The sequence below is a fragment of the Actibacterium ureilyticum genome (assembly GCF_002285435.1).
Lineage (GTDB): Bacteria > Pseudomonadota > Alphaproteobacteria > Rhodobacterales > Rhodobacteraceae > Actibacterium_C > Actibacterium_C ureilyticum.
Map to the genome: position 1 here is coordinate 226,651 of NZ_NSBT01000018.1, position 55,361 is coordinate 282,011.

At 65.2% G+C, this 55,361-nt stretch carries 56 protein-coding genes, 1 tRNA gene and 1 pseudogene (2 of these 58 only partly in view); 32 read left to right on the forward strand and 26 right to left on the reverse strand.

The features are described 5' to 3' along the window. The 6 genes from CLM60_RS03975 to CLM60_RS03995 all read left to right on the forward strand — a co-directional run. Window positions 1–1,837, forward strand: the 3' portion of a protein-coding gene (locus tag CLM60_RS03975) for a formate dehydrogenase subunit alpha (protein WP_095587865.1). The gene continues 1,142 nt to the left of window position 1, outside the view; 1,837 of the gene's 2,979 nt are visible here — the last part of the coding sequence; the start codon falls outside the window, past its left edge; the stop codon is at window positions 1,835–1,837. Between the two features lie 12 nt (window positions 1,838–1,849). Then, complete coding sequence (gene fdh3B / locus CLM60_RS03980) at window positions 1,850–2,443, forward strand: formate dehydrogenase FDH3 subunit beta (protein WP_036556167.1); 594 nt, start codon at window positions 1,850–1,852, stop codon at window positions 2,441–2,443. A gap of 98 nt (window positions 2,444–2,541) precedes the next feature. Then, window positions 2,542–3,741, forward strand: a complete 1,200-nt coding sequence (locus CLM60_RS03985; RefSeq protein ID WP_095587866.1) for a formate dehydrogenase subunit gamma — start codon at window positions 2,542–2,544, stop codon at window positions 3,739–3,741. A 4-nt stretch (window positions 3,742–3,745) separates the two neighbouring features. Further along, complete coding sequence (locus CLM60_RS03990) at window positions 3,746–5,062, forward strand: c-type cytochrome (protein WP_095587867.1); 1,317 nt, start codon at window positions 3,746–3,748, stop codon at window positions 5,060–5,062. A 6-nt stretch (window positions 5,063–5,068) separates the two neighbouring features. Further along, the gene (locus tag CLM60_RS21305) at window positions 5,069–5,194 is read left to right on the forward strand and encodes a hypothetical protein (RefSeq protein ID WP_281256657.1); all 126 of its coding nucleotides are present in this window, start codon (window positions 5,069–5,071) and stop codon (window positions 5,192–5,194) included. A gap of 27 nt (window positions 5,195–5,221) precedes the next feature. Next, window positions 5,222–6,556, forward strand: a complete 1,335-nt coding sequence (locus CLM60_RS03995) for a sigma-54-dependent transcriptional regulator (protein ID WP_095587868.1) — start codon at window positions 5,222–5,224, stop codon at window positions 6,554–6,556. A gap of 8 nt (window positions 6,557–6,564) precedes the next feature. On the opposite strand, the gene CLM60_RS04000 is transcribed toward CLM60_RS03995, so the two are convergent. The 7 genes from CLM60_RS04000 to mutM all read right to left on the reverse strand — a co-directional run bounded on the left by CLM60_RS04000 (window position 6,565) and on the right by mutM (window position 13,193). Beyond that, window positions 6,565–6,640, reverse strand: a tRNA-Thr gene (locus CLM60_RS04000). A 55-nt stretch (window positions 6,641–6,695) separates the two neighbouring features. After that, window positions 6,696–7,808 carry a DNA replication/repair protein RecF gene (gene recF / locus CLM60_RS04005; protein WP_095587869.1) on the reverse strand — a complete coding sequence of 371 codons (1,113 nt, stop codon included), beginning with the start codon at window positions 7,806–7,808 and terminating at the stop codon, window positions 6,696–6,698. A 47-nt stretch (window positions 7,809–7,855) separates the two neighbouring features. Then, the gene (dnaN, locus tag CLM60_RS04010; RefSeq protein WP_095588019.1) at window positions 7,856–8,974 is read right to left on the reverse strand and encodes a DNA polymerase III subunit beta; all 1,119 of its coding nucleotides are present in this window, start codon (window positions 8,972–8,974) and stop codon (window positions 7,856–7,858) included. Window positions 8,975–9,094: 120 nt separating this feature from the next. Beyond that, entirely contained in the window at window positions 9,095–10,465 is a 1,371-nt protein-coding gene (gene dnaA / locus CLM60_RS04015) for a chromosomal replication initiator protein DnaA (RefSeq protein ID WP_095587870.1), read from the reverse strand. A 610-nt stretch (window positions 10,466–11,075) separates the two neighbouring features. After that, window positions 11,076–11,339 carry a 30S ribosomal protein S20 gene (gene rpsT, locus CLM60_RS04020; RefSeq protein ID WP_095587871.1) on the reverse strand — a complete coding sequence of 88 codons (264 nt, stop codon included), beginning with the start codon at window positions 11,337–11,339 and terminating at the stop codon, window positions 11,076–11,078. Between the two features lie 164 nt (window positions 11,340–11,503). Continuing rightward, window positions 11,504–12,280 carry an enoyl-CoA hydratase gene (locus CLM60_RS04025; RefSeq protein ID WP_095587872.1) on the reverse strand — a complete coding sequence of 259 codons (777 nt, stop codon included), beginning with the start codon at window positions 12,278–12,280 and terminating at the stop codon, window positions 11,504–11,506. Between the two features lie 61 nt (window positions 12,281–12,341). Further along, on the reverse strand, window positions 12,342–13,193 hold the full coding sequence (gene mutM, locus CLM60_RS04030) for a bifunctional DNA-formamidopyrimidine glycosylase/DNA-(apurinic or apyrimidinic site) lyase (RefSeq protein ID WP_095587873.1): 852 nt from the start codon (window positions 13,191–13,193) through the stop codon (window positions 12,342–12,344). 122 nt (window positions 13,194–13,315) lie between these two features. On the opposite strand from mutM, the gene ubiE reads away from it, so the two are divergent. Both ubiE and ubiB read left to right on the forward strand, forming a co-directional pair. Next, on the forward strand, window positions 13,316–14,068 hold the full coding sequence (gene ubiE, locus CLM60_RS04035) for a bifunctional demethylmenaquinone methyltransferase/2-methoxy-6-polyprenyl-1,4-benzoquinol methylase UbiE (protein WP_095587874.1): 753 nt from the start codon (window positions 13,316–13,318) through the stop codon (window positions 14,066–14,068). A gap of 1 nt (window position 14,069) precedes the next feature. Further along, window positions 14,070–15,599 carry a 2-polyprenylphenol 6-hydroxylase gene (gene ubiB / locus CLM60_RS04040; RefSeq protein ID WP_095587875.1) on the forward strand — a complete coding sequence of 510 codons (1,530 nt, stop codon included), beginning with the start codon at window positions 14,070–14,072 and terminating at the stop codon, window positions 15,597–15,599. Here the strand turns inward: ubiB and CLM60_RS04045 are convergent. Next, a complete protein-coding gene (locus CLM60_RS04045) occupies window positions 15,593–16,267 on the reverse strand; it encodes a flagellar hook capping FlgD N-terminal domain-containing protein (RefSeq protein WP_095587876.1) in 675 nt (224 codons plus the stop codon). The genes ubiB and CLM60_RS04045 overlap by 7 nt on opposite strands. A gap of 12 nt (window positions 16,268–16,279) precedes the next feature. Beyond that, window positions 16,280–17,323: a flagellar hook-length control protein FliK gene (locus CLM60_RS04050; RefSeq protein WP_095587877.1), complete on the reverse strand. Its 1,044-nt coding sequence runs from the start codon at window positions 17,321–17,323 to the stop codon at window positions 16,280–16,282. A 110-nt stretch (window positions 17,324–17,433) separates the two neighbouring features. Here CLM60_RS04050 and CLM60_RS04055 point away from each other — a divergent pair, with 110 nt between their 5' ends. From CLM60_RS04055 to CLM60_RS04080, 6 genes are all read left to right on the forward strand, one after another. After that, window positions 17,434–17,709: a rod-binding protein gene (locus CLM60_RS04055; protein ID WP_095588020.1), complete on the forward strand. Its 276-nt coding sequence runs from the start codon at window positions 17,434–17,436 to the stop codon at window positions 17,707–17,709. Next, complete coding sequence (locus CLM60_RS04060; RefSeq protein ID WP_141246455.1) at window positions 17,699–18,049, forward strand: hypothetical protein; 351 nt, start codon at window positions 17,699–17,701, stop codon at window positions 18,047–18,049. Before CLM60_RS04055 ends, CLM60_RS04060 begins: the two co-directional genes overlap by 11 nt. Window positions 18,050–18,244: 195 nt before the next feature. After that, complete coding sequence (locus CLM60_RS04065) at window positions 18,245–19,729, forward strand: flagellin (RefSeq protein ID WP_095587879.1); 1,485 nt, start codon at window positions 18,245–18,247, stop codon at window positions 19,727–19,729. Window positions 19,730–19,797: 68 nt separating this feature from the next. Beyond that, window positions 19,798–20,172 (forward strand): flagellar biosynthesis regulator FlaF, encoded by a 375-nt coding sequence (gene flaF, locus CLM60_RS04070; protein ID WP_095587880.1) that lies wholly within the window; start codon window positions 19,798–19,800, stop codon window positions 20,170–20,172. Beyond that, entirely contained in the window at window positions 20,169–20,570 is a 402-nt protein-coding gene (gene flbT / locus CLM60_RS04075) for a flagellar biosynthesis repressor FlbT (protein ID WP_095587881.1), read from the forward strand. The genes flaF and flbT overlap by 4 nt, the downstream gene beginning before the upstream one ends. Then, on the forward strand, window positions 20,567–21,367 hold the full coding sequence (locus CLM60_RS04080) for a DUF1217 domain-containing protein (RefSeq protein WP_095587882.1): 801 nt from the start codon (window positions 20,567–20,569) through the stop codon (window positions 21,365–21,367). The genes flbT and CLM60_RS04080 overlap by 4 nt, the downstream gene beginning before the upstream one ends. Window positions 21,368–21,556: 189 nt before the next feature. Here the strand turns inward: CLM60_RS04080 and CLM60_RS04085 are convergent, their stop codons facing one another. Beyond that, the gene (locus CLM60_RS04085) at window positions 21,557–22,888 is read right to left on the reverse strand and encodes a FliI/YscN family ATPase (protein ID WP_425427198.1); all 1,332 of its coding nucleotides are present in this window, start codon (window positions 22,886–22,888) and stop codon (window positions 21,557–21,559) included. 85 nt (window positions 22,889–22,973) lie between these two features. Between CLM60_RS04085 and CLM60_RS04090 the strand changes: the two genes are divergently transcribed. The 9 genes from CLM60_RS04090 to CLM60_RS04130 are packed head-to-tail and all read left to right on the forward strand — an operon-like array spanning window position 22,974 to window position 27,509. Further along, window positions 22,974–23,357 (forward strand): FlgB family protein, encoded by a 384-nt coding sequence (locus CLM60_RS04090; protein WP_095587883.1) that lies wholly within the window; start codon window positions 22,974–22,976, stop codon window positions 23,355–23,357. Between the two features lie 8 nt (window positions 23,358–23,365). Then, window positions 23,366–23,755: a flagellar basal body rod protein FlgC gene (gene flgC / locus CLM60_RS04095; RefSeq protein WP_095587884.1), complete on the forward strand. Its 390-nt coding sequence runs from the start codon at window positions 23,366–23,368 to the stop codon at window positions 23,753–23,755. A 10-nt stretch (window positions 23,756–23,765) separates the two neighbouring features. Continuing rightward, complete coding sequence (gene fliE, locus CLM60_RS04100; protein WP_095587885.1) at window positions 23,766–24,056, forward strand: flagellar hook-basal body complex protein FliE; 291 nt, start codon at window positions 23,766–23,768, stop codon at window positions 24,054–24,056. 4 nt (window positions 24,057–24,060) lie between these two features. Further along, window positions 24,061–24,330 carry a flagellar biosynthetic protein FliQ gene (locus CLM60_RS04105; protein WP_095587886.1) on the forward strand — a complete coding sequence of 90 codons (270 nt, stop codon included), beginning with the start codon at window positions 24,061–24,063 and terminating at the stop codon, window positions 24,328–24,330. Beyond that, a complete protein-coding gene (locus CLM60_RS04110; protein WP_095587887.1) occupies window positions 24,330–25,046 on the forward strand; it encodes a flagellar hook-basal body complex protein in 717 nt (238 codons plus the stop codon). Before CLM60_RS04105 ends, CLM60_RS04110 begins: the two co-directional genes overlap by 1 nt. Window positions 25,047–25,061: 15 nt before the next feature. After that, entirely contained in the window at window positions 25,062–25,847 is a 786-nt protein-coding gene (gene flgG, locus CLM60_RS04115) for a flagellar basal-body rod protein FlgG (RefSeq protein ID WP_095587888.1), read from the forward strand. After that, on the forward strand, window positions 25,847–26,275 hold the full coding sequence (gene flgA / locus CLM60_RS04120; RefSeq protein ID WP_095587889.1) for a flagellar basal body P-ring formation chaperone FlgA: 429 nt from the start codon (window positions 25,847–25,849) through the stop codon (window positions 26,273–26,275). The genes flgG and flgA overlap by 1 nt, the downstream gene beginning before the upstream one ends. A gap of 7 nt (window positions 26,276–26,282) precedes the next feature. Then, entirely contained in the window at window positions 26,283–27,008 is a 726-nt protein-coding gene (flgH, locus tag CLM60_RS04125; RefSeq protein ID WP_095587890.1) for a flagellar basal body L-ring protein FlgH, read from the forward strand. 12 nt (window positions 27,009–27,020) lie between these two features. After that, window positions 27,021–27,509, forward strand: coding sequence for a flagellar basal body-associated FliL family protein (locus CLM60_RS04130; RefSeq protein ID WP_095587891.1), 489 nt, complete (start codon window positions 27,021–27,023; stop codon window positions 27,507–27,509). A gap of 3 nt (window positions 27,510–27,512) precedes the next feature. Here CLM60_RS04130 and CLM60_RS04135 read toward each other — a convergent pair whose 3' ends face one another. The 10 genes from CLM60_RS04135 to CLM60_RS04180 form a co-directional block, all read right to left on the reverse strand. Beyond that, window positions 27,513–27,866: a hypothetical protein gene (locus CLM60_RS04135; RefSeq protein ID WP_095587892.1), complete on the reverse strand. Its 354-nt coding sequence runs from the start codon at window positions 27,864–27,866 to the stop codon at window positions 27,513–27,515. Further along, complete coding sequence (locus CLM60_RS04140) at window positions 27,863–28,945, reverse strand: EscU/YscU/HrcU family type III secretion system export apparatus switch protein (RefSeq protein WP_095587893.1); 1,083 nt, start codon at window positions 28,943–28,945, stop codon at window positions 27,863–27,865. Before CLM60_RS04140 ends, CLM60_RS04135 begins: the two co-directional genes overlap by 4 nt. After that, window positions 28,942–29,721 carry a flagellar biosynthetic protein FliR gene (locus CLM60_RS04145; RefSeq protein WP_095587894.1) on the reverse strand — a complete coding sequence of 260 codons (780 nt, stop codon included), beginning with the start codon at window positions 29,719–29,721 and terminating at the stop codon, window positions 28,942–28,944. Before CLM60_RS04145 ends, CLM60_RS04140 begins: the two co-directional genes overlap by 4 nt. Further along, window positions 29,718–31,808 (reverse strand): flagellar biosynthesis protein FlhA, encoded by a 2,091-nt coding sequence (flhA, locus tag CLM60_RS04150; protein ID WP_095587895.1) that lies wholly within the window; start codon window positions 31,806–31,808, stop codon window positions 29,718–29,720. The genes CLM60_RS04145 and flhA overlap by 4 nt, the downstream gene beginning before the upstream one ends. Next, window positions 31,805–32,527, reverse strand: a complete 723-nt coding sequence (locus tag CLM60_RS04155) for a lysozyme family protein (protein WP_245848169.1) — start codon at window positions 32,525–32,527, stop codon at window positions 31,805–31,807. Before CLM60_RS04155 ends, flhA begins: the two co-directional genes overlap by 4 nt. Before the next feature lie 75 nt (window positions 32,528–32,602). Continuing rightward, entirely contained in the window at window positions 32,603–34,852 is a 2,250-nt protein-coding gene (locus CLM60_RS04160; RefSeq protein ID WP_095587896.1) for a hypothetical protein, read from the reverse strand. Continuing rightward, a complete protein-coding gene (motA, locus tag CLM60_RS04165; RefSeq protein ID WP_095587897.1) occupies window positions 34,849–35,718 on the reverse strand; it encodes a flagellar motor stator protein MotA in 870 nt (289 codons plus the stop codon). Before motA ends, CLM60_RS04160 begins: the two co-directional genes overlap by 4 nt. A 45-nt stretch (window positions 35,719–35,763) precedes the next feature. Beyond that, window positions 35,764–36,333 (reverse strand): MotE family protein, encoded by a 570-nt coding sequence (locus CLM60_RS04170; protein ID WP_095587898.1) that lies wholly within the window; start codon window positions 36,331–36,333, stop codon window positions 35,764–35,766. After that, window positions 36,330–36,698 (reverse strand): hypothetical protein, encoded by a 369-nt coding sequence (locus CLM60_RS04175; RefSeq protein WP_095587899.1) that lies wholly within the window; start codon window positions 36,696–36,698, stop codon window positions 36,330–36,332. Before CLM60_RS04175 ends, CLM60_RS04170 begins: the two co-directional genes overlap by 4 nt. Window positions 36,699–36,706: 8 nt before the next feature. Then, complete coding sequence (locus tag CLM60_RS04180) at window positions 36,707–37,195, reverse strand: flagellar basal body-associated FliL family protein (protein ID WP_095587900.1); 489 nt, start codon at window positions 37,193–37,195, stop codon at window positions 36,707–36,709. Between the two features lie 111 nt (window positions 37,196–37,306). Here CLM60_RS04180 and fliF point away from each other — a divergent pair, with 111 nt between their 5' ends. The 6 genes from fliF to CLM60_RS04210 all read left to right on the forward strand — a co-directional run bounded on the left by fliF (window position 37,307) and on the right by CLM60_RS04210 (window position 42,682). Beyond that, entirely contained in the window at window positions 37,307–38,914 is a 1,608-nt protein-coding gene (gene fliF / locus CLM60_RS04185) for a flagellar basal-body MS-ring/collar protein FliF (RefSeq protein WP_095587901.1), read from the forward strand. Then, on the forward strand, window positions 38,911–39,495 hold the full coding sequence (locus CLM60_RS04190; protein WP_095587902.1) for a FliH/SctL family protein: 585 nt from the start codon (window positions 38,911–38,913) through the stop codon (window positions 39,493–39,495). Before fliF ends, CLM60_RS04190 begins: the two co-directional genes overlap by 4 nt. Then, complete coding sequence (locus CLM60_RS04195) at window positions 39,488–39,772, forward strand: FliM/FliN family flagellar motor switch protein (protein ID WP_095587903.1); 285 nt, start codon at window positions 39,488–39,490, stop codon at window positions 39,770–39,772. The genes CLM60_RS04190 and CLM60_RS04195 overlap by 8 nt, the downstream gene beginning before the upstream one ends. Next, entirely contained in the window at window positions 39,772–40,497 is a 726-nt protein-coding gene (gene fliP, locus CLM60_RS04200; RefSeq protein WP_095587904.1) for a flagellar type III secretion system pore protein FliP, read from the forward strand. Before CLM60_RS04195 ends, fliP begins: the two co-directional genes overlap by 1 nt. 96 nt (window positions 40,498–40,593) lie before the next feature. Further along, complete coding sequence (locus tag CLM60_RS04205; RefSeq protein ID WP_095587905.1) at window positions 40,594–41,922, forward strand: UDP-glucose dehydrogenase family protein; 1,329 nt, start codon at window positions 40,594–40,596, stop codon at window positions 41,920–41,922. 106 nt (window positions 41,923–42,028) lie between these two features. Next, on the forward strand, window positions 42,029–42,682 hold the full coding sequence (locus tag CLM60_RS04210; RefSeq protein ID WP_176473779.1) for a CAP domain-containing protein: 654 nt from the start codon (window positions 42,029–42,031) through the stop codon (window positions 42,680–42,682). An 8-nt stretch (window positions 42,683–42,690) separates the two neighbouring features. Here CLM60_RS04210 and CLM60_RS04215 read toward each other — a convergent pair whose 3' ends face one another. Beyond that, window positions 42,691–43,728 carry an NAD-dependent epimerase/dehydratase family protein gene (locus tag CLM60_RS04215; RefSeq protein ID WP_095588023.1) on the reverse strand — a complete coding sequence of 346 codons (1,038 nt, stop codon included), beginning with the start codon at window positions 43,726–43,728 and terminating at the stop codon, window positions 42,691–42,693. A 195-nt stretch (window positions 43,729–43,923) separates the two neighbouring features. Between CLM60_RS04215 and CLM60_RS04220 the strand changes: the two genes are divergently transcribed. Both CLM60_RS04220 and CLM60_RS21155 read left to right on the forward strand, forming a co-directional pair. Beyond that, window positions 43,924–45,795, forward strand: a complete 1,872-nt coding sequence (locus tag CLM60_RS04220; RefSeq protein ID WP_095587907.1) for a polysaccharide biosynthesis protein — start codon at window positions 43,924–43,926, stop codon at window positions 45,793–45,795. A gap of 101 nt (window positions 45,796–45,896) precedes the next feature. Next, window positions 45,897–46,694: pseudogene (locus tag CLM60_RS21155) on the forward strand (DUF2793 domain-containing protein); the annotation flags it as partial. A gap of 55 nt (window positions 46,695–46,749) precedes the next feature. On the opposite strand, the gene CLM60_RS04230 reads toward CLM60_RS21155, so the two are convergent. Continuing rightward, window positions 46,750–47,490 carry a sugar transferase gene (locus tag CLM60_RS04230; protein ID WP_095588024.1) on the reverse strand — a complete coding sequence of 247 codons (741 nt, stop codon included), beginning with the start codon at window positions 47,488–47,490 and terminating at the stop codon, window positions 46,750–46,752. After that, window positions 47,487–48,356 (reverse strand): NAD-dependent epimerase/dehydratase family protein, encoded by an 870-nt coding sequence (locus CLM60_RS04235; RefSeq protein WP_095587908.1) that lies wholly within the window; start codon window positions 48,354–48,356, stop codon window positions 47,487–47,489. The genes CLM60_RS04230 and CLM60_RS04235 overlap by 4 nt, the downstream gene beginning before the upstream one ends. A 193-nt stretch (window positions 48,357–48,549) precedes the next feature. On the opposite strand from CLM60_RS04235, the gene CLM60_RS20620 reads away from it, so the two are divergent. After that, a complete protein-coding gene (locus CLM60_RS20620) occupies window positions 48,550–48,732 on the forward strand; it encodes a hypothetical protein (protein ID WP_141246456.1) in 183 nt (60 codons plus the stop codon). A 7-nt stretch (window positions 48,733–48,739) separates the two neighbouring features. Here CLM60_RS20620 and CLM60_RS04240 read toward each other — a convergent pair whose 3' ends face one another. The 3 genes from CLM60_RS04240 to CLM60_RS04250 form a co-directional block, all read right to left on the reverse strand. Further along, entirely contained in the window at window positions 48,740–52,456 is a 3,717-nt protein-coding gene (locus tag CLM60_RS04240) for a translocation/assembly module TamB domain-containing protein (protein ID WP_095587909.1), read from the reverse strand. Continuing rightward, complete coding sequence (locus tag CLM60_RS04245; RefSeq protein ID WP_245848175.1) at window positions 52,456–54,246, reverse strand: autotransporter assembly complex protein TamA; 1,791 nt, start codon at window positions 54,244–54,246, stop codon at window positions 52,456–52,458. Before CLM60_RS04245 ends, CLM60_RS04240 begins: the two co-directional genes overlap by 1 nt. A gap of 163 nt (window positions 54,247–54,409) precedes the next feature. Further along, window positions 54,410–55,361 carry the 3' portion of a flagellar basal body P-ring protein FlgI gene (locus CLM60_RS04250; RefSeq protein WP_095587911.1) on the reverse strand. Its footprint extends 155 nt past the window's final position, so the window shows 952 of its 1,107 coding nt (coding positions 156–1,107); its start codon lies beyond the right edge, outside the window — the gene reads right to left on this strand; the stop codon is at window positions 54,410–54,412.

Consider the following 55,361-nt stretch of genomic DNA (forward strand, 5'->3'; position numbering starts at 1 on the left):
GGGCACATCGGGGGGTGGCACCAACATCTTCCGTGGCCACGACAACGTGCAGGGCGCAACCGACCTGGGCGTTCTGAGCCACACGCTGCCGGGTTACTACGGTCTGACCGCCGGGGCCTGGGGCCACTGGGCACGCGTCTGGGGCGAGGATCCCGAATGGCTGGCCGGACGGTTCGCCAAGACCACCGGCGCCGATGGCAAGGAAAAGTCGCTTCAGAACCTGACCGGCATCCCGGTCAGCCGCTGGATCGACGGCGTGCTGGAAGACCCCGCAAACACGGACAACCCCGACAAGGTGCGGGCGATGGTCCTGTGGGGGCACGCGCCGAACTCGCAAACCCGCATGGTCGAGATGAAGAAGGCCATGGAAATGCTGGACATGATGGTCGTAATCGACCCCTATCCCACCGTTTCCGCGGTGCTGCATGACCGGACCGACGGGGTTTACCTGTTGCCGGCGGCGACGCAGTTCGAAACCCATGGCTCTGTCACCGCGTCGAACCGGTCGATCCAGTGGCGCGAGCAGGTGGTCGATCCGCTGTTCGAAAGCAAGCCCGATCACGAGATCATCGGCCTTTTCGCGCAGAAGTTCGGCTTTCACGACCGGCTGTTCCGCAACATTGCGATCGAAGACGATGGCGTGACCCCGAATATCGAGGACACGCTGCGCGAGATCAACACCGGCATGTGGACCGTCGGCTATACCGGGCAAAGCCCGGAGCGGCTGAAGCTGCACATGGCCAACCAGCACACGTTCGACCGCACGACGTTGCAGGCGGTGGGCGGCCCGGCCGATGGCGATTACTATGGTCTGCCATGGCCGTGCTGGGGCACGCCCGAGATGAACCATCCCGGCACGCCCAACCTCTATGACATGTCGAAACCGGTGGCCGAAGGCGGCCTGACCTTCCGCGCCCGTTTCGGGGTGGAACGCGATGGCGACAACCTGCTGGCCGAAGGGGTTTATTCGGCCGGGTCCGAGATCGAGGACGGGTATCCCGAGTTCACCTATCAGATGCTCAAGGATCTGGGGTGGCACACCGATCTGGAACCGTGGGAGCAGGCCTTTATCGCCAAGGCGGCGGGTGTGGATGGCTTTGCCGACTATACCAAAGAGGTCGGCGAGGCCGGCATGTCGCCCTTCCCGTCGGATTATGACGACAAGGTGGCCAAGGTGAACTGGAAAACCGACCTGTCGGGCGGTATCCAGCGGGTGGCGATCAAGCATGGCTGTGCGCCCTTTGGCAATGCCAAGGCGCGGGCGGTCGTGTGGACCTTCCCCGATCCGATACCGGTCCACCGCGAGCCGCTTTACACCAACCGGCGCGACCTGGTGGCGGATTACCCGACCTATGAGGACCGGAAATTCTATCGTCTGCCGACGATGTATGCCTCGATCCAGAAACAGGATTTCAGCAAGGATTATCCGATCATCCTGACCTCGGGGCGTCTGGTCGAATACGAGGGGGGCGGGGATGAAACCCGGTCCAACCCGTGGCTGGCCGAGCTGCAACAGGACATGTTCATCGAGATCAACCCGCGGGATGCCAACAACCTGGGTGTGCGCGACGGCGCGCAATGCTGGGTCGAAGGTCCCGAGGGCGGCAAGGTCAAGGTCATGGCGATGGTGACCGAACGGGTGGGCGAGGGCGTGGCCTTTATGCCCTTCCACTTCGGCGGCCATTTCCAGGGCGAAGACCTCAGGTCGAAATATCCCGACGGGTCCGATCCGTATGTCCTGGGCGAAAGCACCAACACCGCCCAGACCTATGGCTACGACTCGGTCACCCAGATGCAGGAGACCAAGTGTACCCTGTGCAAGATCATGCCAGCGTAAGGAGGAAAGAGAATGGCTAGAGCAAAATTTCTCTGCGACGCCGAGCGCTGCATCGAATGCAACGCCTGTGTCACGGCCTGCAAGAACGAGCACGAGGTCCCCTGGGGCATCAACCGCCGCCGTGTGGTGACGATCCAGGACGGCAAGCCGGGCGAGCGGTCGATCTCGGTCGCGTGCATGCATTGTTCGGACGCGCCCTGCATGGCGGTGTGCCCGGTCGACTGCTTCTATCAGAACGAAGAAGGCGTCGTCCTGCACTCCAAGGATCTGTGCATCGGCTGCGGCTATTGCTTCTATGCGTGCCCCTTCGGCGCGCCGCAATATCCGCAGGCGGGCAATTTCGGATCCCGCGGCAAGATGGACAAATGCACCTTCTGCGCCGGTGGCCCCGAGGAGAACAACTCGACCGAAGAGTTCGCCAAATACGGCCGCAACCGGATCGCCGAGGGCAAGCTGCCCATCTGCGCCGAGATGTGTTCGACCAAGGCGCTGCTGGCCGGTGACGGCGACGTTGTGTCCGCGATCTATCGCGAGCGTGTCGTCGCGCGCGGCTTCGGTTCGGGTGCCTGGGGCTGGGGCACGGCCTATGACCAGAAGGGCGGCTAGGCGCCGTCCGGGGCAGGGCGGTCCGATCCGCCCTGCCCGTTTCGCGCGGCCCCGCGTGGCGCGCACCTGATGTCACACCCTGCACGGAGATCCCCCGCATGATCCGCCATCTGCTGGTCCTTTTGACCGTCATCCTGTTGGCCGCGCCGGTGACCGCCCCCGCGCAAGAGACTGTTTCACCGCAAATCGACCGTTCCGCCACCGGCGGGGCGCAGACGCTGGAAGACATCCTGCGCCGCCAGCGTGGCGAAAAGGTCGATGAACGGTTCCGTTCCGACAATATCGGCGGCGATGCCACAAGCGCCCCGGGCCTGGGGCCGCTGGGCGGCGCGTCGGACCCCGAACTGTGGCGCGCGCTGCGCTTCAACAAGGCCGACGTGTCGGTCAGCACCGGCGACGACGTGGCCAAGGTGCTGGTCCAGGATGGCGGGATGCGCTGGTACCATTTCCGCAAGGGACCGCTGGCGACCTATGGCGGCTGGCTGCTGCTGGGGACCATCGGCGCGTTGCTGCTGTTCTATCTGCTGCGCGGCCGGATCCGGCTGGACGGTACACCGTCGGGCCGCACCGTGACCCGGTTCGAAGCGTTCGAGCGCTTCGCGCATTGGCTGCTGGCGGGGTCCTTTGTCCTGTTGGCGCTGACCGGGCTTCTGACGCTGTTCGGACGCATGTTCATCGCGCCGCATCTGGGCAAGGAGCTGAACGCGACCCTGCTCACCGCGTCGAAATTCATCCACAACAACGTCGCCTGGGCCTTTATCGTCGGGCTGGTTCTGGTGCTGGTGCTGTGGGTGCGCCACAACATCCCCAACCGCACCGACCTGACATGGTTTGCACAGGCGGGCGGCATCATCGGCAACAAGCACCCGCCCGCGAAGAAGTTCAACGGCGGGCAGAAGATCATCTTCTGGTCCGTGATCCTGTTGGGGGCATCGATTTCGGTCTCGGGGCTGTCGCTGCTGTTTCCGTTCCAGCTGCCGCTGTTCGCGGCCAGCTTCGGTCACCTGAACGATCTGGGGGTCCCGGCGCTTCTGGGGATGGACCCGCTGCCGGTGGCACTGGCCCCGCAAGAGGAAATGCAGCTGGCGCAGCTGTGGCATGCCATCGTGGGTTTCGTGCTGATGGCGATCATCATCGCCCATATCTATATCGGCACCATCGGGATGGAGGGTGCGTTCGACGCCATGGGCACGGGCGAGGTCGACGAGGTCTGGGCGCATCAGCACCATTCGCTGTGGCTGGACGAGGTGAAGGCGAAAGAGGCCGAGGCCCCCAAAGCGGCCACCCCGGCGGAGTAGCCCCATGCGCAGCGCGCTGGCGATCCTGATCTGGCTCTGCGCCGGCGCGGTTGCGGCGCAGGAGTTCACCACGCTCAAGGGCCACGGCGGGCCGATCATGGATATCGCCGTGTCGCCCACAGGCCAGGTCGCCACCGCCAGTTTCGACAATTCCGTGGGGCTGTGGGACGGGCGGACGCCACGATGGCTGGAAGGGCACGACGCGGCGGTTACGTGCCTGGCGATGCCCGAAAAGGATTTGGTTTTGTCTGGCGGCGATGATTTCCGTGTTGTTTTGCAGCATCCCGAATTGGAACAACCGATCTTGATCACACGGCATAAGGGCAAAATCAGCGATGTCGCTGTGAATTCCACCTCAGAACAGATCGCTTCGGCGAGTTGGGATGGCAGCATTCACCTGATGCGGGTCGTTCAGCTTCTTCAAACCATCGGCGCGCCGCCAGTAGATTTCATCACCGAAGAGTTGCTCGGCCACAAATCCGGTGTCAACGCCGTCGCGTTCGCACCGGCCGGTGAGCTTTTTTCTGCCTCGTCCGATGGGACCATTCGCGCATGGGAAGGGCAGAGCGGAGCGCTGAATAGCCGCCTTGTTGCCACACATGGTTTCGGAATCAATGAGTTGATCGTCACCGACGAGTGGATCGCCTATGGCGCGGTCGATGGCGGCACGCGGGTGATCGACCCTGAAACCGGCGCCCAGATCGCGGATTTCACGCTGGACCGCCGGCCTATCCTGTCGATGGCCTATCACGCCGAGACCGCACAACTGGCCGTGGGCGACGGGCAGGGTTACATCATGATGGTCGACACACATGACTGGCGCATCACTCGCGATTTCCATGCCACGCGCGCCGGTCCGGTCTGGGCGCTGGCGTTTTCGCCCGACGGGCAGGTGATCTATGCTGGCGGTTTGGACGACGTGGCCTATGCCTGGCCCGTCGCCATACTGGATAAGTTCGACCCGGCCATCGACGGCGAGCGGTCTTTCCTGCGCGCGGCGGATACGATGTCGAATGGCGAGCGGCAGTTCATGCGCAAATGCTCGATCTGTCACGCGCTCGACCCTGCGCCCTCGCGCAAGGCGGGACCGACGCTGCACGGGCTGTTCGGGCGGCGCGCGGGTACGGTGCCGGACTATCCCTATTCGCCGACGCTGCGGGATGCGGATATCGTCTGGAACGCCGACACGGTGAATGCGTTGTTCGACCAAGGCCCCGATCACTATATCCCCGGCTCGAAAATGCCAATGCAGGTCATTCGCGGGACCGATGACCGGGCCGATCTGATCGACTATCTGAAACAGGCTACAAAAAAGGAATAGGCGGGTATGAAAGCGATGTTGATGGGATTTGCCGCCATGGTCGTGATTGCCACCGGGGCGTGGTATGCACTGGGACAGGCCGGGTTTTCGTCATCCGAGGTGCATAGCGGTGCGAATGTCCGGCTGGACTGAACGCCGGTGCGGATTGACAGGGCAACGATGAACACAGCTGACGAGTATGGCGGCACGCTGTCCGGCGCGTCGATCCTGGTGGTCGATGACGAACCGGGGATGCGCAATTTCCTGACCAAGATCCTGCAACCGCGGGTCAAGCGTGTGGAACAGGCGGCCTCGCCCGCCGAGGCCTCGCAAAAACTCGACGAGGCGCATTTCGATCTGGTGATCCTGGACAATATCATGCCGGGACTGACCGGGCTGGATTGGGTCACGCAACAGCGGCGCAAGGGGTATTTCGCCGATACGATCCTGATCACCGCCTATGCCGATCTGGAAACCGCAATTGCCGCGTTGCGCGCAGGGGTCAGCGATTTCGTGCTGAAGCCGTTTCGCGCCAACCAGATCCTGGGCGCTGTCGCCCGCACGCTGGACCGCAAATACCTGCGCCGGGACAACACGCTGCTGCGGCGCGAGCTGTTGGCCGACCGCGCCAAGGGCCAGCTTCTGGGCACGTCTCAGGCGCTGGGCACCGTGCGCACCATGCTGGACAAGCTGGCGCCGCTGCCCACGCCGGTTTTGTTCACCGGCGAAAGCGGCACGGGCAAGGAACTGGCCGCGCGCCACCTGCATCAGCTGTCAGATCGCGCGCAACGGCCCTTTGTCGCGATGAACTGCGCCGCTGTGGCCTCGGACCGGATCGCGGCCGAACTGTTCGGCGTGGTCGAGGAAAACGACCGCCTGAAGCCGGGTCTGCTGCTGCTGGCCGATGGCGGCACGCTCCTGCTGGACGAGGTCACACAGATGCCCGACCAGCTTCAGGCCGCGCTGCTGCGCGTGCTCGAGGACAAGCGTGTCCGCCCCGTCGGCGCCGAGCGCGAGATCCCCCTGAACCTGCGGTTTCTCTTTGCCACAAACGCCGATCTGAATCAGGCCGTGGCCGAGGGACGCTTCCGCGCCGATCTGTACCACCGGATCAACGTGGTGACGGTCGAGATGCCGCCGCTGCGCGACCGGTCCGAAGATATCGTCGAATTGGCGGCACTTTTCATGGACCAGTTTGCCACCACGCTGGGCATGCCGTCACTGGATCTGGACGAGGAAACGCTGCTGAAACTGCGCCGCTATGACTGGCCGGGCAATGTGCGCGAGTTGAAGAACCTGATCGAACGCTCGGTCATCCTGGGCGCTTTCCCGGACGAATTCGCCGGCAGCGGGGCGGTGACGGGCACTCAGGCGATCGAGAACCTCGATCTGGTCACGCAGCGCCACATCCTGCATGTGCTGGACCTGTGCGACGGCAACCGCGCCGAAGCCGCCCGCCGCCTGGGCGTGTCGCGCAAGACCATCGACCGCAAGATGGCGGCTTGGGCGAATTGACCGGAAAGTGGTGCCGCTGAAGGGACTCGAACCCCCGACCCCATCATTACGAATGACGTGCTCTACCAGCTGAGCTACAGCGGCGTACCTCGGGGCTTGTAATTCCGGCGAAACCCTGGCGCAAGCGTAATTTCATGGGCTAGCCGCCGTCCCGCATGTGGATACGGCTTTCGCCCGCCTCCTCGCTGACCTCGACGAATTGCGCGCGCCCGGCAAGCGTCTGGAACAGCTCGGCGCCCGTTCCGGTCAGCCAGGCCTGCGCGCCCACGGCGATCAATTCGTCATACAGCGCCGCGCGGCGGTCGGCATCCAGATGGGCCGAAACCTCGTCCAGCAACAACAGCGGCGGCGCGCCGAAATCGTCCCGCAGCGCCCGCGCATTGGCCAGGATCAGCGACACCAGCAACGCCTTCTGCTCGCCCGTCGAACATTGCCGCGCCGCCACGCCCTTCTCGGCATAGACTGCGCCCAGATCGCTGCGATGCGGCCCGACCAGCGTGCGCCCGGCGGCCAGGTCCCGGCGGCGGCCATCGCCCAATGCCTGGCGCAGGCTGTCTGCATCCACCCAATCGGCCTCGTCTTGGGCGATCAACGACAGATCGGCGGCCGGAAAAGCGGTCTCGGCGTCCGCTTGGGCCGCCCCGATCCGGTCCAGCGCAGCGTGCCGGTTGGCTTGGATCTGGGCGCCGGCATCGGCCATCTGCGATTCCAGCGCATCGTACCAACCTGCATCGCTCACCTGGTCCTTCAACAACCGGTTACGCTGCCGCATCAGCTTTTCATAGGTCAGAACCGCCTCGGCATGACCGGGCTCGAAACTCAGCACGACCCGGTCCAGAAACCGCCGCCGCCCCTCGGCCGCCTCGATCCACAGCCGGTCCATCGCCGGGATCAGCCAGATCACCCGCGTGATCCGCCCAAGCGCCACCTGCGTCGCGGATTTACCATCGATGCGCACCACGCGCGCCGCCCCCGGTTCGGCGCCGGTTTCCAGCTCGTGCACCTGATGCAGGCTCTCAACCACCGCGCGCACCTTCCAGCCCAGATGCTCGGGCCGCCGCGCGATCTCGTCCGCGGCCGCCATCCGCAACCCGCGCCCGGGTGACAACAACGACACCGCCTCCAGGATATTGGTCTTGCCCGCGCCATTGGCCCCGTAAATCGCCACCGGCCGCCCGTCCAGCGACAGCCGCGCCATCCGGTGCGACCGGAAATGCGACAGGGTCAGTTCAGTGACGGCCAGCCGGGGCATCGCATGGCCTTCTTCTTGGGAAAAATACTCTCGCCGAAGGCAAGAAATCAGACGCGCATCGGCATCACGACATAGACCGCGCTTTCATCATTGCCTTCGCGCATCAGGGTCGGGTCGCCGGACGAGTTGAACAGGAACACCGCATTCTCGCGGTCGACCTGGCTGGCGATCTCCAGCAGGTATTTCGCGTTGAAGCCGATCTCCAGCTTTTCGTCGCCATAGGCGACGGCCAGCTCTTCCTCGGCCGCGCCCGCATCGGGGGCGTTGACCGACAGGACCATCCGGTCCTCGTCCAGCGCCAGCTTCACCGCGCGTGAGCGTTCCGACGAAACGGTTGCCACACGGTCCACGGCGCGGGCGAATTCGGCGGCGTCGACCTCCAGCTTGCGGGTGTTGCCCTGCGGGATGACGCGGGTGTAATCGGGGAAGGACCCGTCGATCACCTTGGATGTCAGGGTGATCTCGGGCGTGGCGAACCGTACCTTTGTTTCGCTGACCGACACGGCGATCTGCGTGTCGTCATCGTCCAGCAGCTTGCGCAGCTCGCCCACCGTCTTGCGCGGAACGATCACGCCCGGCATGGTTTCGGCCCCCTGCGGCAGCGGCGCGTCGATACGGGCCAGCCGGTGGCCATCGGTCGCGACACAGCGCAGCACCTGACCGCCCTCGCCCGTGGCCACATGCATATAGACGCCGTTCAGGTAATACCGCGTCTCCTCGGTCGAGATCGCGAATTTCGACTTGTCGAACAGCCGCCGCAGCACCGGCGCAGGGGCCGAGAAGTTCGAGGAATATTCCGAGCTCGCCATCACCGGGAAATCCTCGCGTGGCAGCGTGGCCAGCGAAAAGTTCGAGCGCCCGGCCTCGACCGTCAGCCGGCCCGTGGCCGCGCCATCGGTCAGCACGACCAGCGCCCCGTCGGGCAGCTTGCGCACGATCTCGTGCAGGGTGACCGCCGATACGGTGGTGGCGCCGGGCCGTTCGATCATGGCGTTGACCTTGTCGACGACCTCGATATCCAGGTCGGTCGCGCGGAAGCTGACGGTGTCGCCATCGGCCTCGATCAGCACATTGGCAAGGATCGGGATGGTGTTGCGCCGTTCGACGACCGATTGTGCCTGGCCGACGGCCTTGAGTAGCGTGGCGCGTTCAATGCTGATTTTCATCCCATCGTCCCCCATGATGCCGGGACGCAAAACCTAGCGGTTTTTTGTTCCGGCACAATACTTTTCTGGACTTTCGGACGGTTTCACAGGGGCGTCAAGGCCTGACGCCCCGCGATGGAATCAGGCTTCGAGCATGCGGCGCAAGAGTTCCAGATCTTCGGCGATCTGATTATCGACCGCGCGCAATTCGTCGATGCGTTTGACCGCGTGCATGACCGTGGTGTGATCGCGCCCGCCAAAGCGGCGTCCGATCTCGGGCAGGCTGCGCGAGGTCAGCTGCTTGGCCAGGTACATCGCCATCTGCCGCGGCCGCGCGATGGTGCGGTGACGGCGCGGGCCGATCATGTCGGACAGGCGCATGTTGTAATGTTCGCTGACCTTGCGCTGGATCTCTTCGACCGTGACCTTGCGGTCGCTGGCGCGCAGCACATCGGCCAGACAATCCTGGGTCAGGTCTAGCGTGATCTCGCGCCCGACAAGCGAGGCGAAGGCGAAAAGCCGGGTCAGCGCCCCTTCGAGCACCCGCACATTGGTCGAAATCCGGTGCGCCAGGAATTCCAGCACCCCCGGCGCCAGGTTCAGGTCGGGGTATTGCGCCCGATACTGTTCGACCTTCTGCTGAAGGATACCCAGCCGCAATTCGTAATCGGTCGGGTGCAGGTCGACGACCAACCCGCATTGCAGGCGGCTTTTGATCCGATCTTCCAGATCCTTGATCTCGCCGGGCGCGCGGTCGGCGGAAATGATGATCTGCTTGTTCTGGTCCACCAGCGCGTTGAAGGTGTGAAAGAACTCGTCCTGCGTGCTGTCCTTGCCGGCGATGAACTGCACATCATCGACCATCAGCACATCGACAGAGCGGAACAGCTCCTTGAAGCCGATCGTGTCGCGTTCGCGCAGCGCCTGGATGAAGCGGTACATGAACTGCTCGGCCGAGACATAGACCACGCGCAGCTCGGGCGAGCGGTTGCGCAGCTCCCAAGCGATGGCGTGCATCAGGTGGGTCTTGCCCAGGCCCACACCGCCATACAGGAACAGCGGGTTGAACGTGACAGGGCCGCCCTCGGCCACGCGGCGCGCGGCGGCATGGGCCAGCTCGTTGGGCTTGCCGACAACGAAGCTGTCGAATGTGAAACGCGCGTCGATGGGCGCGCCGGGCAGGTCTTCGTCATTCAGGCGGGTGCCGTTATCCGACGGACGGGCGGCAGCGGGCTTAGCGGCGCCATTGCTGGCAGCGCGGCTTTGGCTTTCGGCCACGACATTGAATTCCAGCCGGTCGACCGGCTCGCCGTCCTTGCCCATGTGATGGATGATGGTTTCGCCGAAATTCCGCGAGACCCAATCCCCGACAAAGGTGGTGGGAACCTGGAAATGCGCCACGCCGTTACGCAATGCCTTGAATTTCAAGGGCTTGATCCACGTGACGTAGTTGTTCTTCCCGATTGCCTTTTCCAGCGCTTCGCATACCTGTCCCCATCGCTCTTCCGTCATGCCCTGTTTGCCCGTTCCAGCTCGTTATCGACCCAGAGGATGCCGCGATCCCGGCCGCATCCCCGCGTTCGCATGCTTGGACAACAGACATCACGCTGCGCAAAACGCGCAGGTAACGGCACGACAGGCGTGCATCCACGTAAACAAACCCGACCCCTCAGCCGGCCGCCGCCGCTGATCGGTCGCATCCGCTATACGCGGTCCATATGGACATGATGGATCGACAGACACGGCATCCGAAGATGCCGACCAATCCGCGGTACCTAGGTCGTTGGCAAAGCCCCACTTTGCAAACTGCCTCGACACCCAGAGCCCACCCGCTTTGTCTTTCGTCGCCACCAGTCAGGAAATGACAACTTTGATTTGCAGATGCGAGGGTGCTCCGACCATGTCCCCCCAAGACGATGTGAATCGCAGGACCGAAGCTAGCAACCCGTCTGGCGGCGGCGCAACTGATCTTCGAGCTTGACTCTGATGAATCTGAAACCGAATCCGAAAAGGCGATTTCCTGCCGCCGAGAGGGGGGAGTTTGTGCAACACCGTGCCGGAAAAAGACAAAGGGCGCGTCCCTGCGAACGCGCCCCGAATCTGGTTATCAAAGGCTTAATTTTCAGCCCAGCGCTTTGACCCGCGCCGACAGGCGGGACATCTTACGCGACGCGGTGTTCTTGTGCATGACACCTTTGGTGACGCCGCGCATCAGCTCGGGCTGTGCCTGGCGCAGGGCGGTGGATGCCGCGTCCTTGTCACCGGATGCGATCGCTTCTTCGACTTTGCGCAGATAGGTGCGGATGCGCGAACGGCGTGCTTTGTTGATTGCGAAGCGCCGCTCGTTCTGGCGGGCGCGTTTCTTTGCCTGGGGCGAATTGGCCATGTCTGTTTCCCACTTTCGGGTCTGTTGAATCCTGTGAACGCGACAAGGCCCGACCGGGTTCTAGCAAACCGGCTGATTCCGGCCAAAGCGGGCCTCACGCGCATGTAGCGGCTGCATATAGGGCAAAGGCCGCGCGTTGAAAAGCAAAAATCGCGCAGATGGCCTTATTTGTCGCGGAACTGCGGCTGGCGCTTTTCCAGAAAGGCGGTCATGCCCTCTTTCTGATCCTCGGTCGCGAACAGCGAATGGAACACGCGGCGTTCGAACAGGATGCCTTCGCGCAGGGTGGTTTCATAGCTGCGGTTCACGGTTTCCTTGACCGCCATCACGGTCAGTGCGGATTTCTCGGCGATCTTGCCGGCGGCGGCCATCGCCTCCTCCAGCAGTTTCTTGGCGGGCACCACGCGGCTGACCAGACCGGACCGCTCGGCCTCTTCGGCGTCCATGAAGCGGCCCGTCAGGTGCATGTCCATCGATTTGGATTTGCCGACGAACCGCGTCAGCCGCTGCGTGCCGCCGATCCCGGCGACCACGCCCAGATTGATTTCGGGCTGACCGAACTTGGCGGTGTCGGCGGCAATGATGAAATCGCACATCAGCGCCAATTCGCACCCGCCGCCCAGCGCATAGCCCGCGACCGCCGCGATGATCGGCTTGCGGCAGCGCAGGATGGTGTCGTGATTGTCGGTGAAGATGTCACCGCCGAACGCATCGACGAAGCTGTATTCGCTCATCTCCTTGATGTCGGCCCCGGCGGCAAAGGCTTTCTCGGACCCGGTCAGGACGATGCAGCGCACCTTGTCGTTCTTGCCCGCGCTGGTGATCGCATCGGCCAGCTCGCCCAGCAATTCCGAATTCAGCGCGTTCAGCGCATCGGGACGGTTCAGCTTGATCAGAGCGATGTGGTCTTCGATCTCGACGATCAGCGTCTTATAGGCCATTCCCGGCGACTCCCGTTCTGTGTCGTTCCGATTCCTTACCAGTCTGACACCATCGTTCAAGCTATCTTTGGCAAGCCGGGCAATAGAAGGTCGACCGCCCCGATTGCACGATCCGCCGGATCGTGCCGCCGCAACCCGGCTGCGAACAGGGCGCGCCCTCGCGGTCATAAGCGCGGAAATTGTGCTGAAAATAGCCCAGTTCGCCATCGGCCTGGCGATGATCGCGCAGGCTGGAGCCGCCCGCCGCGATCGCCTCGGCGATGACATCGCGGATCACCGGCACCAGCGCGGCCACCCGTGGCGCGGCGATCCGGTCGGCCCGGCGGGTGGGGGCGATGCCCGCCCGGTGCAGCGCCTCGCAGACATAGATATTGCCCAGCCCCGCGATGACCTTCTGATCCAGCAGCACCGATTTCACCGGCGACCGGCGCTTGGCGAACGCGTCGATCAGATAGGCGTCGTTGAACGCATTTCCCTGCGGCTCGGGTCCCAGGCTGGCCAGCAGCGGATGCGCCGCCACCGCATCGGTCGGGCACAGATCCATCGCGCCAAACCGCCGCGCATCGTTGAAGGTGACGCGCGCGCCGTTTTCCATGTGAAAGACCACATGGTCGTGTTTCTGCGGCGCGGGGTGGTCGTGGTGGAACATGCCCAGCGGGTCGCCCGACACCTGCATCCGGCCCGACATGCCCAGATGGATCAACAGCGTCTCGCCGCTGTCCAGATCGGCTAGGATGTATTTCGACCGCCGCCCCAGCCGCAGCACGCGCGCGCCGCTCAGCCGTTCGGCCATCCGCTCGGGCAGGGGCCAGCGCAGGTCGGGGCGGTTGACCTCGGCCCTGGCGATCACGGCGCCCTCCATCGCGGGGGCCAGGCCCCGGCGCACGGTTTCGACCTCGGGCAGTTCGGGCATGGTGCGGTCCCCTGTTCCGGTTTGCAGCCTTCCCGTTCGCATGAATGCCCTGCGGCGGAAAGAGGATTTGTTCTTGGCGGGAACTCGGTATATCCCGATCCCGACCTATATGGGCGGATAAGATGACCGACGAAAAGACAAAGACCACCCATTTCGGCTTCCAGACCGTGGCAGAGGATGAAAAGGCCGGCCTTGTGCATGGCGTCTTCAGCAATGTGGCGTCGAAATACGATGTGATGAACGATGTCATGTCGATGGGCATTCACCGTGTCTGGAAGGACGCGATGATGGATTGGCTGGCCCCGCGCCCACATCAGCGGCTGCTGGATGTGGCGGGCGGCACCGGCGATATCTCGTTCCGGTTCCTGAAACGCGCGCCACAGGCGTCGGCCGTGGTGCTGGACATGACCGAATCCATGCTGGTCGAGGGGCGCCAGCGGGCCGAAGCGACGCAGATGGCCGGCAGCCTGGACTGGGTCGTAGGCGATGCGATGAAGCTGCCGTTTCCGGATAACAGCTTTGATGTCTACACGATTTCGTTCGGGATCCGGAACGTGACGCGCATCCCCGATGCCCTGTCCGAGGCGTTTCGCGTGCTGCGCCCCGGCGGGCGGCTGATGGTGCTGGAATTCAGCCAATTGCCCAATCCCGGGATGCAATGGCTCTATGATCGCTATTCGTTCAACGTGATCCCGGAAATGGGCAAGCTGATCGCGGGCGACCGTGACAGCTATCAGTACCTGGTGGAGTCGATCCGCAACTTCCCCGATCAGGACACGTTCGCCGCGATGATCCGCAGCGCGGGCTTCGCCAATGTGAAATACCGCAATCTCAGCATGGGGATCGCGGCGCTGCATTCGGGTTGGAAGATCTGAGATGCGCGGACCGCACAATATCTGGCGCCTGATCCGCACGGGCGCCACGCTGGAGCGCACGGGTGCCATGGGTGTCGTCCTGCACGCGATGGAGGCCCCGCGCGGGCTGCGCATCGTGTTTCGCGTGCTGGCCTGGCCGTTCAAATGGCTGGGGCTCAAGGGCGATCCAGGCCTGCCACCGGCAACGCGGGCGCTGACGGCACTGGGCCCGGCCTATATCAAGTTCGGGCAGATCCTGTCGACGCGGCCCGATATCGTCGGCGACGAGCTGGCCGTTCAGTTGCGGGTGTTGCAGGACAAGCTGCCGCCGTTTTCCACCACGGTCGCGAAGAAGACGATCAGCGAAGAGCTGGGCACCGATGTCGACACGCTGTTCAGCAGTTTCAGCGACCCGGTGGCCGCGGCCTCGATCGCGCAGGTGCACAAGGCCCGCGTGGCCGAAACCGGGGCCGAGGTGGCGGTCAAGGTGCTGCGCCCCGGGATCGAACGGGCGTTCCGCAAGGATATCGACGCGTTCTATTTCGCGGCCTGGGTGATCGAATTCCTGTCGCCCGCCTCGCGCCGGTTGCGGCCCGCCGATGTGGTGGCGCATTTCGAAAGCGTCGTGCTGGGCGAACTGGACCTGCGGCTGGAATCCTCGGCCGCCTCGGAATTTGGTTCTAATACGGCCGAAGACGCGGGGTTCCAGGTGCCGCAGCCGCATTGGTTCCTGTGCGGGCGCCGGGTGATGACGCTGGACTGGGCCGAGGGCATCCCGCTGGGCGACAACGCCGCCCTGGATGCGGCGGGGCACGACCGGCTGGCGCTGTCCGAGCGGGTGTTGCAGCTGTTCCTGAGCCATGCGCTGCGCGACGGGTATTTCCATGCCGACATGCATCAGGGCAACCTGAAGGTCGCCGCGAATGGCGACATCATCTGCTATGATTTCGGGATCATGGGCCATATCGACGCCTTTACGCGCCGGGTCTATGCCGAGATCCTGTTCGGCTTCATCCGCCGCGATTACCAGCGCGTGGCCGAGGTTCATTTCGAAGCGGGTTACGTGCCCGCCGACCGCGATGTCGATGAATTCGCCCGCGCCCTGCGCGCGGTGGGCGAGCCGATCTTCGGGATGGAGGCCAGCCAGATCTCGATGGCGAAGCTGCTGAGCTACCTGTTCGAGGTGACCGAGCGGTTCGGCATGGAGACCCGCACCGAACTGATCCTGTTGCAACGCACGATGGTGGTGGTCGAAGGCGTCGCGCGGTCGCTCGACCCGCATATGAACATCTGGCAGGCCGCCCGCCCGATTGTCGAAAGCTATATCAAGCAGAATATCGGCCCCAAGGCGCTGGCACGGGATCTGTTGCGCACGGTGCGGGTGCTGTCGCGGTTCGGGCCGCAGCTGCCGCAACTGGCCGAAGAGGCACTGATCCGCCACAATCAGCCCGCCCCCACACCGCCGCGCCCCAGCCGCCTGCGCCCGGTTTTGTGGACGCTGGCCGCCGCGGGCATGGGTGTGGCCGGCTTCGTTCTGGGCGGGCTTTACTGAGCCAGCGCCGGATCGCGCAGCGCCACGATCTGATCGGTCGCGACCTCGACCCCGCCGGTCAGAACCGCCGCCGGTCCGGCATCGGTCATCCGGATTTCCGTCACCGTGGCGAAATGCTCGGCCTGGGTGGTGTCGAGCAGGTCGTCACCCGCATAGCTTTCGATCCGGAACGTATAGGTCCCATCCGGCAGGGGCATGCCATCCTCGTACCGGCCGGACCATTCGAACGGGCTGCCATCGGTATCGACAGTCAGCCGCTGCACCACCTGTCCCTGGGCGTCGGACACCACAAGCTGGGCCTTGTCGGCGCCGCTGGCGATGTCGGGGATCATGGTGATCGGCTGCCCTTCGAACCAGGCGGGGGCGGCGGCGCGGGCCTCCATCCCTACCCAGGCGGCGGTTTGGCCCAGGCCGCCCAGATCCAGCTGGGCGCTGATCGCGGCCAGTTGGTCGTTCATGCGCACCTGCTGTTCCACGCCCGAGAACGTGGCCAGCTGCACCGCGAACTCCGACGATTCCATCGGGTTCAACGGGTCCTGATTTTCCAGCTGCGTCGTCAGCATCTTCAGAAAGGTTTCGAAATCCGAGCTCAGCGCGTTCGACGCGCTGCTGCTTTGGGTGGATTGCTGCTGGACCGTGGTGGTCTGCGTGGTTTCGGTAACGTTCATTGGGACCCTCTTTCAAAGACGGATATCGAGACTGTCGCGCGGCAGCAGATCCAGATCGATCAGCACTCCGGGACGGGTTTGCGGGCTGTCCTCGGCCAGGTTGTCGCCCGGCGTGCCGCTTTCGGTGTCACGCCCGCCCGGCTGGCCGAAATCGAACGAGGCCATGCCGAATCCCATCTGTGTCAATTCGGTCTGCAACATGTCCGCATGGCGCCGGAACAGTTCCAGCGTCTGCGGCTGATCGGCCAGGATAGAGACTGTTAGAACCCCATCGACCTGGTTCAGCGCCATGCGGACGCGGCCCAGCTCCTCGGGGTTCATGGTAATCTCGACCGGGGCGTCTGGCCGCGTCTGAAGCATGTCCGCGATCTGTCGCATGCTGGCGGCGGAAAGCTGTTGCGGCCCGGCGGGCTGCATCACAACACGCGATGCCTCGACCGGGCGCGTCTGGGCGGGGTCCATCGCGGCTTCGGTCCGATGCGCGGATTCGGGCAACGGCTCTGCCGATGCGGTCGGGGGCGCGGCACCCTCGGCCATCTGGGGGGCCTGAAATGTCGGCTGTGGCGTGGCGGGCTTGGCGCCCCCGTCAGTCGCAGGTGCGGCTTTCGCGGCATCGGCGGGCGCCGGGTCCCCATCTGCAGGCGTCGCTGAACCAGACTCTTCCGCCAATTTCGTGACTATTTCACCCTGGAAAGCGCTGATCGGGGCCTGCCCCGCTTGGGGCGTTTGGTCCACGGTCTTTGCCATCGGGCGCGCAACCTCTGTCTGGGTGTGCGGCGGCCCCAATGGCAGATCGACGGCCAGATCAGTGGGTTCGACTTCCGCGTCGGCGGCGGGGGGCGTGGCGGCCTCCACATCCACGGTGACCTCGGCCGGTTCGGGCTCCGCTGTCGCGTCCTCGACAACCGGTATCTCTGTGTCCGCGACCGTTGGCGCGGGTTGGGCCAATGCGGCGACAACCGCGCCAAACGGGGCGGGCGCGGCCTGGGCCACGGGCGTCTCAGACGGTACGGGCAGGCCCGTTTCCGCGGGCCGCGATGTGCTGAGGATCTGCATTCTGACTCCGATCCGGTGAATTGGCCGCAGGATGTGGGCAAACTGGTTACCACTCCTTTACCCGCGCCGGGTCATGATCGGGAAAACAGTTCAAATTGAAGGAAACCCGCATGATACCCAAGGCGATACCGCCATCCGGCCCCATCAGCAGCCAGGATACAAAGCTGTGGCAGGCGGCCCAGAAGATGGAGGCCAACTTTCTGGCCGAAATGCTGAAATCCGCAGGATTCGGCGAAGCGCGCGACAGTTTCGGGGGTGGCGCGGGCGAGGATCAGTTCGCCTCGTTCCTGCGGCTGGAGCATGCCGAAAACATGGTCGACGCGGGCGGCATTGGCCTGAGCGAGCGACTGTTCGAATCGTTGAAGGAGCGTTCGAATGACACCTGAAAGACTCATCACCCAATTGCGCGACGTGCTTCAGGACGAGCGCGCGGCGCTGTTGTCGGGCCGGATTTCGGATCTGGACGCGGTCGGGCAGCGCAAGCTGGACCTGCTTGAACAGGCGCAAGGCCAGGATATCGCATCCGATCACCCCGACTGGGCCGACATCCGCGCGCGCAACCAGCAGAACGGCGCCCTGCTTCAGGCCGCGCAACGCGGGTTGGCCGAAAGCCGGGCGCGGCTGATGCAGATCCGCGATGGCGGTCTGGCGCTGAAGACCTATGACCGTCAGGGCCGGTCGGTTGAACATGCCCGCGCGCCGAAGCTGGTCAAGAAGCGTGCCTGAGTTGATTCAAATGCCCCGTTCTTCGCCACAGAAATTAGGAAGTTCTTAGCCACTCTGCCCGCATGGTCGCCATGCATCCTGAACAGGGTGGCGCGGTCGCGGGGCACACCCCGATTGCACAGGCAGAAAGCCGTTCCCGCCGCGAAAGCGGCTCTGAAACCGGTGCAAAGCACCACGAAAATCGAGGAACGAAGTATGTCCAGCATTCTTACCAACAACAGCGCAATGGTCGCGCTGCAGACCCTGAAAGGGATCAACGCAAGCCTGGCAAAAACCCAGGCCGAAATCTCGACCGGCAAATCGGTCGCCTCGGCCAAGGACAACGCGGCGGTCTGGGCCATCTCGAAGGTGATGGAATCCGACGTGAACGGTTTCAAGGCGATCTCGGAAAGCCTGGGGCTTGGGGAATCGACCGTCGCCGTGGCGCGTCAGGCCTCGGAAACCGTTTCCGACCTGCTGACCGATATCAAGGGCAAGATCGTTGCCGCACAAGAAAGCAATGTCGACCGCAGCAAGATCCAGACCGATATCGACGCCCTGCGCGATCAGATCAACTCTGTCGTGGGGGCCGCACAGTTCAATGGCCTGAACCTGGTGACGGGCACCGACGATGTCGATGTGCTGTCGTCGCTGGACCGGGCCAATGACGGCACCGTCAATGCCAGCAACATCACCGTCACGCGTCAGGATCTGACCTCGGCCACGGGTGTTCTGGGTACGGGCACCGACCTGTCAGCCAATGCCACGCTGTCGGATACCGCCGCGACCAATGCCGGCAACACCCAGACCATCACCCTGGCGGCGGATGCCGATGTCAGCACCGATACGTTCGAGATCACGGTGGGTGGCGCGACGCTCAGCTTTGCCGCCGGCGATCTGACGGGCGACCAGGACGCGGCTGCAACCGCGATCACCTCCGCCATCAACGCGCTGGGTCTGGTCGGTGTCACCGCAAGCGCGGCCACCAACGTGATCACGCTGACCTCGACCCGCGCGTTCGAGGATGTGTCGATCTCGGGGACCAAGAATGGCGGCGCGGCCGACATCACCCTGTCCGACACCACCATCGCCGAACGTTCCGAAACGCTGACTTTCTCGGGTGCCGCGGCCGTGAACGAGGGCGACGGCTACCAGGTCACGGTGGGCGGCACGGCCTTTACCTATGTCGCGGGCAAGGGTGAGTCGTTCGAGGATGTCGCACGCGGCCTGAAGGCGGCTGTCGATGGCGGCGCGATTTCCGATGTAACCACGCAGGTGACGCAGAACGATGCGGGCCAGTGGGTGCTGAAGATCGACAATGACGGGGCGTCCAGCGTCAGCCTGGCGCGTGCCGGTGCCGCCGATGGCGAAGCCTCGGGCGGTCTGTTCGGCCTGGGCGGGATCGACGTGACGACCGATGCGGGCGCCGAAGCGGCGCTGGGCAACATCGAAACGCTGATCGACAACGCGATTTCGGCGGCGGCCGAATTCGGCTCGGCGCAGGGGCGGATCGAAACCCAAAGCGATTTCATCGGCAAGCTGACCGATGCGCTGAAATCGGGGATCGGGTCGCTGGTCGATGCCGACATGGAAGAGGCTTCGGCGCGGTTGCAGGCGCTTCAGGTGCAGCAGCAGCTGGGCACCCAGGCCCTGTCGATCGCCAACCAGTCGCCGCAGAACATCCTGTCGCTTTTCCGGTAACGACAAGGCCGGGGCGTTGATCGACGCCCCGGCCACCGGACCCCAATTCTGGACTTAAGGACACCACCGTGAACGCGCATATCCTTGCAAAATCGGCTTACACAACCAAACAGCCGGCCCTGCGCACCCCGCGCGGGATCGAGGCTGAGATTTTCACACGTATCACCGCGAAACTGTCGCGGGCGGCTTCGGACCAGGGCTCTTTCGCGACGCTGGTTGCCGCGCTGAACGAAAATCGCCGCTTCTGGACCGCGCTGGCCGCAGATGTGGCCGAAGACGGAAACACCCTGCCCGATCCGCTGCGGGCGCAGATCTTCTATCTGGCGGAATTCACCGCCCAACACACCAGCAAGATCCTGTCCGGCAAAGAGAACGCGGGTGTTCTGATCGATATCAACACCGCGATGCTGCGGGGCCTGAACGGGCAAGGAGCCGAGGCATGAGCGGTCTGATCCTGAAACTGGCGCCCAAGGAACGGGTGCTGATCAATGGCGCTGTGATCGAGAATGGCGAGCGCCGCGGCCGGCTGAGCATCGTGACGCCCGGTGCGAATATCCTCAGGCTGCGCGATGCGATCCACCCAGAAGAGGTCAACACCCCCGTCCGGCGGGTCTGTTACATCGCCCAGTTGGTCCTGTCCGGCGACGCCGAACCCGACGAGGCGCGGATGCAGCTGTTGCGCGGGATCGAACAGTTGAGCCAGGTGCTGACCGACACAGACAGCCGTCAGCATCTGAGCATGGCCAGCGATTGCGTGGTATCGGGGCAATTCTATCAGGCCCTGCGGTCGATGCGTGCCCTTCTGCCGCGCGAAGCACGGCTGATGGCGGCGGTCCAGTGAATTTCCAGCCCATCGTACCGTTCGGCGGAATGGCGGGTTGGGCGTTTCTGCAGCGCACCATCGACAGCCAGCGTGTCGCGCATGACAACACCGCCACAATGCAGCGCGATGTCGCGTATTTTCAGGAAAACATCGGCAAGGTCACATCGGCCGAGGCGCTGGTGTCGGACACACGGCTGCTGCGCGTCGCCCTTGGCGCCTTTGGCCTGGACGACGATATCGGCAACCGCTTTCTGATCCAGAGGGTCCTGACCGACGGCACACAGGATGCAACCGCACTGGCCAACCGCTTGTCCGACAAGCGCTATCTGGCACTGTCAGAGGCGTTCGGCTTCGGCGACTTCGACACGCCCCGCACGCAATTGTCCGATTTCGGAGCCGAGATCACCGATGCCTTCCGCGAGCGCCAGTTCGAGATCGCCATCGGCGAGCAAAACAACGACATGCGGCTGGCGCTGAACCTGCAGCGGGAACTGGCCGAGCTGGCCGGCAAAACCAACAGCGAGGACACGAAATGGTTCACGATCATGGGGTCCGAACCGTTGCGCAGCGTGTTCCAGACCGCCTTTGGCCTGCCGGACTCCTTTGCCTCCATCGATATCGACCAGCAGTTGGAAACGCTGAAATCCCGGGCCGAGGCGACATTTGGCAGCTCGGACGTGGCGCAGTTCACCGATGACGACCAGATGCAGGCGCTGACCCGGCTGTTTTTCGCCCGATCGCAGATCTCGGATTTCAACGCATCGGTTTCGTCGGCCAGCACGGCCCTGACATTGCTGCAATCGGCCCTGCGCTAGAAACCGGATGTCGCACTGCGGTGGTTTGTGCTCAGCACCGCGCCGCGAGGGTTCTGTCGGGGCGCCTGCGTCAAACGTCGCTTTTTTCGATATAACCTTGGGATGGGTATGGCGCCGCAAGGCCGCGCAACAGGCTGGGCATCTGGTTTGACCTTCACGGCCGCGCGTTCGTGCCCGGAATCCCGCCATCTAGACCCGCGCCGGGTGCTGGTCGAGGCATTGCGCCAGCGCCGCGAAGCTTTCCGCGCAGCCTGACGCATCTGTCTTGCTCAGAAAACCTTCCAGCTTTGGCCACAGCGCGATTGCGGCGTCGATCTCGGCATCCGTTCCGCCGGAATAGAGACCGGATTGGATCATCATCTCGGCCCGCTCATACCGGCCAAGCAGATGCCGTGCCCGCGCCAGCAGCTTGTTTTCAGCCTCGGTCGCGGCATGCGGCAGGCTGCGTGAAACCGAGCGCGACAGGTCGATGGCCGGAAAGCGCCCGCGTTCGGCGATCTCGCGCTCCAGCACCACATGGCCGTCCAGCACACCGCGCAAGGTGTCGGCGACAGGCTCTTCCATGTCCGAACCGGCCACAAGGACACTGAAGATCGCGGTGATGTCACCCTGGCCATCCGCGCCGGGGCCCGCCCGTTCGGCAAGCGATGTGATCTTTTGCGCGGTCGAGGGCGGATATCCCCGCAGGCTGGCGGCCTCGCCCGCGACAAGGGCCAGTTCCCGATGCGCCTCGGCAAATCGGGTGACGGAATCGGCCATGAACAGCACATGCTGCCCGCAATCGCGAAAATATTCGGCGACCGTCATCGCGGCCCAGGCCGCGCGCCGCCGCACCAGCGCCGACTGATCCGATGTCGCGGCAATCACGACAGCGCGCTTCATCCCCTGCGCGCCCAGGGTGGATTCGACGAATTCGCGCACCTCGCGCCCGCGTTCGCCAATCAGCGCGATGACGGAAACATCCGCGCTGACCGATCGGGCCAGCCCGGCCAGAAGGGTCGATTTGCCCACCCCCGAACCGGCAAACAGGCCCACGCGCTGGCCCCGCACCAACGGCAGGAATGTGTTGAACGCCGCCAACCCGGTATCCAGCCGATCCCCCAGCGCACGCCGTTCGGTCGCGGCGGGCGGGCGCGTGTGCAGCGACCGCGCCGCTGGCCCCGGCATCAACGGGCGCCCGTCCAGCGGGGCGCCGAACGGATCGATCACCCGCCCCAGCCAACTGTGGTCGGGCGCCAGGTCATAACGGCCAAGATGGGCGGCCAACCCGCCGATCCGCACCATGTCTGTCGGCCCGTCCAGCAAGGCGTCGAGCCGGTCCGCGCCGATTCTCAGCACCTCGCCCCGGCAGGCATCGCCATCGCGGGTTTCCACCCGCAGGATGTCGCCAACATGCGCAACCCGGTTCAGCCCCAAAATAGTGACTGTTCCACCGGAAATTTCGCATATACGCCCGGCATCGCGTGTCACCGACACATCGTGAATCCGGGTTTTCAGGGACATCAGATCCGGGCTGGCCATGGTTTTGAGTTCCTCGTTTGTTCACGCTTACCGTTTCTAAAGGAATCAGGGTTAAGGCTTGATTGAAACCGAGGGAGAAGCCCGGATGTTCGAAACATTAGAGATCTTCAGAATGGCCCAAGGCATGGCCACCCATGCCGCGGCGCGCCATCGTGTGGTCGCGGAGAATATCGCGAATGCCGATACGCCGGGCTACAAGGCGCGGGATGTGCAGCCCTTCGCCGAACAGGTGCAAGGCGGCAGCGGTTTCAAACTGCGCCAGACCCGTCCCGGACACAGCGCACCGGCCACGTCCGGGCATACCTATCGCAGCAGTGAACAGCGGGACGCGGCACAGTCGCCCAACGGCAATTCCGTCTCGATCGAGCGTGAAATGGTGCGTGCGGTCGAAACCACCCGCCAGCACGACCTGGCCGTCAATGTCTATCGCAACGCGCTGGGCATCCTGCGCACCAGCATCGGCCGATAGGGTATCCCATGAATGATCTGAGCAAATCCCTTTCGATCGCGGCCAGCGGCATGGCCGCGCAATCGGGCCGTCTGCGCCATGTGTCGGAAAATATCGCCAATGCCGACACCCCCGGGTTTCGCCGCAAGCTGGCCACGTTCGAAACGGCTGTTTCGGGCGACCGGTCCGGGACGGTGGCGCTTGGCCCGGTCACCCTGGACAAGACCACGCTGACCCGTGTTCACGACCCCAGCCATCCCCTGGCGGATGAGGCGGGGTATTACGAGGCCTCGAACGTGAACCTTCTGATCGAGATCGCTGACGCGCGCGAGGCGCAGCGCAGCTACGAGGCCAACCTCAAACTCTTCGACCAGGCCCGCCAGATGTCGCAGGGCCTGATGGAATTGCTACGACGCTAAGGGACCAGACATGACGAACATTTCTCTCAACCCGGCGGCGCTGGGCTATGCCAGTGCCAAACCCGCAACTAAACCCGGCGCGGCCGAATCCGGTAACGCCCTGTTTGGCCAGGCCGTGCAGGATTTCGCCACCACGCTGCAACAGGGCGAACAGACCGCCATGGCAGCGATGACCGGCAATGCCGACCCGCATGCGCTGGTTCAGGCCCTGGCGCAGACCGAGCTGGCGGTCGAGGCCGCGGTGACCGTCCGCGACAAGGTGGTCGAGGCGTATCAGGAAATCCTGCGGATGCCGGTCTGATCCGATGAACGAGATCGTCTTCTATGACACATTGCGCCAAGGGGTCTGGATTGCGGTCCAGATTTCGATGCCGATGCTGGCTGTCGCGCTGGTGGCCGGGGTGGCAATCGGCCTGTTCCAGGCGCTGACATCGGTCCAGGAAATGACGCTGACATTCGTGCCGAAGCTGGTGGCGATGCTGGCGGTGTTCTGGGTGTCGATGAGCTTCATGACCGAAAGCCTGGTGGCTTTCTTCACCGATCACCTGATCCCGATCATCGCCGGAGCCGTCTGATGGATGCCGCTGGATATACCACGCTGACACGCCAGAAGGGCCTCAAGGCCGAACTGGCCACCGTCGCCCACAATATCGCCAACCTGTCCACGACAGGCTATCGGCGCGAGGGGGTGATATTCTCGGAATATGTTTCTGTTACAGGGGGAAACGCCGATTCCGTGTCGATGGCACGGGCCGAGGTCGGGATGACCGACCTGCGCCAGGGGCCGCTGACGAAAACCGGCGGGCGCTTTGACCTGGCGATCGAGGGCAACGGCTTTTTCCAGGTCGAAACGTCCGATGGCCCGCGTCTGACCCGTGCCGGGGCGTTCACGCCCAATGCCGCGGGCGATCTGGTCACGCCGGACGGGCATCTGGTCATGGATGCGGGCGGCGCGGCGATCTTCATCCCGCCGGACGCGACCGACCTGTCGATTGCCGCCGATGGCACGATCAGCGCGGCGGGCCAGCCGCTGGGGCAGATCGGGCTGTTTCAACCGACCGATCCCATCGACCTGTCGCGGCAAGAAGGCACGATGTTCGATGCGCCCGGCGGGTTCGAACCGGTGGCGGACAGTGTGATCCTGCAAGGGTTCCTTGAGGGATCGAATGTCGATCCGGTGTCGGAAATCACCCGGATGATCGAAGTTCAACGCGCCTATGAGCTGGGGCAAAGCCTGCTCGACCGCGAGGATCAACGCCTGCGCGATGCCATTCGCACCATGGGCAAATAACGGAAAGGACGTGACATGCGGGCACTGAAAATCGCCGCAACGGGCATGAGCGCCCAGCAGATGCGGGTCGAGGTGATCTCGAACAACCTATCGAACATGAGCACCACGGGCTACAACGCCCGCCGCGCCGAGTTCGCCGATCTGCACTATCAGCAATTGTCGCGCGCCGGCACGATCAGCGCCGCTGACGGCACCGTGCTGCCAACGGGCGTGCAGCTGGGCCTGGGCGTGCGTCCCGCGGCGGTCAGCATCACGCTGCAACAGGGGTCGCTGTCGCAGACCGGCGGCGATCTGGACCTGGCGATCGAGGGCAACGGATACCTTGAGGTGACGCTGCCATCGGGCAACACCGCCTATACCCGCGATGGCGGGCTGAAACGCAGCGCCGATGGGCTGATCGTGACCTCGGACGGGCATGCGGTGTCACCGGGCATCACCATCCCCGAGGATGCCAGAAGTGTCTCTATCAATGCCGAAGGCGAGGTTTACGCCTATTTCAGCGACCGCGTCGAACCCGAGCTTCTGGGCGAGCTGTCGCTGGCGGGGTTCTCGAACGAAAAGGGGCTGGAGGCGATCGGCTCGAACCTGTTCCTGGAGACCGAAGCCTCGGGCGGCGCGCAACAGGGCACGCCCGGCACCGACGGTCTGGGCACCCTGCGGCAGGGGTATCTTGAGGACAGCTCGGTCGATGCGGTGCGCGAGATCACCGAACTGATCGAGGCGCAGCGTGGCTATGAGCTGAACGCCAAGGTCATCACCGCCGCCGACCAGATGCTGAGCGCAACGACGCAGGTGCGCTGATGCGATGGATCTGCCTGATCGCGGCCCTGATGCCCCAGATCGTGCGCGCCGATGTGGTTGTGGCCACGCGCAACATCCGCAGCCAGACCGTTCTGGTGGCCACCGACATGCAGCTGGTCGATCAGGATCTGCCCGGCGCGCTGCAACGGGTGGATACCGCAGTCGGGCTCGAGGCGCGGGTGAACCTTTATGTCGGGCGCCCGATCCATCCCGGGGACCTGGCGCCGCCCGCGCTGGTGGAACGCAACCAGATCGTGTCGCTGCTTTATCGGCGGGGCGGGCTGCAGATCGCCACCGAAGGCCGCACGCTGGAACGCGCCGGCAAGGGCGAAGTGGTCAAGGCGATGAACCTGGCGTCGCGCACCATCGTGACCGGCACCGTTCTGGCCTCGGGCCAGGTCGTTGTCACCCCGCAATCCCTACCGTGAGGTTTCCATGAAACATATCGCATTTCTTTGCCTTGGCCTGACCCTGGTGGGCTGCGGACGCCTGGAAGAGGTCGGCAAGGCCCCCGCGCTGACCGCCACCGAAGGCTCGAACGCCTATTACGCCATGGCCGCCACCCCCATGCCCGCGCGGCTGGACCCCGAAACGCCCAGCGACGGCGCATCGCTTTGGAGCGGCAACCGCCAGTCGCTGTTGGGCGACCGCCGGGCCGAACGCCGGGGCGACATCCTGACCGTGGTGATCGAGATCGACGACAAGGCCGAGATCCGCAATTCCACCAGCCGGTCTCGCTCGGGGTCGGAATCGATGGCAGTGCCCGATTTTCTGGGCATTCCGCAACGTTTGGCAAACAAACTGCCCGAAGGCGCGGGGCTGGATCCGGCGGTTCAGGCCTCGTCCGACAGCGCGTCCTCTGGCGACGGATCGGTGCGCCGGAACGAGAAACTGACCCTGCGGGTTGCCGCGACCATCACCGATGTGCTGCAAAACGGCGTGCTGCGGATCGAAGGCTCGCAAGAGGTGCGGGTGAACTTCGAACTGCGCGAGCTTCTGGTCACAGGGTACGTTCGGCCCGAGGATATCTCGCGCCAGAACGAGATCACCTATGACAAGATAGCCTCGGCGCGGGTGTCCTATGGCGGGCGCGGGCAGATCACCGATGTGCAGCAGCCGCGTTATGGCCAGCAGATCGCCGACATCATCCTGCCGTTCTGAGCCGAGGTCACCATGGGAAAAATCCTGCCAATCCTGATGGCGTTGATCGGTCTGGGCGGTGGCGTGGGCGCGGGCATCATGCTGCGCCCCGCGCCGGAACCGGACACGGCCACCGCGCTTCCCGAAGACGATGCCGCCACGGACCATGCCAGCGCCCCCGCCGACGGCGAAGAAAAGCCCATCGACTATATCAAGCTGAACAACCAGTTCGTGGTGCCCGTGATCGAAGACGGGCGCGTGTCGTCGCTGGTCGTTCTGTCGCTGAGCCTGGCGATGAAATCCGGCGACAGCGCCTATGTTTACGAACGCGAGCCCAAGCTGCGCGACGCGTTCCTTGAGGTGATGTTCGAACATGCCAATGCCGGCGGCTTCTCCGGCACCTTCACCGCCACGATGAACCGCGAGATCCTGCGCAAGGCGCTGCTGGAGACGGCGCAAAAGGTGCTGGGCCCCGATGCCTACGAGGTTCTGATCGTCGAGATGATGCGTCAGGACACCTGAGCGTCAGCGCCCCGCGCGCATCGACAACTTGCCCACCACCCCGTTGCGCCCCACCGCGCGCGCCGCATCCTGGCGCAGCTCGGCCTCTTGGGCCAGGGCACGGGCCAGGGCGCGCTGGTATCCGGCGCGCTCTTTCTCCTGCCATTTGCGCCAGCGCAGCTCGGCCCCGTTCATCGCCCGGAAATCCGTCGTCATCGCCTTGTCCGAGGCCGCCGCCGCCTGATCAAGCCGCGCGATGGCGGCCCGGATCTTTGCGGTTTCGGCCTGTGCCCGTTGCAGATCGGCCAGGTGCCGGTCGGCCACCATGCTGGTCAGTTGCGACAGGGCCTCCAGCCGCTGGGCATCTTGTCGGGTCATCTTTTGCGCGCCTTCTGTCGCATCTGGTCGGCAAAGCGCACCGCTGCGGCCACCGCCTGATAGTGATCGGGCTGGATTTCCTGCCCCAGTTTCACGGTTGCATGCAGCGCCCGCGCGGTCGGTGGATCGCTGTAAACCGGAACGCCGAATTCGGCGGCGGATTCGCGGATCCGCGCGGCGATCTCGTCCACGCCCTTGGCCACGCAGACCGGCGCGCTGCCGGTGCCGCGCTCCCATTTCAGGGCGACGGCGTAATGCGTGGGGTTCACGATCACCACATCGGCCCCGGGGACGTCGGCCAGCATGCGGTTCATCGCGATCTCGGTCCCGCGCTGACGGCGCTGTTGCTTGGCGTGGGGGTCGCCCTCGGTCTGTTTGAATTCGTCCTTCAGCTCCTGGTGCGACATCCGGTTCTTGCGCCGGTGTTCAAAATACTGCCACAGATAGTCGATCGCGCCGATCGACACCGCGATGACGGCGCAGACGGTCAGAAACTCGACCCCCATCTGGAAAAACGCGGCCAGCGCCGGGCGGGCAGACAATTGCATTGCCGCCAGGATCTGCGCGGACCGCAGTTTCAGATACACCGCCAATAGCGCCGCATAGACGACCAACTTGACGGTGCTTTTGGCGAATTCGAACAGGCCCGCGCGGCCGAATTTGTTCCGCGCATTGGACAGGGGCGAGATCCGCGAGAGCTTGGGTTTCAGCTTGTCCGGCGCGAAAACAAGGCTCTGTTGCACCACAATCGCGCCAATGACCCCCAAGGCGGGCAGCAGAAAAAACAGCGCCAGCGTCCCGGCGATCCCCGACAGCAGCCCGCCCAGAACCGCGCCGCCCCCGGCATCGAAGACAAGCGGGGCCAGCCGTTCGGGCCGCGCCAGCAGGGTCTGGGTGATCTCGCCGAATTTCAGAAGCTGCGTCGGGCCAAAAGCCGAAACGGCCAGCAACAGGAAGGTATAGGCGGCGGCTGTGTTCAGATCGGTCGACCGTGCCAGTTCCCCCTTGCGCCGCGCATCCTGAAGCTTTTTCTCGGTCGGCTCGTGGGATTTGTCCTGTTCGTCTGCCCCGCCGCTCATGGCATGGCCCCGCCGAACGGGTCGCGTAGCAGCGCATCCAGCCGCACTGACCACAGTTGCAGCATCAGCGGCGCCGCCAGGGCCAACAGGATCAGCCCCCCCGCCGTCAATGCCGGCGCCCCGACAAAGGCCACCATCAGCTGCGGCATGGCGCGGTTGATGACCCCCAGCGCCAGGTTATAGAGGAAGGCGGCGATCACGAAGGGGATCGCCAGCGTCACGGCCAGGGCAAAGCCCCGCGCGACATGTGCGACGGTCCATTCCGACAGGATCGCGGCCCCGACGCCCGTTCCGGCCGGAATTGCATCATAGGACAGGATCAGCGCCTCGGTAATCCTCAGGTGCAGGCCCGACATCATCGCCAGCGCCAGCCCGCCCAGAAGCAGAAGATGCGCGATCGCCGGTTGCGGATCGGTGGCCGCGCCGCCCAGGATCTGTGCCAGCGATGTCGACTGCGCCGCGATACTGCCGGCCATCTGCAGTACCATCACCATGATCCGCAGGATCAGCCCGAAGGCCAGCCCGGCCATGACCTCGGCCGCCAGAAACCCCGGGGCCAGCGGGTTCACATCGGCCAGCCCGGCCGATTGTGCGACCGCGGGCAGGATCGCCGCGCTGAAGGCCAGCGCGATGCCCAGCCGCACACTGCGCGGGATCATCCGTTCGCCGAAACCGGGCACCATGGCCATCGCGGCCCCGACCCGCAGGAACACCGCAAAGGCAAGCGCCAGCAGCTGTTGGCTGTTCGACAGGATGTCGGCCAGCACGTTGCTCACGCGGCCACCATGCCGACCAGCGACGGGCGGGCTTCGGTGCCGATTTCCTCGAACGACAGGACCGGAACGCTGATCCCCTTGGCCGACAGAACGGTGCGGATGAACCGTCGGCGCCGCCCCGAGGTGACGACCGCCGGAAAGACACCGGTTTCGTTGCTTTGGCTCAGCTTTTCGGACACGGCACCGGCCAGCCGATTGAACTCGTCCGGGGGCAGCGCGATGTCTGTCTGTCCGTGATCGCCCTCGATCTGATAGGCGGTGAATTTCTCTTCCCATTCCGGGGCCAGTTGCAGAAGCGGCAATGTCCCATCGTCACGCTTCAGGCCCGCGATGATCTGGAAGCCCAGCCGCTGCCGGACATGTTCGGAAATCGCGGCGGCATTGGGATGGCTGTGACGGGCCTCGGCAATCGCCTCGATGATCAGGGTCAGGTTGCGGATCGAGACCTGTTCGTCCAGCAGGTGCCGCAAAACCGCCAGCAACAGGTCGGTCGGCACCCGGTCCGGGATCATCTCGTCCAGCATCTTGCGGTTGGCCTCGGCCCGTTCGGGATCCGATACGCTGACCACCTCGTCCAGCAGGCGGCGCAGCGTTTTCTGCGTCATCAGCCGGGCGAAATTGGTGCGGATGACCTCCAGCAGGTGGGTCGCCAGAACCTCGCTGGGGTTGATCAGCGTTATACCGGACAGCGCGATTTGCTCGCGGTTGGCGGGCTGGATCCAGCGCGCGGCGGCGCCATAGACCGGTTCCTTGACATCCTGGCCCGGCGGCAGTTCGGGATCCCCGTCCGACACCAGCGCCAACACCTTGTCCTGCGCCAGCCAGTTGCGCGCCTGTTCAACCCCCTGGATCCGGATGACATAGGTGCCCGGCGCCAGAGCGCCGTCATCGGTCAGGCGGATCTGTGGCAGGACGACACCATAGCTTTCGGCGATATGGCGCCGCATATTGCCGATCCGCGCATCAAGACCCGTGGCCGGATCCAGCACCATGTTCACCAGATCGGGCGCGAATTCCAGGTGGATATCGTCCAGATCCAGCAGATCACCGATGGGGGCATCGCGCGCGGGTTCCATGGCGGGGTCCGGCGCGTTTTGCGCCGTTTCCTGCTGTTGCAGAGCCTTTTTGTGAACGAACCACGCCCCCCAGCACAGGGCCGCCGCCCCGGCCACGAACGGGACAAAGGGCAAGCCCGGCACCAGCGCGAACATCGCCATCAGCACCGCCACCGTCGCCAGCGCGGGGGGATAGCGGCCCAGCTGCGCAAAAAGTGCCAGATCAACCGATCCGCTGGTGCCGCCACGGGCCAGCAGCAGGGCCGACGCGATCGAGATGATGACCGCCGGGATTTGTGTCACCAGCCCGTCGCCCACGGTCAGGATCGCATAGGTTTCGAACGCCTGGCCCAGGGGCATGCCATGCATGACCACACCCATGATCAGCCCGACCAACAGGTTCAGAAGCGTGATCAGCAGCCCGGCCACCGCGTCGCCCTTGACGAATTTCGACGCCCCGTCGAGCGAGCCGAAAAACGTGGTCTCGGCCTGTTCGGTCTCGCGCCGGGCCTTGGCTTCGGTGTGGTCGATGGCGCCGGCGGACATGTCGCTGTCGATCGCCAGCTGCCGCCCCGGCATCCCGTCCAGCGCAAAGCGCGCGCCGACCTCGGCCATGCGGGCGGCGCCTTTTGTGATGACGATGAAATTGACGATCAGCAGAACGCCGAACACCACCAGCCCCAGGAACACGTTGCCGCCCATCACGAAATTCGCGAAACCGGCGATCACGTCACCCGCGGCGTGGGTGCCTGTGTGGCCCTGACCGATGATCAGCTTGGTGGACGACACGTTCAGCGACAGCCGCAGCATCAGCGTGGCCAGCAGAACCGTCGGAAAGGCCGAGAAATCCAGCGGCCGTTCGATGAAAAGCGTCACCGTAAAGACCAGGATCGCCAGCGCGAACGAGGTCGCCAGCCCGACATCCAGAACCCAGGCGGGCATCGGCAGGATCATCATCACGATCACCGCCATCAGCGCCAGCGCCAGCAGGATCGTGGGGCGAAAGATCAGGTTGATGGGCAGCCCGGTCATGATCCATCCCCCGTGCGGACGAATATCTTGCGCGCCCCGACCCGGGGCACAAGCGAGCCGATGCCGCGCTGCGCGTCGCTGGCCAGCAGCAGCGGAAAGCCGTTTGCGCGGGCCGCGCGGGGTTCGGCCACAGGGGCGGTGTCGCGCGGCGGCTCCAGCGTGGCCAGGATCTGGCCGAATCGCGCGCGATAGCGCCGCGCCTTGTCGGGTGTGCGGGAATGGTACCGGCCCACGGCCAGGTGCCAGTCGCCGGTTTCACGGTAAAGCCGCGTCAGAAACCGCGCCGCATAAAGCGCATTCTGCCGCGGGTCGATCATCGCCCCGAGCGAGGCAAAGGCGTCGCCATGCCAGCGGTGGTTGATCTGAAAACACCCCAGGTCAAAATTGCGGTCACCGGCCTTATGTTGTCGCCGAACAAAGGACAGCGCCTGTTCGGGGCTGTCGAACCACAGCCCCTTGCCCCGGTGATTCACCGTCCAGGGCCAGGCCGCATAGCGGCCGTTCCATCGGCGTCCGGATTCGGTGACCGCCAGGGCCTGTAGCACCGCCATCGGCACACCGGTTGCCTGTGCGGCGTGGCGGGCGGCGTCGACGCACAGGGCATCGTCCTGAGTACCGGCGCGCGCGGCGGGGGCGATGGCCATGCCCAGGATCAGCACAAGACAGATCCGCCATTCGGGACGAAGCGCCGTGGCGCGGTGGGGTTGCGAGCTTGCCATTCTGGCACGTTCCCTGATTGTTCCTTCTCCGGGGTATGTCGGCAAGGTTTACAATTCGTAACGATCCGGCCGATCTCAGTCCTGTGGGGCCGGCAGCAGCTGCGACAGCACCGCGCGCAGCTCTGCGCTTTGGCTCAGCTGGTCCTGCGCGGCGGCCAGCGATGGCGTTGTGGGCGGGACCGCCGGGGCGGGGCGTGTCACGTAATCGGCCATCGCCCGTTGCGCCTCGGGCGCGTCTTCTGTCAGCCCGTCCCAGCGTCCGGCATGCCACGCCGCGCGTGTCGCATTGGCCGTGTCGCCGGTTTCGCGATATGTCGCGGCAGCCCTGTCCCATTGGCCCGCTGCGGTCAGGGCGCGCGCGCGCAATTGGCCGGCCTTTGGCCCGGTCGTGCCTTGCAACAACGTCAGGGCGGTTTCCGGTTCCGATGTGACCAGCGCGTGTTCGGCCCGCAGCAAGCGGCTGCGTTTGCGGTCGTAGTCGCCCGCCTGGTCGATCATCGCGCTGGCCGCGTCAGCGAACCCCAGCCCCAGCAGGCGCGCGGCGATGTCCAGCTGCAGCGATCCCGGCAGTGGCGCAAGCGCGTGCCGATGGGCCAAGGCGTGGTGCAGGAAAAGCGTGTCGTCTTCTTGTGCGATCAGTTCGGTGGCGACCGCGTCCAGAATACCGGGCGGCACCGGGGATTTCTGCGCGGACAATCGGCGGAAAACGGCATCGAAATCGCCGTTGCGCGCCAGGCTGAGGATCGCGGCCCGGTTCAGCGCATGCCCGGTTTCGGTATCGCGGAGTTCGAATGCCAGCGCCTCTGCCGTGGCGATCTGATCGGGGTCCAGCGCCGCTCCCCGCGCCCAGCGCCCGTCAAAGAGCGCGATCATCGCCTTTGGCGCATCGGTCGCATTCTGGTCGGACAGTGCCGCATAGCTGCTTTCAGCCTCTGTCGTCTGACCCTGTGCCTGGGACAGGGCCGCATCCAGAATGGGCGGCACCTGATGTCCCGGCGTGCGTGTGATCGCCTGCCGCAGATGCGCCGCTAGCGCCAGATCGCCCGCATTGATGAAGATCTCGATCAGCCGGGGGCCGAGCAGCTGGCGCCCATGGGGGGGCAGATCGGAAAAGGACAGCACGATCGCTTCCTGGTTGATGGTGGCGGCGGCGGGCAGGTCCGGCAGCGCCAGCGCGGCCCACATCGCGGCGGGCGAGGCGCATCCGATCTGGTGTTGGAACACCGCGGGGTCGGCACCGGGCGCGCCATCCACAAGCCGCGCGATCTGTTGCAGCACCCGGTCCTCGGGGCTGGGTGCGCCGGACAGGTTCAGCGCCTCGACCGCCTCGGCGCCGAATCCATAATAGAGATAGCTGTGCGCGAGCGTGCGGGCCGCGTCGGCGTTCAGCACGTCGAATTCCCCGTAAAGCGCGCGGCGCCCGGCCGCGATGGCCGGGCCGAATTCCGTATCCCCGCCCCAGGCGGACATGGTGACCAGGCTGTCGTCCAGACAGGGCCGCCCAAGATCGGTCGTCGCCACGAAGGGCAACGTGCCAAGATCGCGGTCGATGCTGGTTTTCGCCTCCAGCTGGCTTTCGGACGGGGTGGCATCGGGCGGTGCGGCGGCGGCCTCTTCCCCCTCCACCGGGGCGGGCTCTGCCGGTTCGAAGGGCAGCTCTGCGTGGACCAGTCCCTGCGCGGCGGCCCGGCCAAGCTGTTCGACCAACCGGGCCTGCATCTCTGCGACCGCCTGTCTTGTGTCGGCATTTGCGGCCAGCGCGGGGTCGACCGCAGGGGGCTGTTCAACCGGGGTTGGCGGCGGGGATTCAGGGCCGAACGCACCGTAAACCGGCAATTCCGGCCGGGCGAGGGCGGTGCGCGGCGATGCCTGTGTCGTATCTGGCGCGGGTTGTGGCGGCGCGGCCGGGGCTGGCTGTGGCGCGGGGGGCTGCGGCCGCGCCAGCAGGTCGGGCCGCGCGGGTGCGACGCCGTTGTCGCGGGCATCGGCCACCAGCAAACCCGGCCGCAATTCGAACAGATCCAGGCTGCATGCACAGCCCGGGTCCAGAACGATGCGCACCTTGTCCCCCTCCGTCCCGATCCGGGCGATCCGCTGACGCCCGATCCGGTCGAACACCTTGGTGAAATCGAAGACCCGGTCGCCAGTTTCGAATGTCAGGATCGCCGCCGCGCCGTCTTGCTGATAGGACCAGTCAACGGGGTCCGGAAACTCCATCACGATGCGCGAGAACCCGGGATGCGCGCCCGAGCGGACAACCACGTCGCGGGCGGCTGCGGGCAGGGCAAAAAGGCTCAGGCCAAGGGCAAGGATCACGGTTTTCATGCGGCGTCCTTCTTGGCGGCTTTCAGCGCCTCTTCGAGGTCGCTGAAACTGGGCCGGATATGGCTGGGGGTGTTCTGCCGCCCGACCTCGATACAGATATTGGCGGCGTGGTTGTGCAGGTTGGCCACCAGCACCTCGCGGATCAGCTGATAGAAATGGCTGTCTTCCTCGACCACCGTCTTGACCTTGGCCGCGAAGGGACCGACCAGGCCATAGGCCAGAAACACCCCAAGAAACGTCCCCACCAGCGCTCCGCCGATCAGCTTGCCCAGAATTTCGGGCGGCTGGTCGATCGAGCCCATGGTCTTGATGACCCCCAGAACGGCCGCGACGATCCCCAGCGCGGGCAAACCATCGGCGACCGTCTGCAGCGCGTGGCTGGAATGCATGGCATGATGCAGGTTGGCCTCCATCCGCTTTTCCAACACTTCCTCAACCTGGTGGGGGTCGTCGTAATTCATCGTGGCCGACCGCAGCGTGTCGCAGATCAGATCGACCGCCTCGCGATCCGCCAGAATCCGGGGATAGCCGCCGAAGATCGACGAGTTTTCCGGCCCCTCGATATGTTCTTCAAGCGCGACCGGGTTCTGCTTGGCCAGACGGATCAGTTCGAACAGCAGACACAGCAGATCGCGATAATCGGCGGGTTTCCATTTCGGCCCCTTGAACACCTTGCCGATGTCTTTAAGCGTATGCTTGATCCCGCCCATATCGTTGCTGATCGCAAAGGCACCGACCGCGGCGCCGCCGATCATCATCATCTCGAACGGCAGCGATTTCAGGATGATGCCCATCTTGCCCCCGGCGGCAAGATAGCCCCCGAAGACCATGACGAAGATCACGACAATTCCTACGATACCGATCATCTGGGGCTCTCTGCTTGCAATTGGGGTGCGTTGGGGACGGGGCGGCTATTCGGTGGGGGCATTTGCGTTCCGCCCTGCCAGCACGACGCTGATCCGATAGGCGCTGTCGGGCGACAGCCCCGCCATGATCTGCGCGGCGGCATCGGGGCGCATGCGGCCCAGGAAACCGGCGGCGAAATCGGGGTCCATCGCCTCGAACAATTGCGCGGCCTCTTTCGGCTTCATGCTCTCGTAGACGGCGGTCAGCCGGGACAGATCCGATTCAGCGGCGACCTTGGCCAGCGCCAGGGTCTCGCGCAAAGAATCCTCGGCGGCCTTCAGCTCCTGCAGGCGCAGGGCGATCTGCTGCTCGGCCAGATCCAGGTTGCGCTTGCGGTCCACCAGATCACGCTCCATCGCATCCAGCGCGGCACCGCGTGTCTGCAATGCGGCGATCAGCGTATCGGCTTCGGGCGCGGGGTCGGCCATGTGTTCGGCGGTCGTTTCACGCAGCACGCCAACCTCGCGCGCAACGGCCGGGGCGATGCCGTAACCCGCACGGATCAGCGCTGACAGAACCAGCATGGCCGAAATCGCGAACAGTGCGCCGCGGCGCGTGGAGCGGGCGCGGCTCATTCGGCGGCCCCCCATTGATGCCGCACGAAGGGCAGATGGTCGATCTGCGCCTCGGGCTCCGGCTGGGCCTCGGGGCGGGTTTCCGGCAGGTCGTGCATCGACGCGACCAGCAATTCCAGCCGCTGGGCAACATTTTCCGACCGTTCCGTCAGCGCGGTCAGCGAGCGGCTGGAATCGTTGGCCCCGGTGCGGGCGCTCTCCAGCGCCTTGGTCAGTTCATCGACCTGTGACGACAGCACGGCAATCGCGTTGCCCATGCCACCTTCGAGGCTGTTGAAACGGTTCAGCCGCCGCGAAAGGGCCATGCAATACAGCCCGGCCCCAAGCGCGCCGGCAACGAGCAGGATATCAGCGATCAACGACATGGGTGCTCCTAGTTCAGTACGAATTCGGTGATCAGAAAGTCATTCACGCGGCCGTCGCCGGTCACGATCTGGATGCGGCGCAGCAATTGCGCACGCAGACGCATCAGGGCGGTGGGATCTTCGATGTCCGACAGGTCGATTGCCCGCAGATATCCGTTCATCACGTCCAGGATGCGCGGGCTCAGATGCGCGACATCCTCCTTCGCGGTCGGGGGCACCTCGAGCTGGGCGGCGATGCGCAGGTGACGGGGCCCGATATCGGGAGCCAGCGCGATGATCAGCGGATCCAGCGCGACGAAGGCCACCGAATCAGAGGCTGGGTCCCGTGGCGCGTCATGTTTGGCCTGTGCGACATCCGAAGGCGCCAGAATCAGTCCCGAATACACCGCAAAAAAGCCCCCGCCGCCCAGAACAAGCGCCAGGACAATCCCCACAATCAGGGGCAGTTTCGATTTCTTTGCCGGTTCCTCCGGCGTCATGTCTTCTTCTGCAGACATTTGGTGTCCTCGTTTTGTTCTTGCCCAGCTATAGCCGCCGAGAGCTAACCGATTGTTAAGGCAGATCGATCAAGCATCGTTTCCGAGACAAGGGCAGAAGCCCGCGAAAGGATGCCAGAATTGCAACAGCTCATCGCCGTTTGGACCAAGCTCGACTCGCGCCGCCGGATGATCGTCATCGGGGCGACGATTGCGATGTTCGGGGCCGTACTCATCATGTCGCGGATGGCCTCGGCGCCGACGATGACACTCCTGTATTCCAACCTGGAACCCGCCGCGTCGGGAGAGGTCATTACGGCGCTGGAACAGCGCGGCGCGGCCTATCAGGTGCGCGGCAACGCGATCTATGTCAGCGCGGGCGACCGGGATCTGCTGCGCATGTCGCTGGCCGGCGAGGGGCTGCCGGCCAATGGCACGGCGGGGTACGAGCTGCTTGATTCGCTGTCGGGTTTCGGCACCACGTCACAGATGTTCGATGCTGCCTATTGGCGCGCGAAAGAGGGCGAGCTGGCGCGCACGATCATGGCCAACCCCCAGATTCGCGCCGCCCGTGTGCATATATCGAACGCGCGCGGAACGACCTTTCGCCGCGATCTGAAACCGTCGGCCTCGGTCACGGTGACCGCGCGGCAGGGCGCGCTGCCCGCCGCACAGGCCAAGGCGTTCCGCTATCTTGTCGCCTCGTCCGTTGCGGGGATGTCGGTGGCGGATGTGTCGGTGATCGACACCGAAAGCGGCCTGGTCCTGTCGGGCGCGGATACCGGCACGGGTCCGGCGGCAAACGGGGATCTGTCGGCGCGGCTCAAGGACAATGTCGAACGTCTGTTGCAGGCCCGCATGGGGCCGGGTCGGTCGATTGTCGAGGTGTCGGTCGAAACCGTGACCGAGCGGGAGTCGATCGTCGAGCGTCGGTTCGACCCGCAAGAGCGCGTGGCGATCTCGACCGAGACCGAGGAACGCAGCCTGTCGTCGCGCGATTCGGGTGGCGGCGCGGTCACCGTGGCCAGCAACCTGCCCGAGGGCGATGCGGCGCAGGACCGGCAATCCTCCAGCACCGATTCCGAAACCCGCGAGCGCGTCAATTTCGAGGTCTCGGAAACCCAGCGCGAGATCCTGCGCACCCCCGGCGCGATCAAGCGGCTGAGCATCGCGGTGCTGGTCGACGGCACGCGCGGGATCGGCCCGGATGGCGCCGAAATCTGGGAGCCCCTGCCCGAGGCCGACCTGAGCGCCCTGCAGGAACTGGTCGCCTCGGCGGTGGGTCTGAACCCCGAGCGGGGCGATGTGCTGACGCTGAAATCCATGCCGTTCGAACAGATCCCCGCAGGTCCAGAACCCATGGCCCCCGGGCTGCTCGAGAAACTGAATTTCGACATGATGTCGACCATTCAGCTGGCGGTGCTGGCGGTTGTGGGCCTGATCCTGGGTCTCTTTGTGGTGCGGCCGATCCTGACGGCGGCTCCAGCCGAAAACGCCGCCATTCTGCCGCCGCCACCTCCCGGCGCGGCCCTGACCGGCGAGCTGTCCGGGCGCGGGGCCGAGGCCGACGCGCTGAGCGCCGCGACACAGCAGAACGCGCCGTTGCAGATCGATGGCACGGTCTCGGAGGCCACGACTGATCCGATGGAGCGCTTGCGCAACCTGATCGAAGAACGCCAGACCGAAACGGTCGAGGTGCTGCGCAGCTGGATGGAAACCGGACAGGACGGGCGGACATGAGCGGTGGCGTGAAGCTTGAGGATTTCGGTGGCCCGCCCCAGCGGTCCGCAGCCACGACCGAGCCTCAGGAAACCCCTGACGCGGGGTACGAGGACGGCTATCGCGCGGGCTGGGACGATGCCGTTGCCGCCGCCGAACAGGACCAGTCCCGCGTGACCGAGGATCTGGCCAAATCGCTGGCCGATATCTCCTTCGGCTATACCGAGGCGCGCAGCCATGTCCTGAACTGCCTGGCGCCGGTCCTGTCCGCGATGGCCGAAAAGCTGCTGCCCGAAGCCGCGCATGCGCATTTCGCCGAAACGGTGCTGGCCGCCGCCGAACAGATCGCCGCACGGGCCACGGACCATCCCGTCGAGCTGGCCGTCGCGCCGGATGCGCGGGTGGCGCTGGAGGCGGTCATGCCCGAAACGCTGCCGTTTGCGATCGATATCGTCGAGGACCCGCATCTTGGCCCCGGACAGGCGCGGATGCGTGCCGCCGATATGGAAAAGGTGCTGGACATCGCCGAAGCGGAAACCGCGATCCGAAGCGCGGTTTCCGATTTTCTGACCCTGCAGTCCAAGGAAGTGCAACATGGATAACGCCGAACAAAGCCCTGCCACCGATCAAAGCCCGCTGACCCTGGTGCCGCTGGAAATCACGATCTGCGTCGGACGCGCCCGGCCGTTGGTGCGCGAGTTGCTGGCGCTGGATCCCGGCGCGGTCCTGCCGCTGGACCGCAATATCGACGACCCGGTCGAGCTGTTCGTCGGCGACCGCCTGATTGCCCGTGGCGAGTTGCAGGAGGTCGAGAACGGCCCGCCGGGCCAGCTGGCGGTGCGCCTGACCGAGGTCGCCGACATGAAGGACGTTCTGTGATGTCGCGCCGGGCGGGCTGGCTGGCGCTTTGCATCCTGCTGGCTTTGCCCGCGATGGCACAGGCGCAAAGCGTATCGCTGGACCTGGGCGATGGCGGTTCGCTGTCGATGCGCAGCGTCCAGTTCATCCTGCTGATCACCGTGCTGAGCATCGTGCCGGGTCTGGCGATCATGCTGACCTGTTTTCCCTTCATCGTGACGGTGCTGGCGATCCTGCGGCAGGCCATCGGGCTACAGCAAAGCCCGCCCAACATGCTGATCGTCAGCCTGGCGCTGTTCCTGACCTATTTCGTGATGGAACCCACATTCACCCAGGCCTGGCAGGCGGGCATCCTGCCGCTAACCGAAAACCTGGTCAGCCCCGAACAGGGGTTCGAGCTGACGCTGGCGCCGTTTCGGGATTTCATGTCGGCCCGGGTCGATGCCGAAACGCTGGAACGTCTGCGCGCGCTGCGTCCCGCGCCGGCCGATGCCGGGGCCGATACGCCGCTGTCGGTTCTGATCCCGTCCTTCATGCTGAGCGAGGTCGAACGCGCGTTCCAGATCGGCTTCCTGATCTATCTGCCGTTTCTGATCATCGACCTGGTGGTCGCGGCGGTCCTGATGTCCATGGGCATGATGATGGTCCCGCCCGCGGTCGTGGCGATGCCTTTCAAACTTGCCTTTTTTGTAGTCGCCGACGGCTGGCCCCTGATATCCGAGGCGCTGGTCAGGGGTTACTTCTAGGCCGCACTTGCCCATTGCGCGGTGTTACCCGGTTGACTCGCCTGCGCCCTTGTCGCATCGCTGAGGCGACTGCCGTTTGTTTCTAGGGACAGCCTTATGAAGATTGCGATGATTGGTACCGGCTATGTCGGTCTCGTTTCTGGTGTTTGCTTTTCAGATTTTGGACATGAAGTCATTTGCGTCGACAAAGACCCGCGCAAGATCGAGATGCTCGAACGCGGCGAAGTGCCGATTTACGAGCCCGGCCTGGAAGAGCTGATGGCAAAGAACGTCAATGCCGGGCGTCTGTCCTTTACCGGTGATCTGTCCAAAGCCGTCGATGGGGCCGACGCCGTCTTCATCGCCGTGGGAACGCCAACCCGCCGGGGTGATGGCCATGCCGACCTGACCTATGTGATGACCGCCGCGCGCGAGATCGCCAATGCGCTGACCGGCTATACCGTCATCGTTACCAAATCGACCGTGCCCGTCGGCACCAACCGCAAGGTCGCCGAAGAGGCCGCCGCCGCCAACCCGGATGCAGAGTTCGACATCGCCTCGAACCCCGAATTCCTGCGCGAAGGTGCGGCCATCGACGATTTCATGCGGCCTGACCGTGTGGTCGTGGGCGTGGAAAGCGAACGCGCGCAAGAGGTCATGGGCGAGATCTATCGCCCGCTTTTCCTGCGCGAATTTCCGATTGTCTATACCGGCCTGGAATCGGCCGAGATGATCAAATACGCCGCCAACGCGTTTCTGGCGACCAAGATCACCTTTATCAACGAGATCGCCAACCTGTGCGAACGCACCGGCGCCGATATCAAGGCCGTGTCCAAGGGCATGGGTCTGGATGGCCGGATCGGCAACAAGTTCCTGCATGCGGGTCCGGGCTATGGCGGCTCGTGCTTCCCCAAGGATACCAGCGCGCTGGCGCGGATCGGCCAGGATTACGCCGTGCCCATGCAGATCACCGAAACCGTGATCACCGTGAACGACCAGATGAAGCGCCGGATGATCGAAAAGCTGCGCGATATCTGCGATGGCAGCTTCAACGGCAAGACCGTTGCGGTGCTTGGCGTGACCTTCAAGCCCAATACCGACGACATGCGCGAGGCGCCCAGCCTGACCATTGTGCCCGCGCTGATCGGCGGCGGCGCGACCGTGCGCGTGGTCGACCCCCAGGGCAAACGCGAGGGCGAAGAGCTGCTGCCCGGTGTGCAATGGGTCGATGACAGCTATGACGCGGCGGCGGATGCCGATGTGATCGTGATCCTGACCGAATGGAACGAGTTCCGCGCGCTGGATCTGGAACGTCTGGTCAAGATCATGCGCAGCCCGCGCATGGCGGATTTGCGCAACATCTATTCGCCCGACGATGTCGAACGCGCAGGATTCGAGGCCTATTGCGCGGTCGGCCGCGCGGGGTTCGGCGCGGGACAGGACTGACCCGGCGCGGCGGTAATTGCCCTGACAGCGGTGCAACACCTCCTTACCCGCGCCACATTCGGTGGCGAGGGTTCTGGCGATGCTGCCAATCACCGCCGGAGGATCGATGCGCCCCAGACCGGATTTGCGCCTGCTGCCCGTGCTGCTGTGCCTGACGGCCGAGCCCGTCATGGCCGATACCGGCCCGGCCTGCATGCGGCGCGTGCCCGATGGTGCGGCGCAGGCCACGGTTCCGGCGCGTGACATCGACCAATCGCTGATCGACGCGACCGTAAGGGCCGAGGTCAATTACCAGCGTTGCCTGAACGGGATCAGCCCCCTGGACCCTGCCGAGGGCCTGCGCCGCGCGGCGCTGGGACACAGCCGCTGGATGGCCGACAGCGCGAAGCTGTCGCACCGGTCGACCCGGCCGGGGCGCAGCACGATCTGGCAGCGTGTCCGTTCGGCGGGGCTGGCATTTCGCGCGGCGGCCGAGAATATCGCGGTGGTGCATCGCTATCGCGTCGATGGGCGCAAGATCCGGGTGCTCGACCGGGCGGAATGCAAATTCGCCGCAGGCGCCGGTGATATTGTCGCGCCGCACAGCTATGATAGCCTGGCGCGACAGGCGGTGCGGCTGTGGATGCGTTCGCCCAGCCATCGCCGCAACATCCTGAACAAACATGCGGGCCTAACCGGCACCGCCGTGGGCTTCAGCGGCGATCCCCGGTTCTGCGGCAAGTTCTGGCTGACCCAGAATTTCCTGGAACTGCGGGGCTGAAACAGGCCCTAAACGCTGTAATAGTCCCTGTACCACTCCACGAAACGCGCGACGCCCGTGGTGATATCGGTGCTGGGGATCTCGCCAATCAAATGCTGCAACAGCGTGGTATCGGCCCATGTGGCGGGCACATCGCCGGGCTGCATCGGCAGCATGTTCTTCTTGGCCGTCTGACCAATCGACGCCTCGATCGCGTCGATGAAGGTCATCAGCTTCACCGGGTTGGCATTGCCGATATTGACGATGCGATAGGGCGCAACCGGGCTGATGCTGTCGAATTCCGGCGGGGCGGGGCGCGCTTCGGGCCCGTCTGGCACCGCGTCGATCAGCTTGGCAATCGCGCGCACCAGATCGTCGATATAAGTAAAGTCGCGCTGCATGTCGCCGTGGTTGTAAACGTCGATTGCATCGCCTTCCAGGATCGCGCGGGTGAATTTGAACAGCGCCATGTCCGGCCGGCCCCAGGGGCCATAGACGGTAAAGAACCGGAACATCGTCGTCGGCAGCCCGTAGAGATGGGCATAGGAATGCGCCATCGCCTCGTTCGCCTTCTTCGTCGCGGCATAGAACGACATCTGGGTGTCGGCCTTGTCGGTCTCGGCATAGGGCATCTGGGTGTTCGCGCCATAAACGGACGAGGTCGAGGCCAGCAGCATGTGCTGCGGCGGAAAGGCACGGGCGGCTTCCAGCAATTCGAACGTGCCGCACAGGTTGGCCGTGACATAGGACCCCGGCGCGTCGATGGAATAGCGCACCCCGGCCTGCGCGGCCAGGTGGATCACCGCGTCGGGCCGGTATTCGTCAAACAGCGCGCGCAGGACGCCGTCACCCTCCAGCCGGTCCTCGACCGCGCGAAACCCCTGATTCTGCGACAGCATGGCGTGGCGGCGCTGTTTCAGACGCACGTCGTAATAATCGGTCATCGCGTCCAGCCCGACCACCCGCCAGCCCATATCCAGCAGCAACTGGCACAGGTGAAAGCCGATGAATCCGGCGGATCCGGTGACCAGTGCGGTGCGGGGGGCGGTGGGTTCGGCAAAGGACATGGGCGGATTCAATCGGTTAGGGGCAAACGGGTCCGGGGTGTTTTTGCATATCGACCGCGCTTGTCAATCATCCGTTGCTTCTGGTGCCAGTCACGGAGCGGCGTTGGGGGAATGTTAAACAACAGCCATTAACCCTGATGGGGACGGGTCTGCCCGGTCGGGGCCGGACCGCTTGTTGCAAGCCGCGATGGAATAATGCTGCGCATCCTGAAATCACTGAGCCGCAGACAGAAACAGGCCGCGTTCCTGGCCACGGACCTGCTTCTGGTGCCGGTCGCGGTGATCACCTCTGCCGCCATAAGCGGCAATGGCGCGGTCCGATTTGCCGTGATGCCGGAATTCTGGCTGTATATCCCGTTTCTGATCAGTACGGCGGCGGTGATCGCGCTGGTGCTTGGCATTCCGCGTATCCGGCTGAACGATTATCAGGGCGACGCGGTGCTGCGCACGGCGGTTTTCGCCGTCTGCCTGGCGCTGGCGCTGGCGGGGCTGTGCCAGATCGCGGCGCAGCCGATCACGCTGCGCGGGCAGGTTATTTTCGCGATGACCTATTTCCTGCTGTCGGCGGGCAGCCGTCTGGTCATGCTGCGGCTGCTGTTGTGGCTGCATCACCGCGCGGGTGACCGCAAGCCAGTCGTGATTTACGGCGCCGGTGTCTCGGGGCGGCAGATCGCCACCGCGCTGCGCACCAGCAAACGGTGCGAGGTTGTGGCCTTTGTCGATGACAGCCCGTCGCTTCAGGGGATGCGTGTCGCCGGTGCCCGCGTACATGCGCCGCGCGACCTGCCCCGGCTGGTCGCGGACAAGGGGGTTCAGCGCGCGATCCTGGCGATTCCGTCCCTGAATCCGCTGAAACAGGCACAGATTGCGCGGCGACTGCGCCATCTGGGGGTCGAAGTTCAGACGCTGCCGTCTTTCGCGCATGTGGTGGGCGATGCGCCGCTGGTTGACAAGCTGACGCCGCTGCAACCCGATCACCTGCTGGGACGGGCGCAGCTGGATCGGGACATCGCCATCGGCGGTGACAGCTATGCCGGCAAGACAGTACTGATCACCGGCGCTGGCGGCTCCATCGGGTCCGAGCTGTGCCGCCAGGTTCTGGCCTGCGGTCCGGCGCGGCTGATCCTGTTTGAGCTGAATGAATTCGCGCTCTATACCATCGGGATGGAGCTTTCGTCGCTGGGCGCCCCCCAAAGGACCGAGGTCATCCCGGTGCTGGGCTCGGTCACCGATGCGCGGCAGGTGCGGCATCTGCTGGCCACGCATCGGGTCGATGTGATCCTGCACGCCGCGGCCTATAAACACGTGCCGCTGGTCGAACAGAACCCGGTATCGGGCGTCGGCAACAACGTGTTGGGCACCCACACCTTGGCGCAAGAGGCGCTGCGCGCCGGGGTGCGTCGGTTCATCCTGGTGTCGTCGGACAAGGCCGTGCGCCCGTCGAACGTGATGGGGGCCACCAAAAGACTGGCCGAGATGATCGTTCAGGATCTGGCCAGCCGGTCCACCACCACCCGGTTCGCGATGGTACGATTCGGCAACGTGCTGGGCTCGTCCGGGTCGGTTGTGCCGCTGTTTCAGGAACAGATCGCGCGCGGCGGGCCCGTGACCGTCACCGATGCGGCGGTGTCGCGCTATTTCATGACCGTGCAAGAGGCGGTGCACCTGGTCCTGCTGGCCGGAAGCTTTGCCCGCGCGGGCGAGGTCTTTGTCCTGGACATGGGCGCGCCGATCCCGATCCGCGACATGGCGCGCCAGATGATCGAGGCATCGGGTCAGTCCGTGCGGGACGCCGCCAATCCCGATGGCGATATCGAGATCGCGTTCGTCGGTCTGCGCCCGGGCGAAAAGCTGCACGAAGAGCTGTTGATTGGCGACGGCATGACCACGACCCCCCACCCCAAGATCCTGTGCGCGCAGGAACGCGGCCTGTCCCAGATCCAGATCGCGGCGATGATCCGGGACCTGCGCCTGGCGGTCGAGGGGGGCGATGCCGACGCGATCCGGGCGCTGTTGTCCCACAGCGTCGAAGGTTACCGCACCGCCATGGCGCAACAGGTCACCTGATCCATGCGCCCGACGGCGATGCAGCGCGCGCTGCTGTCAGGTTTTATTGAGCCATTTTAATCAATGATGCCCCGGTCATTTGCAACGCAAAGGGGGCGACCATGCCTGATACATCGACGATCCTGTCCCTGCCCTATATCCAATCGGCGCAGGCGCAAAAACACGTGACGCATAACCAGGCGGTCGAAACGCTGGATGTGCTGGTGCAACTGGCGGTGTCCAGCCGCTCGATCGCGGACCCGGTGACCAGCCCCGCCGACGGCGCGCGCTATGTGGTGGCCAGCGGCGGCACCGGCGCGTGGTCGGGCCACGATGGCCAGGTCGCCGTGCGGCTGGACGGGGTCTGGCAGTTTCACGTGCCCAATCCCGGCTGGCAGGCCTGGGTGGCGGACGAGGGGCTGTTGGCGGTCTTCGACGGCACCGACTGGATCGCCCTGCCCGTGGCCAGCAACGGCTTGTCGCTGGTGGGCGTGAATGCGACCGCCGACAGCACAAACCGGCTTAGCGTGTCGGCCCCCGCCAGCCTTCTGAACCATGAAGGCGCGGGGCATCAGCTGAAGATCAACAAGAACACCGCGGGTGACACCGCCAGCCTGCTGTATCAAAGCGGCTTCTCGGGCCGGGCCGAGATGGGGCTGGCCGGGACCGATGATTTCAGCATCAAGACCAGCGCCGATGGTGCGGTCTGGGTCGATGCCGTGACCCTGACCACCGCTGGGCTGGCCGGTATCGGCGTGACCGCCCCGGCAGAGCGGCTGGAGGTCGCGGGCAATGTGCTGGCCGACGCCCATCTGACACCGTCGGACCGGCGGCTGAAAACCGCGATCCGCCCCGCGCAGGATCCGGGCAACGCCGTCGATGCGATTCAGGTCGTGTCCTATGACTGGGTGACGGGTGGCCATACCGAGTTCGGCGTGATCGCGCAGGACCTGTTCGACGTGCTGCCCCAGGCCGTCACGCCGGGGGATGCGGGGCCCGATCTGCAACGGGCGTGGTCGGTGGATCACAGCGCGCTGGTGCCATTGCTGATCGCCGAGGTTCAGTCCCTGCGCCGCCGTGTTTCGGCGCTGGAACGCGCGCAGGCCTGATCCGTTTGCGGCCCAGCACCGCCTGAACCGTGCGCCAAAGGATCCACAGATCGAACCCCGGCGACCGGTGCCGGGCGTGGATCAGGTCCAGCCGCGCCTTGCGCGGAATGCAGACGCGGCAATAGACCGCGTCTGTCTCCTCGGCCGTCATGCAGGCCGCGAGCAGGCGCCCCTCGTGCCGGTGAAAGACCAGCGTGGCCAGGCCGGTCAGGCCGGGCCGCGTCCGCAGCACCCGTCCATACAGCGCGGGGAAGCGGTCGACATAATCCCGCAAGGGCGGGCGCGGCCCGACAAACCCCATATCGCCCCGCAGGATGTTCCAAAGCTGCGGGATCTCATCCAGCCGATACCGCCGCAGCCACCGCCCGATTGGCGTGATGCGCGCGTGCTTGTCACCGCCCGAAACGCCGTGATCCGTGGCCGACACATGCATCGTGCGCAGCTTGATCAGGGGAAAGGCGTGGGTGGGGGTCCGCATCCGTTCGGCCATGTGAAACAGCGGCCGCCCCTGAACCGCCCACAGGATCGCCAGCAGCACCGCCAGTACCGGCAGCAGAAGGATCGCCAGAAGCGCGGCCAACGCGATATCGATAACCCGCCCCCTCATGCCGCGGCACAGGTCGCGCGCCATTGCGCCACTATGCCGGCGGCGGTCGATTCGGCGGGGGTGAAATCGACATGCTGGCGCAACAGCCGGGTGTCGAGCGTCACCTGCGCGATCGCCGCGCCGCTGGCGGGGGCGGGGGACCAGGCCTGCCCGGCGGCGCGCAAAAGCGCGGCCATCGACACCGATCCGGGGGCCGCGACATTCAGCACCGAAGGCAGCGCCCTTTCCAGCGAAACAGTGACCAATTCCGCCAAAACCCGGGCCAGGCTGCGCGGGCCGATATAGCTGCGCCGAGGCGTCTGACCATTGGCGAACCGGTCGAGCGTAAGGGGAACGGCCCCCACCCGGCCAAGCAGCTGATCGGCACCCGCCACATTCCCGATCCGCAGGATCGTGGTCGGCGGCGCACCGGGCGTCGTGGCAAGCTGGGCGCGCACCCGATCCTCCATCCGGTGCTTGGCGTGGCCATAGGGGCCAACCGGCGCGGGCGGATCGGTTTCCATGCAGATGCCGGGACGCGCGCCATAAATCGCGGCGGAGGAGGCCAGAAACACCTGCCGGACACCGGCTTGCCGCGCGGCCCGCAACACCGCCAGCGCCAGGCGGCTGTGCAGGTGCAGATCGACCTGCCCGCCGCGCGGGACCGGACCGGCCAGGTTCAGGACGACATCCGCCCGGCCCATTGCCCGCCGCAGCCCGTCGGGATCGGCCAGCGGATCGCAGGATATCCAGCCCGGACCCGTCGCAGCGCTGCGCCCCTGACGCAACAGCCGGACCGGCCCATCGGGCCAGGCGGCGGACAGCAACCGGCCCAACCGCCCCGAAGCGCCCAGCATCAACAGCCGTATCTGTTCACCATCCTGCATCCCGGTCCCATCGGTGCCCGGGCCGCCCGAAGCGACCGCACCGCCTTGCAGGTTCGCGGGATTCGATTAAGATTTGATAAACCTAAAAGTGTGGCTGCCACACTTTCGACACATCCCGAGAGCACGATTGAGGTGTCAAAAATATTGCTTATTAACAGTCACTTAACCATAGTGGCGATCGCTTTGGGGTGCGGTGAAAATGATCGTTGGCCTGTTGATCATCAGCTTTTTCCTCAGCTTTGGCGCGGCTGTCATCGCCAAATTGCTGGGGGCGACGATCTTGGGATCGGTGGTCGTCTATGTCGGTTTTGGCACGCTGTCCGGCCTGGGGCTGGGCGTGTTTTCCATCGCGCGGGCGATGCAGGCCGAACATTAGACGCCCGTCAGTAATCGCGTTCGAAAAAGATTCCGATCCCGCTGTCCCCATCCGCGCCCAACCGACCCTTGACCGTCACGTTGCGCGACACATCCAGGTTCAGGTTGATCTCGCTCTCGCCCTGGCTGTTGACGGTCACATCCGTATAAGCGTTTTCCGACAGGTACTTGCCCGCCCGCAACTGCGCCGCGCCGTCCTGATCGGTTTCGACATCCAGATCGTCCAGGTCCAGGCTTTGCCGCAGCCGGTCCGTCACGCCGCCCGACCCCCTGCCCGCCAGCGTGGCGGCGGCCGATGCCAGGCGCGCGGCCTGAAGCGGTGACAAAGAGCCGGTGCCGCGTCCGAACAGAAGCCGCGCCAGAACCTCGTCCTCGGGCAATTCGGGCATGGATTGAAACTGAATCTCGGGGTTCGAGGCCAGGCCCTCGATCACGATCTGCAGCACGACATCGTCATCGGTCGAACTGGCGACCAGACGCAGATACGGGTCCAGGCTGCCCTGCATCCAGATCGCGCCCTCGGTCAGGTTCAGCCGTTGTCCCAGGATCTCTAGCCGGCCGCGGATCAGTTCGAACCGCCCCGCCGGGCGCACGTCATCGGTCGTACCGCCCAGACGCAGGGAACCGCCCAGCTCGGCATCCAGCCCGCGCCCGCGCACGAAGATGCGGTTGGGCGCGTCGATCCGCAGGTCCAGCGCGAAGGGCCGCGCGGGGCCGGTGGTGTCTTCGCTGGCGGTTTCGACCAGCCCGGCCTGCTGGCGGGTCCGTTCCACCGCCGCGGGGGCGTTCAGATGGGTGATCTCGGGCACGTAGCCGGTGCCGCCGAAGCCGCCCGACGGCACCTGAATTTCGGTCGTGTCCAGCGACAGCCGTCCGCTTATCCGCCCGCCGCCCTGCAAGGGCCCGTTCACGTCAAGCTCGCCATCGACCTCGGTCTCGAAAAGCGTGCCGTCGCTGACCACAATATCGTCCAGCGCAAGCTGTAACGCCGCGGCATAGCCCGGCTGCAACCCAACCGTCCCGCGCAGCCGCAGATCGCCGCCGCCGCTGGCCTGTGCGGTGGTATCGATCCGGGCCTGCGCGTTCTGCAGGTCGATCTGGCCGTTGATCGCGGTCAGGCCGATGGGCTGGCCGGGCAGCGTCAGGCGCCCGTCGCGCAGGGTGACGCGCCCGGACAATGCCTCGATCCCCGGCGCACCGTTCAGGGCCAAGTTGAAATCCGCATCGCCCTGAACCGATTGCGGGGTGATGAACGGGTTGGCCAGGTTCAGCGGTGCAGAGCCATTGGCGCTTAGATCGACGCGCGATCCGTCCCCGGCCACATCGCCGCTGATCCGGGCGGTGGTGTTGGCGGGCCCGGTCAGCGTGCTGTCCAGGCGCCAGGCATCGCCGCGCCGCTCGGCCGTGCCAGAGGCCGTCAGCCGCCCCGGCAGTTCGGGCACCAGCAGCGCCATATTCGCCAGCGCAATGTCGAAATCGACGCGATCCGCGCTGGGCGCCTGTGTTTCGATGGTGATCTGCGGGTTGCGCAAGTTCAGCGCCTCGACCGCGATTTGACCCGATTTCCGCTGGATCAGAGCCTGAAATTCCGACCGCCCGGCCAGAATGGCATCGGCGTAGCCGTTCCCGACACGCAGGTTCTGGCTACTTCCCGTCAGATCGAGTTTCACGTCGTTTTCGCCGCCCAGCTGCGCGCCGCCGCTTGCCGTGATGTCCAGCGAACCGCCCAGCGGACGCCCGGCCAGGCCCTGCCAGACCGACAGATCGTCGGCCTGCAGGTCCAGATCGGCGGTGGCGGGACGCGCGGGGGCGCTCAGGTCCAGCGTGGCGGTGCCGCTCAGCCGTGTGCCGCTGGCGTCGATCTGCAACCGGTGCAGCACCGCGCGGGTTTCGGATTGCCAGGTGGCGGTGGTGCCAATCGTGGCGGGCCCCTGCAGGTGCCGGTCGACCCGCGACAGGTCGTTCACCTGCGCCGACAGCACGGCGCCGCCGACCGCCCCGTTCAGCGACCCGGTGGCGTCGATCCGGGCGTGATCGGTTTCGATCCGAAGCTCGGGCACCACCAGCCCAAAGATCCCCCGAACGACGCGCAGATGCAGCCTTCCTTCACCGGCCAGCAGCGGGTCGGCCTGTGGCTGGCCCACGCGCAGATCCCGCGTGTCACCGTCCATCGTGATATCAAGCGCGCCACCCAGCGCCGCGCCCGTGCCACGGATCCGCAGCCGGGCCGCACCGTCCAGCGGCATGTCCGCAATCGGCGCGAAGCGCGACAGATCCTGCGCCGACAGGCTGAGATCCGCCGCATAGGGCAGCCCGGCGCGATGCGTCGACAGCTCTGCCCGGCCGGTCAGCTCCAGATCGTCCTGCCGCAGGGCCAGATCGGTCACGGTGATCGGGGCGCCGTCCTGCCAGTTCACCGCCGCCGCGCCGCGCATCCCAGAGCCAAGCGCGGCGGCGAGCGCCGGGTCGCTGTGCACCAGCCCGCTCAGCGACATCGCAAGCCGCGCAGCGATCTGCGGCGAAGTGCCGTGATCGATGGTGCCCGTTCCGGAAATAAGAGCCTGTTTCAGCTGAAGATCGGGTTGCACAAGGTCGTCCAGCCCGATCTGCGCGCTCCATTCATTGCCCGTATCCGCGTCATAGCTGGCGGTGATGTGGGCGCGCGTCACGGTCGTCTTGCCCCCCGCGACGGGCAGCACCACCGCCGCGCCTTCATCGGCGATCTCGCCATCCAGATCGAAGCGGCGGGGCATGCCGTTGGCGTCCAGCTGCATCGAGCCGCTCAGCGCCACCGCTGCGGCCGACAGCGACAGGCGGTCCAGGTATAGCCGGTTGTCCGGCATTCGCCGGCCTTCGGTCAGAAAGGCGATCCGCGGTCCGAAGAAGGGGCGCAATTCCGGCGCAACCAGCGCCGCCATGTCGCCCGACAGATCGGCGGCAAAGGTTGCCGCGCCCTCGGCATCCGTGCCCAGTACGACCCGGCCGGTCAGGCGGTCCGTCCCGTCGGTCGCGATCACCAGATCGGCAGCGAAATCCGACAGCGGCCCGGTGCCCGCAACTGTCAGGTCCAGCGCAGGTGCCCCCGGCAGCGACAACAGGCGCGACACGATGCCTTCGGGCCCCTCGCTCAGCGCCAGGTCGATGTTCAGCACGCGGCTGCTGTTGCTGAACGCGGCATCCAGGGCGAATTGGCCTTCGGCGTCCAAGCGTTCGATCACCAATGCCGCGTCGCCATCGCCATCGGCCAGCGACAGGCTGCCCTCGACCGAAAACGCCGCGTCCTGTCCCAGGATATCGGCGCCGATGGTCACTGTTTCAGCCTCGACCGCGCCGATTTCGACCGATACCGGCAGTTCGGGCAGGGCAAAGGGGTGCGCCTCGGCCTGGGCGGGGGTGGCGGTGCTGTTTGGTTTCCGGGCGATGTCGATGACCTGCGCGCTCAGGCGTTCCACCTGCAACCGGCCCGACAACAGCGCCGTGCGCGACCAGGACAGAACCACCCCTTCCAGCGTCAGCCAAACGCCATCCTTGTCGGCAATGGTCAGTCGGTCCAGCTCGGCGCGGGACGACAGGGCGCCGCGAAATCCGGTGATGTCGACCTGCGCATCGGCCGACGACAGGTTGTCTTCGATGAACGCCTCCAGCAGGCCCCGGTCGCTATCATCCTCTTGCGCGGCAAGGGAAAGCGGGGTCAGCCACAGCAGCAGGATCAGAAGATATCGCATCAGAATGCCTGCCCTATGCCGATATAGATTTGCGGCCCGTCCCCGGTGTCGCCCGAAATCGGTGCGGCCAGATCGAACCGGACCGGGCCGATCGCGGTTTTATAGCGCAGCCCGATCCCGGCGCCGCTGTGCCAGGCGCCGTCCTGGCCCGGAACGCTGTCCGCCCCGATGAACCCGGCATCCACGAAGCCCACGATGCCGAAATTGCCCCGCAGATCTGCGCGCATTTCGGCGGAAAGCCCGATGAAAGACCGCCCGCCCAGCCGGTCGCCATTGGCGCGTTCGACGGCCAGCGATTGATACGGCTGCCCGCGCACGGTGTCGCCCCCGCCGGAAAAGAACAGCAGGTTGGGCGGCACATCCCGTGCGTCGGGGCCGATCACGCTGCCGATCTGGAACCGCCCGGCCAGCACCAGCCGTTCGCCCAGCGGTCTATAGGCGCGGCCATCCAGCGTGAGCCGCCCGCCCGATTCGCTGTCGCCGACGGCCAGGAACGGCATCACCTCGGCCGACAGGTATTCGCCACGGACCGTGTCCAGCGCCGAATCGCGGCGGTCGATCGTATAGCCGACGGGGAAGGTCAGGTGCGAAAAGTTGCGGCTGCCCAGGTCGTCCTCGACCTCGGAATAGCGATAGATCACTGCCATCTCGCCGCTGCGGGTGTCGGAAAAGATCCGGCTGAAGCCAAAGCCGACCTGTGCGCGGCGCTCGAAATAATCGGGCTCGTCTTCCTCGGCCAGCTCGGCCAGGGCGAAGAAATCGGTATCGCGCTGGAATGTGGCGGGACGATCGAACCGGGCCGACAGGCGGTAATCCTCGCCCCCGCTATTGCCGCCGATGCCGCCGATTTCGGCGTCGAACCGCAGCCGCTCGGCCCCGCCCAGCAGGTTGCGGTGCATCCACATCGCCGACAGGCCCAGCCCCTCCAACGACGAGATTTCGGCGCCGAACCCCATCCGGCGGCGTTTCTGATCGACGATCTCGGCGGTGATATCCTGGGCGTTTCCCGCGCCGATCCCGGCATCTTCGGTTAGCGCGACAGAGCGGAAAACGCCCGTGCGCCGCAGCCGTTCGGCCGCATCGTCCAGCTCGTCGGGCGAAAAGACCTTGCCGGTGGGCAGGCCCGCGATCTCGTGCAGCCGTTCTTCCCGCACGCGGGTTTCCCCGCGAAACCGCAGCGTCCCGAACCGCAGGCGCGGACCGGGGTTCACGCGCAGGTCCGATGACAGGGTGCGGTTGGCGTGGTTTGCCGTGATGCGTTGCGCGCCGATTTCGGCCTTGGCGTGCCCCAGATCGCGCCAGGATGTGATGGCCGCCGCCGCCGCGTCCTGGATCAGTTCGCTGCGCGCGATCTGTCCCGGTGCATAATCTTCGGGAATGTCGGCCTGGGGCGGGATTGGGGCGACCCGGGCCTGGCCGAACACGAATCGCGGACCGGTTGCAACCCGGATGCGCACGGTGCGGATACGGGTGGGGATGTTCAGCGGCGAGATCTCGGACGCCTCGCGCCCATCGACGTTGATCCGGATCGAGGGCCCGTAATAGCCCGCGCCATAAAGCACCCCGATCAGTCGCGCATAGTCGGCCCGCGCGGCGGCCAGGATATCCTGTGGCGCGGCCGATGTGTCGGCCTCGGTCTCGATGCTGAGCGAGGCCGCGCGCAATTGGCGCAGCAGCGCGTCATCCGCGTCCGGTGCCCTGAGCTGGACCTCGGCGGCGCGGGCGATTGTCGCCGCGGCCCCCCAGATCAGGACCGCAGATAGAATTCGTGTGATATGTCGCCCCGGCACCGTTCCACCCCGAAAAGATACTCGGCGCCCATGTTGCGGGTTTCTGCGGAAAATGACCATCGCAGATTCCGGATTTCCGAATATCTGCGCGGGTTCGAGCCGGCGCCCGGCGATCACAAGATCGTCAGGCGCCGATCAGGCCCCGAAATCGGGGTTGGAATGCCTAGCGGACCACGAATTCGGCATGCAGCGCGCCGGCGGCCTTGATGCTTTTGAGGATGTCGATCATGTCGCGTGGCGACACGCCTAGGGCATTCAACCCGGCGATCAGCTCGGACAGGGACGTGCCGGCGGGCACCTCGGCCAGGCCGGTGCCGGGCTCTTCCTCGATCGCGGCAGAGCTGCGCGGCACCACGATGGTTTCGCCTTCGGAAAACGGGTTGGGCTGCACCACCACCGGCTCCTCCTGAATGCGTAGTGTCAGGTTCCCCTGCGAGACCGCAACGCGCGAGATCCGCACGTCTTCGCCCAGAACGATGGTGCCCGAGCGCTGGTCGACCACCACGCGGGCCTTGCGTTCGGGGTTGACGGGGATGTTTTCCAGCCGGCCGACTGCATGGGCGGGCGACGGCGCGCGAGTGGCGCGAATGTCCAGCTCGACCGTGCCGGCGTCGATCATCCGCGCGACCGCCCGCCCGAAATAGGTGTTGACGGCGGTTTCGATCTTGGCCGCGGTCGAAAAGTCGGGGCTGCGCAGCGCCATGCGCAGGGTCTGAAGCGCAGAGAAGTCGAACTCGATCTCACGCTCCACCCGCGCGCCCGCGGGCACGACCCCGGCGGTGGGCACGCCTTGAATCACGCTGGCGCCATCGCCTTCGGCGGCGGCGCCGCCCGCGATGATCGTGCCCTGCGCGACGGCATAGATCTCGCCATCCGCGGCATTCAGCGGGGTCATGATCAAGGTGCCCCCCAACAGGCTTTTCGCGTCGCCGATGGCCGAAACCGTGACGTCGATCTGACTGCCCGCACGGGCAAAGGGCGGCAGGGTCGCGGTGACGAAGACAGCCGCCACATTCTTGGGCCGGAACTGTTCGCCGGTGACATTGACACCCAGCCGCTCCAACAGGTTCGACAGGATCTCTTCGGTAAAGGGCGCGTTGCGGATGCCGTCGCCG

Excerpts from the sequence above, each read along its gene's own strand:
- fdh3B (WP_036556167.1), top strand. The coding sequence starts at position 1,850 with ATGGCTAGAGCAAAATTTCTCTGCGACGCCGAGCGCTGCATCGAATGC.
- CLM60_RS03985 (WP_095587866.1), top strand. The coding sequence starts at position 2,542 with ATGATCCGCCATCTGCTGGTCCTTTTGACCGTCATCCTGTTGGCCGCG.
- CLM60_RS03990 (WP_095587867.1), top strand. The coding sequence starts at position 3,746 with ATGCGCAGCGCGCTGGCGATCCTGATCTGGCTCTGCGCCGGCGCGGTT.
- CLM60_RS21305 (WP_281256657.1), top strand. The coding sequence starts at position 5,069 with ATGAAAGCGATGTTGATGGGATTTGCCGCCATGGTCGTGATTGCCACC.
- CLM60_RS03995 (WP_095587868.1), top strand. The coding sequence starts at position 5,222 with ATGAACACAGCTGACGAGTATGGCGGCACGCTGTCCGGCGCGTCGATC.
- recF (WP_095587869.1), bottom strand. The coding sequence starts at position 7,808 with ATGCCCCGGCTGGCCGTCACTGAACTGACCCTGTCGCATTTCCGGTCG.
- dnaN (WP_095588019.1), bottom strand. The coding sequence starts at position 8,974 with ATGAAAATCAGCATTGAACGCGCCACGCTACTCAAGGCCGTCGGCCAG.
- dnaA (WP_095587870.1), bottom strand. The coding sequence starts at position 10,465 with ATGACGGAAGAGCGATGGGGACAGGTATGCGAAGCGCTGGAAAAGGCA.
- rpsT (WP_095587871.1), bottom strand. The coding sequence starts at position 11,339 with ATGGCCAATTCGCCCCAGGCAAAGAAACGCGCCCGCCAGAACGAGCGG.
- CLM60_RS04025 (WP_095587872.1), bottom strand. The coding sequence starts at position 12,280 with ATGGCCTATAAGACGCTGATCGTCGAGATCGAAGACCACATCGCTCTG.
- mutM (WP_095587873.1), bottom strand. The coding sequence starts at position 13,193 with ATGCCCGAACTGCCCGAGGTCGAAACCGTGCGCCGGGGCCTGGCCCCC.
- ubiE (WP_095587874.1), top strand. The coding sequence starts at position 13,316 with ATGACCGACGAAAAGACAAAGACCACCCATTTCGGCTTCCAGACCGTG.
- ubiB (WP_095587875.1), top strand. The coding sequence starts at position 14,070 with ATGCGCGGACCGCACAATATCTGGCGCCTGATCCGCACGGGCGCCACG.
- CLM60_RS04045 (WP_095587876.1), bottom strand. The coding sequence starts at position 16,267 with ATGAACGTTACCGAAACCACGCAGACCACCACGGTCCAGCAGCAATCC.
- CLM60_RS04050 (WP_095587877.1), bottom strand. The coding sequence starts at position 17,323 with ATGCAGATCCTCAGCACATCGCGGCCCGCGGAAACGGGCCTGCCCGTA.
- CLM60_RS04055 (WP_095588020.1), top strand. The coding sequence starts at position 17,434 with ATGATACCCAAGGCGATACCGCCATCCGGCCCCATCAGCAGCCAGGAT.
- CLM60_RS04060 (WP_141246455.1), top strand. The coding sequence starts at position 17,699 with ATGACACCTGAAAGACTCATCACCCAATTGCGCGACGTGCTTCAGGAC.
- CLM60_RS04065 (WP_095587879.1), top strand. The coding sequence starts at position 18,245 with ATGTCCAGCATTCTTACCAACAACAGCGCAATGGTCGCGCTGCAGACC.
- flbT (WP_095587881.1), top strand. The coding sequence starts at position 20,169 with ATGAGCGGTCTGATCCTGAAACTGGCGCCCAAGGAACGGGTGCTGATC.
- CLM60_RS04085 (WP_425427198.1), bottom strand. The coding sequence starts at position 22,888 with ATGGCCAGCCCGGATCTGATGTCCCTGAAAACCCGGATTCACGATGTG.
- CLM60_RS04090 (WP_095587883.1), top strand. The coding sequence starts at position 22,974 with ATGTTCGAAACATTAGAGATCTTCAGAATGGCCCAAGGCATGGCCACC.
- flgC (WP_095587884.1), top strand. The coding sequence starts at position 23,366 with ATGAATGATCTGAGCAAATCCCTTTCGATCGCGGCCAGCGGCATGGCC.
- fliE (WP_095587885.1), top strand. The coding sequence starts at position 23,766 with ATGACGAACATTTCTCTCAACCCGGCGGCGCTGGGCTATGCCAGTGCC.
- CLM60_RS04105 (WP_095587886.1), top strand. The coding sequence starts at position 24,061 with ATGAACGAGATCGTCTTCTATGACACATTGCGCCAAGGGGTCTGGATT.
- CLM60_RS04110 (WP_095587887.1), top strand. The coding sequence starts at position 24,330 with ATGGATGCCGCTGGATATACCACGCTGACACGCCAGAAGGGCCTCAAG.
- flgG (WP_095587888.1), top strand. The coding sequence starts at position 25,062 with ATGCGGGCACTGAAAATCGCCGCAACGGGCATGAGCGCCCAGCAGATG.
- flgA (WP_095587889.1), top strand. The coding sequence starts at position 25,847 with ATGCGATGGATCTGCCTGATCGCGGCCCTGATGCCCCAGATCGTGCGC.
- flgH (WP_095587890.1), top strand. The coding sequence starts at position 26,283 with ATGAAACATATCGCATTTCTTTGCCTTGGCCTGACCCTGGTGGGCTGC.
- CLM60_RS04130 (WP_095587891.1), top strand. The coding sequence starts at position 27,021 with ATGGGAAAAATCCTGCCAATCCTGATGGCGTTGATCGGTCTGGGCGGT.
- CLM60_RS04135 (WP_095587892.1), bottom strand. The coding sequence starts at position 27,866 with ATGACCCGACAAGATGCCCAGCGGCTGGAGGCCCTGTCGCAACTGACC.
- CLM60_RS04140 (WP_095587893.1), bottom strand. The coding sequence starts at position 28,945 with ATGAGCGGCGGGGCAGACGAACAGGACAAATCCCACGAGCCGACCGAG.
- flhA (WP_095587895.1), bottom strand. The coding sequence starts at position 31,808 with ATGACCGGGCTGCCCATCAACCTGATCTTTCGCCCCACGATCCTGCTG.
- CLM60_RS04155 (WP_245848169.1), bottom strand. The coding sequence starts at position 32,527 with ATGGCAAGCTCGCAACCCCACCGCGCCACGGCGCTTCGTCCCGAATGG.
- CLM60_RS04160 (WP_095587896.1), bottom strand. The coding sequence starts at position 34,852 with ATGAAAACCGTGATCCTTGCCCTTGGCCTGAGCCTTTTTGCCCTGCCC.
- motA (WP_095587897.1), bottom strand. The coding sequence starts at position 35,718 with ATGATCGGTATCGTAGGAATTGTCGTGATCTTCGTCATGGTCTTCGGG.
- CLM60_RS04170 (WP_095587898.1), bottom strand. The coding sequence starts at position 36,333 with ATGAGCCGCGCCCGCTCCACGCGCCGCGGCGCACTGTTCGCGATTTCG.
- CLM60_RS04175 (WP_095587899.1), bottom strand. The coding sequence starts at position 36,698 with ATGTCGTTGATCGCTGATATCCTGCTCGTTGCCGGCGCGCTTGGGGCC.
- CLM60_RS04180 (WP_095587900.1), bottom strand. The coding sequence starts at position 37,195 with ATGTCTGCAGAAGAAGACATGACGCCGGAGGAACCGGCAAAGAAATCG.
- fliF (WP_095587901.1), top strand. The coding sequence starts at position 37,307 with ATGCCAGAATTGCAACAGCTCATCGCCGTTTGGACCAAGCTCGACTCG.
- CLM60_RS04190 (WP_095587902.1), top strand. The coding sequence starts at position 38,911 with ATGAGCGGTGGCGTGAAGCTTGAGGATTTCGGTGGCCCGCCCCAGCGG.
- CLM60_RS04195 (WP_095587903.1), top strand. The coding sequence starts at position 39,488 with ATGGATAACGCCGAACAAAGCCCTGCCACCGATCAAAGCCCGCTGACC.
- fliP (WP_095587904.1), top strand. The coding sequence starts at position 39,772 with ATGTCGCGCCGGGCGGGCTGGCTGGCGCTTTGCATCCTGCTGGCTTTG.
- CLM60_RS04205 (WP_095587905.1), top strand. The coding sequence starts at position 40,594 with ATGAAGATTGCGATGATTGGTACCGGCTATGTCGGTCTCGTTTCTGGT.
- CLM60_RS04210 (WP_176473779.1), top strand. The coding sequence starts at position 42,029 with ATGCGCCCCAGACCGGATTTGCGCCTGCTGCCCGTGCTGCTGTGCCTG.
- CLM60_RS04215 (WP_095588023.1), bottom strand. The coding sequence starts at position 43,728 with ATGTCCTTTGCCGAACCCACCGCCCCCCGCACCGCACTGGTCACCGGA.
- CLM60_RS04220 (WP_095587907.1), top strand. The coding sequence starts at position 43,924 with ATGCTGCGCATCCTGAAATCACTGAGCCGCAGACAGAAACAGGCCGCG.
- CLM60_RS04230 (WP_095588024.1), bottom strand. The coding sequence starts at position 47,490 with ATGAGGGGGCGGGTTATCGATATCGCGTTGGCCGCGCTTCTGGCGATC.
- CLM60_RS04235 (WP_095587908.1), bottom strand. The coding sequence starts at position 48,356 with ATGCAGGATGGTGAACAGATACGGCTGTTGATGCTGGGCGCTTCGGGG.
- CLM60_RS04240 (WP_095587909.1), bottom strand. The coding sequence starts at position 52,456 with ATGCGATATCTTCTGATCCTGCTGCTGTGGCTGACCCCGCTTTCCCTT.